General features: G+C 71.1%; 51 protein-coding genes and 1 tRNA gene (2 of these 52 running past the window's edge). 29 read left to right on the top strand and 23 right to left on the bottom strand.

What is annotated here, in order from left to right; genetic code table 11:
* The 3 genes from ACIGYR_RS33800 to ACIGYR_RS33810 all read left to right on the top strand — a co-directional run.
* Positions 1-164: the final stretch of an alpha/beta fold hydrolase gene (locus tag ACIGYR_RS33800; protein WP_399607471.1), read on the top strand. Its footprint begins 832 nt before the window's first position; only the last 164 of its 996 coding nucleotides appear in the window; its start codon lies off the left edge, out of view; its stop codon occupies positions 162-164.
* Entirely contained in the window at positions 161-1045 is an 885-nt protein-coding gene (locus tag ACIGYR_RS33805) for an SDR family oxidoreductase (RefSeq protein WP_399607469.1), read from the top strand. The genes ACIGYR_RS33800 and ACIGYR_RS33805 overlap by 4 nt, the downstream gene beginning before the upstream one ends.
* A 90-nt stretch (positions 1046-1135) precedes the next feature.
* Positions 1136-1339, top strand: coding sequence for a hypothetical protein (locus ACIGYR_RS33810; RefSeq protein ID WP_391846897.1), 204 nt, complete (start codon positions 1136-1138; stop codon positions 1337-1339).
* 333 nt (positions 1340-1672) lie between these two features.
* On the opposite strand, the gene ACIGYR_RS33815 is transcribed toward ACIGYR_RS33810, so the two are convergent.
* Positions 1673-5053: a S41 family peptidase gene (locus ACIGYR_RS33815; RefSeq protein WP_399607465.1), complete on the bottom strand. Its 3381-nt coding sequence runs from the start codon at positions 5051-5053 to the stop codon at positions 1673-1675.
* 188 nt (positions 5054-5241) lie between these two features.
* Between ACIGYR_RS33815 and ACIGYR_RS33820 the strand changes: the two genes are divergently transcribed.
* Complete coding sequence (locus tag ACIGYR_RS33820; RefSeq protein WP_399607462.1) at positions 5242-5889, top strand: TetR/AcrR family transcriptional regulator; 648 nt, start codon at positions 5242-5244, stop codon at positions 5887-5889.
* A gap of 99 nt (positions 5890-5988) precedes the next feature.
* Positions 5989-8193: an MMPL family transporter gene (locus tag ACIGYR_RS33825; protein ID WP_399607460.1), complete on the top strand. Its 2205-nt coding sequence runs from the start codon at positions 5989-5991 to the stop codon at positions 8191-8193.
* An 84-nt stretch (positions 8194-8277) separates the two neighbouring features.
* Here ACIGYR_RS33825 and ACIGYR_RS33830 read toward each other — a convergent pair whose 3' ends face one another.
* Genes ACIGYR_RS33830 through ACIGYR_RS33840 form a run of 3 tightly spaced genes read right to left on the bottom strand, consistent with a single transcriptional unit; the run spans position 8278 to position 10467 of the window.
* Positions 8278-8778, bottom strand: a complete 501-nt coding sequence (locus tag ACIGYR_RS33830) for a hypothetical protein (RefSeq protein ID WP_399607458.1) — start codon at positions 8776-8778, stop codon at positions 8278-8280.
* Between the two features lie 4 nt (positions 8779-8782).
* Entirely contained in the window at positions 8783-9922 is a 1140-nt protein-coding gene (locus ACIGYR_RS33835; protein ID WP_399607456.1) for a hypothetical protein, read from the bottom strand.
* Positions 9922-10467, bottom strand: coding sequence for a hypothetical protein (locus ACIGYR_RS33840; protein WP_399607454.1), 546 nt, complete (start codon positions 10465-10467; stop codon positions 9922-9924). The genes ACIGYR_RS33835 and ACIGYR_RS33840 overlap by 1 nt, the downstream gene beginning before the upstream one ends.
* Positions 10468-10666: 199 nt before the next feature.
* On the opposite strand from ACIGYR_RS33840, the gene ACIGYR_RS33845 reads away from it, so the two are divergent.
* From ACIGYR_RS33845 to ACIGYR_RS33855, 3 genes are all read left to right on the top strand, one after another.
* Positions 10667-10843, top strand: coding sequence for a hypothetical protein (locus ACIGYR_RS33845; RefSeq protein WP_399607452.1), 177 nt, complete (start codon positions 10667-10669; stop codon positions 10841-10843).
* Positions 10840-11685: an EamA family transporter gene (locus ACIGYR_RS33850; RefSeq protein ID WP_399607449.1), complete on the top strand. Its 846-nt coding sequence runs from the start codon at positions 10840-10842 to the stop codon at positions 11683-11685. Before ACIGYR_RS33845 ends, ACIGYR_RS33850 begins: the two co-directional genes overlap by 4 nt.
* Before the next feature lie 108 nt (positions 11686-11793).
* A complete protein-coding gene (locus ACIGYR_RS33855) occupies positions 11794-12069 on the top strand; it encodes a DUF1876 domain-containing protein (RefSeq protein WP_391846914.1) in 276 nt (91 codons plus the stop codon).
* Positions 12070-12100: 31 nt separating this feature from the next.
* Here the strand turns inward: ACIGYR_RS33855 and ACIGYR_RS33860 are convergent, their stop codons facing one another.
* The 4 genes from ACIGYR_RS33860 to ACIGYR_RS33875 form a co-directional block, all read right to left on the bottom strand.
* Positions 12101-13261 (bottom strand): serine hydrolase domain-containing protein, encoded by a 1161-nt coding sequence (locus tag ACIGYR_RS33860; RefSeq protein ID WP_399607446.1) that lies wholly within the window; start codon positions 13259-13261, stop codon positions 12101-12103.
* Between the two features lie 134 nt (positions 13262-13395).
* Positions 13396-14178, bottom strand: coding sequence for an energy-coupling factor ABC transporter ATP-binding protein (locus ACIGYR_RS33865; RefSeq protein ID WP_391846918.1), 783 nt, complete (start codon positions 14176-14178; stop codon positions 13396-13398).
* Positions 14166-14927 (bottom strand): cobalt ECF transporter T component CbiQ, encoded by a 762-nt coding sequence (gene cbiQ, locus ACIGYR_RS33870; protein ID WP_391846920.1) that lies wholly within the window; start codon positions 14925-14927, stop codon positions 14166-14168. The genes ACIGYR_RS33865 and cbiQ overlap by 13 nt, the downstream gene beginning before the upstream one ends.
* Before the next feature lies 1 nt (position 14928).
* Positions 14929-15975 carry an energy-coupling factor ABC transporter permease gene (locus ACIGYR_RS33875; RefSeq protein ID WP_391846922.1) on the bottom strand — a complete coding sequence of 349 codons (1047 nt, stop codon included), beginning with the start codon at positions 15973-15975 and terminating at the stop codon, positions 14929-14931.
* A gap of 192 nt (positions 15976-16167) precedes the next feature.
* Here ACIGYR_RS33875 and ACIGYR_RS33880 point away from each other — a divergent pair, with 192 nt between their 5' ends.
* The gene (locus ACIGYR_RS33880) at positions 16168-16506 is read left to right on the top strand and encodes an SsgA family sporulation/cell division regulator (RefSeq protein ID WP_399607441.1); all 339 of its coding nucleotides are present in this window, start codon (positions 16168-16170) and stop codon (positions 16504-16506) included.
* Here ACIGYR_RS33880 and ACIGYR_RS33885 read toward each other — a convergent pair whose 3' ends face one another.
* The 3 genes from ACIGYR_RS33885 to ACIGYR_RS33895 all read right to left on the bottom strand — a co-directional run bounded on the left by ACIGYR_RS33885 (position 16507) and on the right by ACIGYR_RS33895 (position 21759).
* Entirely contained in the window at positions 16507-18174 is a 1668-nt protein-coding gene (locus ACIGYR_RS33885; protein WP_399607438.1) for a penicillin-binding transpeptidase domain-containing protein, read from the bottom strand.
* 96 nt (positions 18175-18270) lie between these two features.
* Complete coding sequence (locus ACIGYR_RS33890) at positions 18271-19896, bottom strand: penicillin-binding transpeptidase domain-containing protein (RefSeq protein ID WP_399607436.1); 1626 nt, start codon at positions 19894-19896, stop codon at positions 18271-18273.
* A 105-nt stretch (positions 19897-20001) separates the two neighbouring features.
* Positions 20002-21759: a dolichyl-phosphate-mannose--protein mannosyltransferase gene (locus ACIGYR_RS33895; RefSeq protein WP_399607433.1), complete on the bottom strand. Its 1758-nt coding sequence runs from the start codon at positions 21757-21759 to the stop codon at positions 20002-20004.
* Positions 21760-21884: 125 nt separating this feature from the next.
* On the opposite strand from ACIGYR_RS33895, the gene rsmI reads away from it, so the two are divergent.
* The 10 genes from rsmI (at position 21885) to ACIGYR_RS33945 (ending at position 35039) form a co-directional block, all read left to right on the top strand.
* The gene (gene rsmI, locus ACIGYR_RS33900; RefSeq protein WP_391848035.1) at positions 21885-22751 is read left to right on the top strand and encodes a 16S rRNA (cytidine(1402)-2'-O)-methyltransferase; all 867 of its coding nucleotides are present in this window, start codon (positions 21885-21887) and stop codon (positions 22749-22751) included.
* 309 nt (positions 22752-23060) lie between these two features.
* Positions 23061-23492, top strand: coding sequence for a hypothetical protein (locus ACIGYR_RS33905; protein ID WP_399607430.1), 432 nt, complete (start codon positions 23061-23063; stop codon positions 23490-23492).
* A gap of 47 nt (positions 23493-23539) precedes the next feature.
* Entirely contained in the window at positions 23540-24439 is a 900-nt protein-coding gene (locus tag ACIGYR_RS33910; protein WP_399607428.1) for a TatD family hydrolase, read from the top strand.
* Between the two features lie 163 nt (positions 24440-24602).
* A complete protein-coding gene (locus tag ACIGYR_RS33915) occupies positions 24603-26105 on the top strand; it encodes a ubiquitin-like domain-containing protein (protein WP_399607425.1) in 1503 nt (500 codons plus the stop codon).
* 270 nt (positions 26106-26375) lie between these two features.
* Positions 26376-27257 carry a 16S rRNA (adenine(1518)-N(6)/adenine(1519)-N(6))-dimethyltransferase RsmA gene (gene rsmA / locus ACIGYR_RS33920; RefSeq protein WP_399607423.1) on the top strand — a complete coding sequence of 294 codons (882 nt, stop codon included), beginning with the start codon at positions 26376-26378 and terminating at the stop codon, positions 27255-27257.
* Positions 27254-28165 (top strand): 4-(cytidine 5'-diphospho)-2-C-methyl-D-erythritol kinase, encoded by a 912-nt coding sequence (locus tag ACIGYR_RS33925; protein ID WP_399607421.1) that lies wholly within the window; start codon positions 27254-27256, stop codon positions 28163-28165. Before rsmA ends, ACIGYR_RS33925 begins: the two co-directional genes overlap by 4 nt.
* A gap of 210 nt (positions 28166-28375) precedes the next feature.
* Complete coding sequence (locus ACIGYR_RS33930) at positions 28376-30184, top strand: ABC-F family ATP-binding cassette domain-containing protein (protein ID WP_399607418.1); 1809 nt, start codon at positions 28376-28378, stop codon at positions 30182-30184.
* Positions 30185-30452: 268 nt separating this feature from the next.
* Positions 30453-32291, top strand: a complete 1839-nt coding sequence (locus ACIGYR_RS33935; RefSeq protein WP_399607415.1) for a PQQ-binding-like beta-propeller repeat protein — start codon at positions 30453-30455, stop codon at positions 32289-32291.
* Positions 32292-32388: 97 nt separating this feature from the next.
* The gene (locus tag ACIGYR_RS33940) at positions 32389-34179 is read left to right on the top strand and encodes a PQQ-binding-like beta-propeller repeat protein (protein WP_399607412.1); all 1791 of its coding nucleotides are present in this window, start codon (positions 32389-32391) and stop codon (positions 34177-34179) included.
* A gap of 167 nt (positions 34180-34346) precedes the next feature.
* Complete coding sequence (locus ACIGYR_RS33945; protein ID WP_391848026.1) at positions 34347-35039, top strand: LuxR C-terminal-related transcriptional regulator; 693 nt, start codon at positions 34347-34349, stop codon at positions 35037-35039.
* A 132-nt stretch (positions 35040-35171) separates the two neighbouring features.
* On the opposite strand, the gene ACIGYR_RS33950 is transcribed toward ACIGYR_RS33945, so the two are convergent.
* Positions 35172-35513 carry a hypothetical protein gene (locus ACIGYR_RS33950; RefSeq protein ID WP_399607409.1) on the bottom strand — a complete coding sequence of 114 codons (342 nt, stop codon included), beginning with the start codon at positions 35511-35513 and terminating at the stop codon, positions 35172-35174.
* A gap of 21 nt (positions 35514-35534) precedes the next feature.
* Positions 35535-37226, bottom strand: coding sequence for a sodium:solute symporter family protein (locus ACIGYR_RS33955; protein WP_399607406.1), 1692 nt, complete (start codon positions 37224-37226; stop codon positions 35535-35537).
* A 180-nt stretch (positions 37227-37406) separates the two neighbouring features.
* On the opposite strand from ACIGYR_RS33955, the gene galT reads away from it, so the two are divergent.
* The 7 genes from galT to ACIGYR_RS33990 all read left to right on the top strand — a co-directional run bounded on the left by galT (position 37407) and on the right by ACIGYR_RS33990 (position 44213).
* The gene (gene galT, locus ACIGYR_RS33960; RefSeq protein WP_399607403.1) at positions 37407-38492 is read left to right on the top strand and encodes a galactose-1-phosphate uridylyltransferase; all 1086 of its coding nucleotides are present in this window, start codon (positions 37407-37409) and stop codon (positions 38490-38492) included.
* Entirely contained in the window at positions 38489-39451 is a 963-nt protein-coding gene (gene galE / locus ACIGYR_RS33965) for a UDP-glucose 4-epimerase GalE (protein ID WP_391848022.1), read from the top strand. Before galT ends, galE begins: the two co-directional genes overlap by 4 nt.
* On the top strand, positions 39451-40611 hold the full coding sequence (galK, locus tag ACIGYR_RS33970; protein ID WP_399607399.1) for a galactokinase: 1161 nt from the start codon (positions 39451-39453) through the stop codon (positions 40609-40611). The genes galE and galK overlap by 1 nt, the downstream gene beginning before the upstream one ends.
* Positions 40612-40800: 189 nt before the next feature.
* Positions 40801-40923 carry a hypothetical protein gene (locus ACIGYR_RS33975; RefSeq protein ID WP_399607397.1) on the top strand — a complete coding sequence of 41 codons (123 nt, stop codon included), beginning with the start codon at positions 40801-40803 and terminating at the stop codon, positions 40921-40923.
* Positions 40924-40928: 5 nt separating this feature from the next.
* Positions 40929-43100, top strand: coding sequence for a hypothetical protein (locus ACIGYR_RS33980; RefSeq protein WP_399607394.1), 2172 nt, complete (start codon positions 40929-40931; stop codon positions 43098-43100).
* 22 nt (positions 43101-43122) lie between these two features.
* Positions 43123-43752, top strand: a complete 630-nt coding sequence (locus tag ACIGYR_RS33985; protein WP_399607391.1) for a hypothetical protein — start codon at positions 43123-43125, stop codon at positions 43750-43752.
* Positions 43752-44213 (top strand): hypothetical protein, encoded by a 462-nt coding sequence (locus ACIGYR_RS33990; RefSeq protein ID WP_399607388.1) that lies wholly within the window; start codon positions 43752-43754, stop codon positions 44211-44213. Before ACIGYR_RS33985 ends, ACIGYR_RS33990 begins: the two co-directional genes overlap by 1 nt.
* Before the next feature lie 8 nt (positions 44214-44221).
* On the opposite strand, the gene ACIGYR_RS33995 is transcribed toward ACIGYR_RS33990, so the two are convergent.
* Positions 44222-44677 (bottom strand): GNAT family N-acetyltransferase, encoded by a 456-nt coding sequence (locus ACIGYR_RS33995; protein ID WP_391848019.1) that lies wholly within the window; start codon positions 44675-44677, stop codon positions 44222-44224.
* Between the two features lie 306 nt (positions 44678-44983).
* Here ACIGYR_RS33995 and ACIGYR_RS34000 point away from each other — a divergent pair, with 306 nt between their 5' ends.
* A complete protein-coding gene (locus ACIGYR_RS34000; RefSeq protein WP_399607384.1) occupies positions 44984-45757 on the top strand; it encodes a LuxR C-terminal-related transcriptional regulator in 774 nt (257 codons plus the stop codon).
* A gap of 48 nt (positions 45758-45805) precedes the next feature.
* On the opposite strand, the gene tamR is transcribed toward ACIGYR_RS34000, so the two are convergent.
* Positions 45806-46303: a MarR family transcriptional regulator TamR gene (gene tamR, locus ACIGYR_RS34005; protein ID WP_391848017.1), complete on the bottom strand. Its 498-nt coding sequence runs from the start codon at positions 46301-46303 to the stop codon at positions 45806-45808.
* Between the two features lie 89 nt (positions 46304-46392).
* Here tamR and ACIGYR_RS34010 point away from each other — a divergent pair, with 89 nt between their 5' ends.
* Positions 46393-47205 (top strand): trans-aconitate 2-methyltransferase, encoded by an 813-nt coding sequence (locus ACIGYR_RS34010; protein ID WP_391848016.1) that lies wholly within the window; start codon positions 46393-46395, stop codon positions 47203-47205.
* 65 nt (positions 47206-47270) lie between these two features.
* On the opposite strand, the gene ACIGYR_RS34015 is transcribed toward ACIGYR_RS34010, so the two are convergent.
* Together ACIGYR_RS34015 and ACIGYR_RS34020 are read right to left on the bottom strand one after the other, a co-directional pair.
* Positions 47271-47948 carry a TetR family transcriptional regulator gene (locus ACIGYR_RS34015; protein WP_391848015.1) on the bottom strand — a complete coding sequence of 226 codons (678 nt, stop codon included), beginning with the start codon at positions 47946-47948 and terminating at the stop codon, positions 47271-47273.
* Positions 47945-48949, bottom strand: a complete 1005-nt coding sequence (locus ACIGYR_RS34020; protein ID WP_391848014.1) for an acyl-CoA desaturase — start codon at positions 48947-48949, stop codon at positions 47945-47947. Before ACIGYR_RS34020 ends, ACIGYR_RS34015 begins: the two co-directional genes overlap by 4 nt.
* 302 nt (positions 48950-49251) lie before the next feature.
* Between ACIGYR_RS34020 and ppc the strand changes: the two genes are divergently transcribed.
* Entirely contained in the window at positions 49252-51996 is a 2745-nt protein-coding gene (gene ppc, locus ACIGYR_RS34025) for a phosphoenolpyruvate carboxylase (RefSeq protein WP_399607379.1), read from the top strand.
* Positions 51997-52070: 74 nt separating this feature from the next.
* Here ppc and ACIGYR_RS34030 read toward each other — a convergent pair whose 3' ends face one another.
* From ACIGYR_RS34030 to ACIGYR_RS34055, 6 genes are all read right to left on the bottom strand, one after another.
* Positions 52071-52577 (bottom strand): hypothetical protein, encoded by a 507-nt coding sequence (locus tag ACIGYR_RS34030; RefSeq protein WP_399607376.1) that lies wholly within the window; start codon positions 52575-52577, stop codon positions 52071-52073.
* Between the two features lie 185 nt (positions 52578-52762).
* The gene (pth, locus tag ACIGYR_RS34035; RefSeq protein WP_391848011.1) at positions 52763-53365 is read right to left on the bottom strand and encodes an aminoacyl-tRNA hydrolase; all 603 of its coding nucleotides are present in this window, start codon (positions 53363-53365) and stop codon (positions 52763-52765) included.
* 89 nt (positions 53366-53454) lie between these two features.
* Positions 53455-54048, bottom strand: coding sequence for a 50S ribosomal protein L25/general stress protein Ctc (locus ACIGYR_RS34040; protein WP_391848010.1), 594 nt, complete (start codon positions 54046-54048; stop codon positions 53455-53457).
* Positions 54049-54248: 200 nt separating this feature from the next.
* Positions 54249-55229: a ribose-phosphate diphosphokinase gene (locus tag ACIGYR_RS34045; RefSeq protein WP_391848009.1), complete on the bottom strand. Its 981-nt coding sequence runs from the start codon at positions 55227-55229 to the stop codon at positions 54249-54251.
* 152 nt (positions 55230-55381) lie between these two features.
* Entirely contained in the window at positions 55382-56830 is a 1449-nt protein-coding gene (gene glmU / locus ACIGYR_RS34050; protein WP_399607373.1) for a bifunctional UDP-N-acetylglucosamine diphosphorylase/glucosamine-1-phosphate N-acetyltransferase GlmU, read from the bottom strand.
* Positions 56831-56946: 116 nt separating this feature from the next.
* Positions 56947-56995: transfer RNA gene (locus ACIGYR_RS34055), tRNA-Gln, on the bottom strand (it continues 23 nt past the right edge of the window).

Consider the following 56995-nt stretch of genomic DNA (forward strand, 5'->3'; position numbering starts at 1 on the left):
GCGTCGGCCTCACCGAGCTGACCGGCGTCGGCCACATGACCCCGATCGAGGCCCCCGAGCAGGTGACCGGCCGGATCCGGGAACTCGTCACCACCTACGTCACGGGGGCCGGCCCCGCGGACGCGCACGGTTCCATCCCCGCGCAGCTCAAGGAGGACGCATGAGCAGGGTCAGCCTCGAAGGACAGGTCGCGGTCGTCACGGGAGCGGCGCGCGGCGTCGGTGAACTGCTGGCGCGCAAGCTGTCCGCGCGCGGGGCGAAGGTCGCGCTGGTCGGGCTGGAGGAGGAGGCGCTCAAGGAGGTCTGCGGGCGCCTGCACAGCGAGAGCGCCTACTGGTACGCCGACGTCACCGACCACGAGACCATGAGCCGGGTCGCGCGGGAGGTGAAGGAACGCTTCGGGAAGGTCGACATCGTGGTGGCCAACGCCGGTGTGGCGACCGGTGGTCCCTTCGCCGACTCCGATCCGCAGGCGTGGCGGCGCGTGATCGAGGTGAACCTGATCGGTTCGGCGGTGACCGCGCGGGCGTTCCTGCCGGTGCTGGTCGAGAGCCGGGGCTATCTGCTGCAGATCGCCTCGCTCGCCGCGATCACGCCCGCGCCGATGATGACGGCGTACTGCGCGTCCAAGTCGGGCGTGGAGGCGTACGCGCACAGTCTGCGCGCCGAGGTCGGCTACCAGGGTGTGCGCGTCGGCGTCGGCTACCTGTCCTGGACCGACACCGACATGGTGCGCGGCGCCGACCAGGACGACGTCATGCGGGAGCTGCGGCAGCGGCTGCCGTGGCCGTCGAACAAGACGTACCCGCTGGGACCGGCGGTGGACCGGCTCGTCGCCGGGATAGAGCGGCGCTCGGCGCACGTGTACGGGCAGTGGTGGCTGCGCGGCATGCAGGGCGTGCGCGGGTATCTGCCGGCGGTCATCGGGACGGTCGGGCAGCGCGAGATGAAGCGGTTCGCGCCCCGGCTGCAAGGAATGCGCTCCGGGCTCGTCGGCGCAGGTGGGGAGGCCGATGAGGCGGCGCGCGCTACCCAGCGTAACTGATCGACATGCAGCCCGTGTTCGCCCGTGTGAATCTGGTCGAGGCCCCACTGAGGGGCCGCATCCCCACCCTCACCACGGGAGTGAACCCACATGGGTATGAAGGACAAGTCGAGCCAGATCCAGAACCAGGCCAAGGAAAAGATGGACCAGGCCCGCGAGAAGGCCGGCCAGCGCGGTCAGCAGCAGAACCGTCAGGGCCGCCCGCAGCACGAGCGGGGCGGCGAGAACCACCGTGACATCCAGGACACGGAGCAGCAGGTGGAAGACCGCTTCGACCAGGACTACGACGCCTAGTCGCTGCGCTCGGCCTTGGCCGAATGACGTGGGGTGCCCTCCTTCGCGGAGGGCACCTTGCGTTGTGTCCCGTCGGTGTCCCCACGGTGTCCCCACGGTGTCTCGTCGGTGTCCCGTCGGGTCGGTCCGTCCGCGCCGTCGGGTGCGGGCCTGGGGCGCCGGTCCGTCCGTGCCGTCGGTGCGGGCCAGCGGGGTTCTCGCGCGGCTTCCCATGCGCGGTTCCCCACGTGGGGGTTCTCGCGCGGGTTTCCCCACGTGGGGGTTCTCGCGCGGTTCCCCGCGCGGGGGTTCCGGCGCGGTTCTCCCGCGCCCCTTCGCGGCGTGCCGCTCGTTTCACCGGGGCCTTGGCGGAAGCTTCGGCCTGGCTCGGTTCGGGACGTCGCTGCGGTCCGGGGGGACCGCCGCGGGGCAGGACTTCAGGAGATCCAGGGCCAGTCGGACCGCGTCGTCCAGTACGGGGTAGCGGCCCTCCGCCCAGTCCAGGGGGGTGCGCAGGACGTCCAGGTCGGGGGCGACACCGTGGTTCTCGACGGACCAGCCGTACGCGTCGAACCAGGCCGCGTTCATCGGGACGGTGATGACCGTGCCGTCGCCGAGGCGGTGCCGGCCGGTCATGCCGACGACTCCGCCCCAGGTGCGCTGGCCCACGACCGGGCCGAGTTCCAGCAGTTTGAAGGCGGCGGTGATCATGTCACCGTCCGACGAGGTCGCCTCGTCGGCGAGGGCCACCACCGGCCCGCGGGGCGCGTTCGAGGTGTACGACACCGGTTCGGCGTCCCGGGTCAGGTCCCAGCCCAGGATGGTGCGGGTCAGCTTCTCGATGACGAGTTCGCTGATGTGCCCGCCCGCGTTGCCGCGCACGTCCACGATGAGCGCGGGCCGGGACACCTCCATGCGCAGGTCGCGGTTGAACTGGGCCCAGCCGGAGCCGCCCATGTCGGGGATGTGCAGGTAGCCGCACTTGCCGCCGCTCAACTCCCGCACGACCTGCCGTCGTTTGGCCACCCAGTCCTGATAGCGCAGGGGCCGTTCGTCGATGAGCGGGACGACGGCGATCCGCCGGGCCCGCCCGGAGTCGCCCTCCGCCGAGGTGAACGTCAGCTCCACGGTCGTACCGCCCGAGCCGGCGAGCAGCGGATAGGGGCCGGTGACCGGGTCGACCGGGCGGCCGTCGACGTGGGTCAGGACGGCGCCCTCGCGGATACCGGTGCCGGCCAGCGGTGAGCGGGCCTTGGAGTCGGACGAGTCGCCGGGCAGAATACGCCTGACCGCCCAGTGCCCGTCGCGGCGGACGAGGTTGGCACCGAGCAGGCCCTGCCAGCGCTGGTAGGGGGCCGGGCCCTCGTTGCGGCGCGCGGCGCTCACATAGGCGTGGGAGGTGCCGAGTTCACCGAGGACCTCGCGGAGCAGATCGGCGAACTCGTCGGGGGAGGCGACCCGTTCGACCAGCGGACGGTACTGGTCGAGCACCGCGTCCCAGTCGATGCCGCACATGCCCGGATCCCAGAAGTAGGCGCGGATCAGACGCCCCGCCTCGTCGTACGCCTGGCGCCACTCGGCGGGCGGGTCCACCTCGTGCAGGATGCGGCGCAGGTCGATCCAGACGGTCGTGTCGCCGTCGCCGACCTCGGTCGACGGCACCGCCCGCAGGTCGCCCTCGTCCACCACGACCAGCCGGGTGCCGTCGCCGCTCACCGCGAACCAGTCCAGGTGGTCGACCAGTTCGGACTTCTTCGCCTTGGAGATGTTGAAGTACTCCAGGGTCGGACGGCCGCTGACGTCCGCCGGGTTGACGAACGTCTCGCCCAGCGCGCCGGAGATCGGCCAGCGCAGCCAGACCAGGCCGCCGCCCGCGACCGGACACAGCGCGGAGTACTTGGAGGCGATGACCGGGAAGGGCGTGACCCGGTTCGCCAGCCCCTCCACCTCGACCGTCACCGTGCCGGCCTCACCGGTCTCCTCGTCCTCCATCGGGTCGAGTCCGCCGGCGGCCGGGCGGCCCTCCGGGTTGACGGCGAAGGGGGAGGGGGTCGCCGAGGAGAGCGGGACCAGGTACGGGCGGCAGCCCAGCGGGAAGGAGAGGTCGCCGGTATGGACGTCGTAGACCGGGTCGAAACCGCGCCAGGAGAGGAAGGCCAGATAGCGGCCGTCGCGGGTGAAGACCGGGTTCTCGTCCTCGAAGCGGCCGTTGGTCACGTCCACGATGAGCCGGTCCTTGATGCGGGCCAGCTTGATCTGGCGCAGGGAGCGGCCGATACCGGGGTGCGACCAGGTGAGCCAGGAGCCGTCGGGGGAGAAGGCGAGGTCGCGGACCGGGCCGTTGACGGACCGGATCAGTTCCGACACCGTGCCGTGCGAACCGGCGGAACCGGGCTCCTCGGCGGTGGCTGGGCCGGCATCGGTACCGGCGCCGGTGTCACGGTCGCTTCCCGTCGCCTCCGTGCTGTCCTCGGCCGGCAGCTCCCCTTGACTGCCCTCCTCCGCCCCCTGCGCCCCCTCCTCCTCGGTCACGTCGATCAGCAACAGCCGCCCGTCGTGCGAGGCGACGGCCAGCCGTTCGCCCAGGGGGTCGCAGACCATCTCCTGCACGCGGCCCAGTGCGCCGGAGGCCAGCCGGCGGGGCGCGCGGTCGCCGGTGGCCCGGGGGAGGTGGGCGATCTCGACGGCGTCCGCGCCCTCGGCGTCGGTGACGTAGGCGACCTGGCCGGTGGAGCCCAGCATCTCCGGCAGCCGGACCCGGACGCCGGGCGGGTCGGTGATCGTACGGGCCGGGCCGTCGCGGTGGGTGAGCCAGTACAGGCTGCCGCGGACGACGACCGCGCTGGCCCGGCCGGTCTCGTCCACCGAGATGCCGTCGATGTTCTGCGCGGCCGGCACCTGGTAGGGGCGGCGGCCGGTGCGCGGTCCGGAGAGCCGGACGTCGAGCCGGCGCGGTTCGCCGTTCGGGGAGAAGTCGTCCACCAGCCACAGGTCGCCCGCGCACTGGTAGACCACCCGGGCGCCGTCGCTGGAGGCGTGCCGCGCGTAGAAGGCGTCGTGGTCGCTGTGCCGGCGCAGGTCGGTGCCGTCGTAGGCGCAGGAGTAGAGGTTGCCGACGCCCTCGTGGTCGGAGAGGAAGGCGATCCGGCCGTCGATGAACATGGGGCAGGCCAGATGGCCGCCGATGTCCGGCAGAAGGCGCTGTCCGTGCAGCCACAGACGGCCCATGGCGCCGCCGCGATAGCGCTTCCAGGAGGCCGGTTCGTGCGGTGGGGTGCCGGTGAGCAGCAGGGTCTTGTGCTGTCCGTCGAGGTCGGCGACCTGGATGTCGGTGACCGGGCCCCAGGGCAGCCGGCCGTCCGGGTCGCCGGCGACGGGGACCTTGTAGGCCCAGGTGAAGTACGAGAAGGGCTGGCCGTGGGAGGCCACGGCCAGGATGTCGCCCTCGGGGGTCCAGCCGCACACCTGGGTGTCGGGGCTGCCCCAGTACGTCAGTTGCCGCGAGGGGCCGCCGGCGTCGACGTCGACGAGGTGGATCTCGGGGACGAGGCTGCGCCAGGTCGTGCAGGCGATCCGGCGGCCGTCCGGCGAGAAGCGGGGGTGGCCGGTCTTGGTGCGGTCCGCGGTGAGCCGCCAGGCGCGCTCCGGGGCGTCGAGGCGGGCCAGCCAGAGGTCGTCCTCGGCCACGAAGCACAGCAGGTCGCCGCTGAGGTGGGGAAGGCGCAGATAGCTCACCTTCCCATGCTTTTCCGGGCAAACGCCCGCAGCAACTCGTGGCCGGCGTGAGCGGGGGCTCGCGGGGGCTTATGGGGCCTTCACCTTCGTGACCCAACACACGTACGAAACGGTTTCGTTTCGCAGGTGCTGGGGGTATCTTCTTGGATGTACGAAGAAGAAGGCTCCGGAGCGGGAAGGTGACGGGCATGACCGAGGCCGCAGCCAGGGACGCCGCGTCAGCCGCTCCGGGGGAACCGGTGCTCGCACCGGGACGCCGCAGCCGGATCACGCCCGAGCGCGAGGCCGAGCTGTACGAGGCCGTGCTCGACCTGCTCCGGGAGGTCGGCTACGACGCCCTCACCATGGACGCCGTGGCCGCCCGCACCCGGTCCAGCAAGGCCACGCTCTACCGCCAGTGGGGCGGCAAGGCCGAGCTGGTCGCGAAAGCGGTCCGGCACAACAAGCGGGGCGGCACCGCCGACGAGGTCGACACCGGGTCGCTCAAGGGCGACCTGCACGCCCTCACCCTCAAGTCGGACGACTGCGAGATGGCGCAGAACGCCTCGCTGATGCGGGCCCTCGCCATGGCCGTCCACGGCAACCCGGACCTCCTGCGGGCGTTCCGGGAACATCTCATCGAGCCGGAGATGGCGGAATTCCGTCGCGTGCTGCAACGCGCGATCGACCGCGGCGAGGTCCCTGCGGACAACCCCGCGATCGACTACGTGATGCACATGATGATCGGCGGGTTCGCCGCCCGCACGATGATCGACGACCAGCCGCCCACCCAGTCCTTCCTGCTGTCGTACATCGACGCCGTGGTCCTCCCCGCCCTCGGCGTTCGCACCGGCTGACACCTCTCCCCAGCAAGCCCACCACCTGACGTCACCGCTCACGTCGTCGGGCTGATCGCCCCTGCCCTGAACCCACGACCTGACCGGGAGTACGCCTCCGTGGCCACGTTCCTCTACAAACTCGGCCGGCTCGCCTTCCGGCGACGGCACTTCGTCGCCCTCATATGGGTCGCGCTGCTCACCCTCGCGGGGGTGGGCGCCGCCTCCGCGCCGGCAGCCGGCAACACGTCCTTCTCCATCCCCGGCACAGAGGCTCAGAAAGCCTTCGACCTGCTGGAACAGCGCTTCCCCGGGATGAGCGCCGACGGCGCCACCGCCCGCGTCGTCTTCAAGGCCCCCAGCGGCGGGAAGATGACGGGCGCCGACAACAGGGCGACCGTCGAGAAGACCGTCAAGGAGCTGGCAAGCGGCTCCGAGGTCGCCTCCGTCGCCGACCCCTACACCGGGCACGCCGTCAGCAAGAACGGCACCATCGCCTACGCCTCCGTGAAGTACAAGGTCTCCGGCATGGAGCTGGAGGACTCCACCCGGGACGCCCTGAAGGAGGCCGCGCAGGACGCGCGGGACGCCGGACTGACCGTCGAGGTCGGCGGTGACGCGCTGAGCGCGACGCCCGAGACCGGATCCAGCGAGATCATCGGCATCGCGATCGCCGCCGTCGTCCTCGTCATCACCTTCGGCTCCCTGCTCGCCGCCGGGCTGCCGCTGCTGACCGCGATCATCGGCGTCGGTATCGGCGTCTCCTCGATCACCGCGCTCGCCAGCGCCCTGGACCTGGGCTCCACCACCTCCACCCTGGCGACGATGATCGGCCTCGCCGTCGGCATCGACTACGCCCTGTTCATCGTCTCCCGCTACCGCGCCGAACTCGCCGAGGGCCGCGAGCGCGAGGAGGCCGTCGGCCGCGCCGTCGGTACGGCGGGCTCGGCGGTGGTCTTCGCCGGTCTGACCGTCGTCATCGCCCTGGTCGGCCTGTCCGTCGTCAACATCCCGATGCTGACCAAGATGGGCGTCGCCGCGGCCGGTACGGTCGCCATCGCCGTACTCATCGCGCTGACGATGATCCCGGCGCTGCTCGGCTACGCCGGCCGCAAGATCAAGCCGGCCGGCGAGAAGAGCAAACTGCTCGGTGGCGGCCGTACGCCGAAGAAGCCGGCCCGCCCCAACATGGGCACCCGCTGGGCCAGCTTCGTCGTCCGCCGCCCGGTCGCCGTCCTCCTGCTCGGCGTGCTCGGCCTCGGCGCGGCTGCGCTCCCGGCCACCTCGCTGGAACTGGGCCTGCCCGACGACGGCTCCCAGCCCGTCTCCACCACCCAGCGCCGCGCCTACGACCTCCTCTCCGAGGGCTTCGGTCCCGGCTTCAACGGCCCGCTGATGGTCGTCGTCGACGCCAAGGACAGCGCCGACCCCAAGGCCGCGTTCACCGAGGTCGGCGACGAGATCAAGGGCCTGAAGGACGTCGTCACGGTCACCCCGGCCGCGCCCAACAAGGCCGGCGACACCGCGACCATCACCGTGGTCCCCGACTCCAAGCCGTCCTCGGCCACCACCGAGGACCTGGTGCACGCCATCCGTGGCAAGGGCGCGGACATCGCCGCGAAGACCGACTCCCAGGTCCTGGTCACCGGCTCCACGGCGATGAACATCGACGTCTCGCAGAAGCTGAACGACGCCCTGCTGCCCTACCTCGCTCTGGTGGTCGGCCTGGCCTTCCTCCTGCTGATCGTGGTGTTCCGCTCGGTCCTGGTCCCGCTGAAGGCGGCCCTCGGCTTCCTGCTGTCGGTGCTCGCCGCGCTCGGCGCCGTCGTCGCGGTCTTCCAGTGGGGCTGGCTGTCCGGCCTGATGGGCGTCGAGGAGACCGGCCCGGTCATGTCGATGATGCCGATCTTCATGGTGGGCGTCGTCTTCGGTCTCGCGATGGACTACGAGGTGTTCCTCGTCACCCGCATGCGGGAGGCGTACGTCCACGGCGAGAAGCCCAGCCAGGCGGTGGTGACCGGCTTCAGGCACGGCGCACGGGTCGTCACCGCCGCCGCCGTCATCATGATCGCCGTCTTCTCCGGCTTCATCGGCTCCAGCGAGTCGATGGTCAAGATGATCGGTTTCGGCCTCGCGATCGCCGTCTTCTTCGACGCGTTCATCGTCCGCATGGCCGTCGTCCCGGCGGTCCTCGCCCTCCTCGGCAAGCGGGCCTGGTGGCTGCCGAAGTGGCTGGACCGCGCGCTGCCCAACGTGGACGTCGAGGGCGAGGGGCTGCGCACCCACGCCGGTGCCGGCGAGGAGAAGGAGCTGGTACGCGTCTGACGTACCGCGCCTGAGACAGAGCGGCCGGTGAGGGTGCCCGTGGGGACGGGCCGCACCCTCACCGGCTCTTTCTCACGCGTGCCGTCATGTGTGCCGCAGGCGGAACACCGGGCACACGTCCGGGTCGTCGTCCTCGTAGAGGAAGGTCCGCTCGGGGTCCGCGGCGACCGACAGAGTGTCGACGGTGTAGCCGCGCAGGAAGAGTTCCGGGGCGGTGAAGGAGAGATGGACCTGTCCGTGATCGTCGGCGCTGTAACCTCCCGCCACATCCCAGGTGCCGGAGCCGTCGAAGGTGTCGCCGAGTTCGCTCCTGTACCAGTCACCGGTCGGCCAGTTGCGCACGGTGACTGTCCCGCCGGTGTGGTTGTCCGACGCCGTGAGAGTGATCGTCGCGCCCTTGGCGTGCGCCTCTCCCCGGTAGGTTCCGGCCACTTCCCCGGAGGTGACGGACTTCGCCTGCCTGGCCATGCACGCCTCGACGGCGGTGGACGCGGAGGAGCAGGCGGCCAGCGGAGTCAGCAGGCCCAGTACGGCGGCGGCCGTCACCAGGCGCGGACGCCCGCCCGTCAGGAGAACTCGGGACACCGGTCTACTTCCCTTTCGCCGGAATGCGTTCCGTCCAGACGATCTCCTGGTCCACGGACGAGAAGACGCCTTTGTCACGGTTGAACTTCTCGAGCCAGTCGTAGTAGCCGACGTAGTGCAGGAACGACTCGTTGCTCGTGTTGTTGTGCAGCTGGTACTCGACGACCAGCGAGCCGTCGGGATCCTCGCCCTTGACCGTGTAGTGCAGGTTGTACGAACCCGTGAACGCCTCGCCGAGATGGTCCTCGTCGCCGGTGGCGATCGCGGGGATGTCCGTGGTGACGAGCTTCTTCAGCGCGCCCAGCTTGCCGCCCGACGAGATCGAGTACGAGACGTTGCCCTCGGGCTGGCCTTTGTCGCGGAACTGGTCGAGCGTGTCCAGCCGTAGTTGCTTCATGCTTTCGCTGGACCGGATCAGCTCGGTCATCTCGTCACCGTCGTGGTACTCACGGTGCCGGGTCCCGTCGCCGGTCACCCAGTCCCAGCCGAGCGAGTACGGGTCGTCCGAACTGTGCGCCGGATAGGGGTCCGCTCCCCGCATGGCGAGGCTGAGCGCGCTGTACTCGTCCTCCCCGATCTTCCTCGTGGAGTCGATGTCCGTGAACTTCGGGTCGTCGTTGAACCACTGTCCGAGGCCGATGTCCGACGCCAGGCTGTAGGCCAGGTTGCGATCGGCCGAGACGCCACGTTCGAGGATCCGCGCCATCTCCCGCTGCGCCGTCTCGATGGTCTCGCGTTCCTCGTCGGTGAGAGCGATCTTGCAGGCGCCGCCGACGACGTCGCGAGCCAGGGTGCCGTCCTTGTTGATGTGGAGGCCCTTCTCCCCGGCCCGCCGGACGGCGTCCTTGAGGTCTTTCTGGGCGGACTTCAGATCGCCCACCGCGTCCTCGATCACACGCCGCGCGGCGTCCGCCACCTTCGTGGCGTCCTCCAGCTGACGCTGGATGTCGTCGATCATCCTCCAGGCGTACGGGGCCGCGACGCCTTCCCAGTAGCCCTTGTTGCGCAGCGGGCTGAGGACCTCGTCGTGCATGCGCTTGCCGAGACCCTTGATGTCGCGGTGAACGCCCTCCCACCGGTCCGCCAGGTCGTCCAGGACCGACAGGTCCGCGGCCAGTAGATCCTCGAAGAAGGTGCTGCCCATCAGTAGTCCTCCAGCGCCGACCGGACGCGCAGCCGGTTCGCCGTCAGCCCGACGGCGACGTCGGTCCTGGTGTAGGTGCCGTCGCTCGACCGCAGGCTCTCGGCGATATGGGCCAGCCACGCTGTCACCGTGCCGGCCTGTCGCTCCCACTGCCGGTGGGCGAGCTGGATCGCCAGGGCGGACTCCAGCGTCCCCAAGGCCCGTGCGGCCTTCCGGGCCGGCTCCTCCAGCGAGGCGGCCGGCTTGTAGAAGGCGTCGCGGATGTCGTCCGCCTGACCGGCGGCGTTCTTGAGCACGCCCGGAGCGATCTTCAGATCGTCCCCCGAGCCGGCGGGAGGCTGCGGCGGCTTGATGAACCCGGGCGGCGGACGGAACTGCGGCAGGTCCAGCGGGTCGACGGTGCTGTCGGCGGGCGGCGCCGTGTGGAGCCCTTCGAAGCCCGGCAGGACGCCGTGCCGTTTGATCTCGTCCGGAGACAGCGGCAGTTTCGACCGGTCCGGCTCAGGGAGCTTGTCATCCCCTGGTACCGCTTTGCTTTCGCTCACGTGTGATCCCCCGACGGCCCGGCCGCCTGCGCGGCAGGGCATGACATGATCGATCTCCGGCAATGGCCGGGTCATCATCATGGCAGCGGGGTGATCAAGGACGGGCAGCCGGGTTCCGTCGAACGGTCCTGCGGGCCGTGCGAAGTGCGGCAGCGAAATCCCCTGAGCCCGGCACCGATCATGTCGTACCGTGCCCCTCATGACGACGACAGCCGCCACCGACGCCGAAGAGTGCGGGGCTCACCCCCGGTTCGCCGCAGCGCCGCGGGCGCTCGGGCCGGCCGATGTCCGCGCCCGCGCCCGGCGGTTCCCGGAGGCGTCCCGGACCGCGGCCGGGGCCGCCGCCACCGGCGGCGAACCGAGCCGGACCGCGTGACACCGCTCGTCGCGGCGGCCGTGCTGCTCGCCGCCGTCACCCATGCCGGCTGGAACGCCATCGCCCACCGCATCACCGACAAGCTTGTCGGCTTCGCCCTGATATCGGGCGGCGGGCTGCTGATCGGGCTCGCGGCGACACCGTTCGTGCCGTTCCCGGCGGGGCCCGCCTGGCCGTACCTGTTCGCCTCGGCGGTCGTGCACATCGTCTACTACGCGCTGCTGATGACCTCGTTCCGGCTGGGCGAGTTCGGGCAGGCGTACCCCCTCGCGCGCGGCAGCGCCCCGCTCGTGGTCACCGTGCTCGCCGCCGTCTTCGCGCACGAGGTGCCCGGTGTCTGGGCGAGCGCCGGCATCGCCGTGTCCTGCCTCGGTCTGACCGGCGTCAGCCTGTGGGGGCTGCGGGGGAACCGGCCCGACTGGGCGGCGATCGGCGCGGCCCTGGCGACCGGCCTCACGATCGCCGCGTACACGGTCATCGACGGTCTGGGCGTGCGGGCGGCGCATGCGCCCCTCGGATACATCGCCTGGCTCGTGGCCCTCCAGGGATCCGCGGTTCCCGCGTTCCTGTACGCACGCGCGCGGGGCGACACGGTACGACTGCTCCGGCCGTACGCCGCCCTCGGCCTCCTGGGCGCCGCCCTGTCCGTCGCCGCGTACGCCCTGGTCCTGTGGGCCCAGACCCGTGCCGCGCTCGCCCCGATCGCCGCGCTGCGCGAGTCGTCCATCATCGTCGGCGCGGCCATCGGCGCGCTGTTCTTCAAGGAGCGCTTCGGCGCGCCCCGGGTCGCGGCGGCGGCCCTGCTGGTCGTGGGGATCGGGCTGATGCTGCACGCCGGATAGCGCGCGGGGCGGTGCGCGGCGCGACGTCGCCGCCGTCCCCGGTGCCGACATGACGGGCCGGGGTGGCGTGGCGCACCCTGGAAGCAGCGATTCTCGGAGGTGGTCGTCATGATGCACACCACTGTCGGATGGCACGTCGAGCTGGAGTTCATGGAGGACGATCAGCACACGCGCGCGGTGGCCATGGTGCGCCTGCCCGACGGCACCGAGGTGCGCGGACACGGCCGTGCCAGCAGGCACAACGTCGACGCGAACCAGCCCCGGGTCGGCGAGGAGATCGCCGGCGCCCGAGCGCTGAACGAGCTGGCCATGCAACTGCTGACCAAGGCCCACGAGGAGATCGACGCGGACTCCGGGCGGATCTCGCACCCGATCCACGCGTGACGCCGGCCGGGCGTGCCGGGACGCCGGCGGCTCAGGCGAGCGCCGCGCGTACGGCTCGTACCAGCGCCTGCGCCCTCGGGTCCGCCGTCACGCTCTGCCGGAAGCCGTTGGTGACGTAGCCGAAGGAGATGCCGGTCTCCGGGTCGGCGAAGCCGAGGGCGCCGCCGCGGCCGGGGTGGCCGAAGGAGCCGGGGGAGAGCAGCGGGGAGGCGGCGCCGTGCAGCATGTAGCCGAGCCCGAAGCGGGTGTTGACCACCAGGACCCGGTCCGCTCCGGCGGACTGCTCGGCGCGGGCCAGCTCCCTGGTCCGCGGGGTGAACAGGCGGGTGCCGCCTTCCACCTCGCCGATCAGCGAGGCGTAGAAGCGGGCCAGCCCGTCGGCGGTGGCGATGCCGTTGGACGCGGGCAGGGCGGCGGCGCGGTAGGAGGCGGAGTTCTCGTCGGGGAGCGGGGTGATCGCGGCGAACGCGCGGCGGGTGAGTGAGTCCGGGTCGGCGTACGCCTCGGCCACAGCGCGCTTGGGGCGGGTCTTCAGGCCGCCGGCGCTCTGCGGCGCGGACGCGGGGCCGACACGGCCCACGCGCGCCTGCTCCGACTCCGGCAGGCCGAGCCACAGGCCCGCGCCGACGGGGCCGGCGATCTCGTCCGCCACCCACTCGCCGACAGGACGGCCGGTGATCCGGCGGAGCAGCTCGCCGATGAGCCAGCTGTAGGTCTGGGCGTGGTAGCCGTGGTCCGTGCCCGGCTCCCAGACCGGCGCCTGGGCGGCGACCGCCGCGGCACCGAGGTCGGGGTCGGCGGCCTCGGCGGGGGTCAGCGGACGGTCCAGTACCGGCACGCCCGCGCGGTGCGCGAGCAGGTCCCGCACGCGCGTGTGCTCCTTGCCGGCGGCCTTGTACTCCGGCCAGTACGTGCCGACCGGGGCGTCCAGGTCCAGCTCGCCGCGCTGGTGCAGGAGCAGCAGCGCGGCGGCGGCGACGCCCTTGGTGGCGGAACGCACGATCTGCGCGGTTCCGGGCTGCCAGGGGGTCTCGCCGTCCACGTCCTTCGTACCGGCCCACAGGTCCACGACCTTGTGCCCGTCGCGGTAGACGGCCACGGCCGCGCCGCGCTCGCCGAGCAGCGCGAAGTTCGCTGCGAACGCCTCCCTGACCGGCTCGAAGCCCTCGGCCACACTGCCGTTCACGTCCACGCCCGCCGTCCCTTCCGATCGCCTGCGACAGTGGGTGCAACATTGCCTGATCGCCTGCGATTCCTCGGCGGCAGGGGGGTGGACGTGAGGTCTCTCTCAGGGGTGGCGCAACGGCCTGACGCCCGACACGGCGGTCACGCGTGCCCCGGCACCCGGGCCACCGAGCGCGGATCGAAACCGAACGGCAGCTCCAGGCGGTGCGCCCGCATCAGCGCGTCGTCGGAGAGCAGCCCGGCGGTCGGACCGTCCGCCACGATCACGCCGTCGCTGAGGACGAGCGAGCGCGGGCACAGCTCCAGGGCGTACGGCAGGTCGTGCGTGACCATGAGGACCGTGACGTCCAGCGATCGCAGAATGTCGGCGAGTTCGCGGCGGGAGGCGGGGTCGAGGTTGGAGGACGGCTCGTCCAGGACCAGGATCTCCGGCTCCATGGCGAGCACGGTGGCCACCGCGACGCGCCGGCGCTGCCCGAAGGAGAGGTGGTGCGGCGGGCGGTCGGCGAAGTCCTGCATCCCGACCCGCTCCAGCGCGGTGCGCACCCGCTCCGCCAGCGCGGCGCCCTTGATCCCGGCGGCGGCCGGCCCGAACGCCACGTCCTCCCGCACGGTCGGCATGAACAACTGGTCGTCCGGGTCCTGGAAGACGATGCCGACCTTCTGCCGGATCGCGGCCATGTGCTCCTTGCCCACCGGCAGCCCGGCCACGGTCACCGTGCCGGTGCCGCCGCCCAGGATGCCGTTGAGGTGCAGCACCAGGGTCGTCTTGCCGGCGCCGTTGGGGCCGAGGAGGGCGACCCGTTCGCCGCGCGCGAGGGAGAAGTCCACGCCGAACAGGGCCTGGTGCCCGTCCGGGTAGGCGAAGGCGAGGCCGGAGACCTCCAGCGAAGGTGCAGGCGTAGCAGTACTCACAGGACCCATCCCAGCAGACAGACGACGAGGGCGGCGCAGGGGAGTGCCAGGGCGTGCCGCCACTGCGCGCCGGACGCGGTCACCTCGTCGATGACCGGCATCGCGCCCGCGTAGCCCCGGCTCACCATGGCCAGGTGCACACGCTCCCCGCGTTCGTAGGAGCGGATGAACAGCGCGCCGGCGGACTTGGCGAGGACGCCCCAGTGCCGCACGCCCTTCGCCTCGAAGCCGCGCGACTCACGGGCGATCCGCATCCGCCGCATCTCGTCGGTGATGACATCGCCGTAGCGGATCATGAAGGACGCGATCTGCACGAGCAGCGGCGGCAGCTTCAGCCGTTGCAGCCCGAGCAGGAGTTCGCGCAGCTCGGTGGTGGCGGCCAGCAGCACGGAGGCGGCGACGCCGAGCGTGCCCTTGGCGAGGACGTTCCAGGCGCCCCACAGCCCGTTCACGCTCAGCGAGAGCCCCAGTACGTGCACCCGCTCGCCCTCCGCCACGAACGGCATGAGCACCGCGAACGCGACGAACGGCACCTCGATCAGCAGCCGCTTGAGCAGAAAGCCGGCCGGTACGCGCGCGTGGCGGGCGACGGTCGCCAGCAGCACGGCGTACACCGCGAACGCCCACATCGCCTCGCGCGGGGTCGACACCACGACCACCACGAACAGGAACGCGGCGGCGAGCTTGGTGTGCGGCGGCAGGCCGTGCACGGGCGAGTGCCCGTGCCGGTAGAGCCTGTGCGCGTGTCCGGCTCCCACGTCAGACGCCGGTGCTCACGGGGGACACGTCGTCGTTGCGCCGCCTGCGCAGCGCCCAGAACACCGCGCTGCCCGCGACGACGGTGACGCCCACACCGATCACTCCGGCGAGACCGCCGGACAGCCGGGCGTCGGAGACGTCCTTGACGCCGTAGTCGGCGAGCGGTGAGTCGGCCGCGGCGTGCTTCTCCTCCTTCTTGTCGATCCCCTTGTCGTGCGCGACCTTCTCCAGGCCGTCGGGGTTCGCGGAGGCGTAGAAGCTGACGAAACCGGCGAGGACGAGGGAGGTGACGAGGCCGGTCACCCACAGCGTGCGCCGGGAGGTGCGCGCCGCCACGGGCGTGGTGGGCGATGCGGGCGCCTCCACCAGAGCGCCGTTCACCCGCAACTGGAGCCGCTGCCGCAGACCGCGCGCACCGTGCACCAGGTCCGGGCGTACGGCGACGACGGCGCCGACCGTGAGCGCGGTGATGACCGCCTCACCGATGCCGATCAGCACATGCACGCCGATCATCGCGGTCGCGACCTTGCCGATGGAGACGTCGGTGGTGCCGCCGATCGCGTAGATCAGCGTGAAGACGACCGCGGCGGCGGGTACGGACACCAGCGCGGCGACGAAGGAGGCCACCGTCACCGAGCGCCGCTTGCGGGGCAGCACGGCGAGCAGGCCGCGGAAGACGGCGTACGCCACCACGGTGGTGACGATCGCCATGTCGGTGATGTTCACACCGAGCGCCGTGAGGCCGCCGTCGGCGAACAGCACGCCCTGCATGAGCAGCACGACCGACACGCACAGCACGGCCGTGTACGGGCCTACGAGTATCGCGGCGAGCGCCCCGCCGAGCAGATGGCCGCTGGTCCCGGCGGCGACCGGGAAGTTCAGCATCTGTACGGCGAAGATGAACGCCGCGACCAGGCCGGCCAGCGGGGCGGTGCGCTCGTCGAGTTCGCGGCGGGCGCCGCGCAGGCTGACCGCGAGGGCGCCGGCGGCGACCACTGCGGTGACCGCGGAGGTCGGGGCGTCTATGAATCCGTCAGGTACGTGCACCCGTCGATTTTAGGGCCTTGTTGCGAATGCCTTGCAAGAGAGACGGAGTCTCCTCTTGTGCCGGAGGTTCTCCCGCCCCCTGCGCCGGAGGTTCTCCCTCTCGCCGGGGCGTCTGCCGGAAAGTATGCGACGCTTGATGGAAAGCGGATGCATGGCTTTCACATAGGTCACGGTGCGTGAGAGGGCGGTCCGATGTCTGTAGTCGAACAGTACGCGCGCGCTCATATCGTCACGGACGAGGAGGACCCGGGGGCCGTACCCGTCGTGCTGCGGTACGACCCCGACAGTGATCCCCGGTCGGTCCGGGTCGGCCTTCCCGGACCGCACGAGTGGACCTTCGCGCGCGCACTGCTCGAACGGGGACTGCGGACTCCGGCCGCGAGCGGTGACGTCCGGGTGTGGCCCTGCGGCCGGGTCCAGGCCGTTGTCGAGTTCCACACCGACCACGGTGTGGAAGTGGTGCAGTTCGAGTCGAAGGCCCTGCTCAGGTTCCTGCGGCGGACGTACATCGCCGAACCGGTGCGGACCTGATCAGCTCCCGAGCTTCAGCAGCGTCGCCACCACGGGGCCGGCCGTGTCGCCGCCGTGTCCGCCCGCCTGCACGACGCCCGCGGCGGCGAGGTCGCCCCGGTAGGCGGTGAACCAGCCGTTCGGCTTCTTCTGGCCGTCGACCTCGGCCGAGCCCGTCTTCGCGCCGTAATCCGGACCGAGCCCCGACATCGCCTCCGCGGCGGTGCCGTTCGTGGCCGTGTACCGCATCAGCTCCCGCAGCTGGGCCAGCGTCTTGGCCGGCATGGTGCGCGAGGCGGTGGCCAGCGTGCGGTGGTCGAAGGACGGCGCGACCAGGTAGGGCTGGTGGAAGGTGCCCGACCGCACCGTCGCCGCGACCGAGGCCATGTTCAGCGGGTTCATGCGCACCCCGCCCTGCCCGATCAGCGAGGCCGCCATCTGCGCCGCCGACTGCACCGGCACCGAGCCGTCGAAGGTGGGCACGCCGATCGCCCAGTTGTTCATCGACAGACCGAAGACCTGCTGGGCCTGCTTGGTCAGGTCGTCGTTCTTCAGCTTCTTCGCCTGGCTGATGAACGCGGTGTTGCAGGACCGGGCGAAGCTCGCCTTGAAGGTGCCGCCCTTGATCTCGAAGTCGTCGTCGTTGTGGAACTTCCAGCCGCCGTAGGTGAACGTCTTCGGGCAGGGATGCGGCTTGTCCGCCGACGTCACGCCCTTGTCGAGCAGCAGCGACGACGTGATGACCTTCATCGTGGAGCCGGGCGCGAGGGAACCCTGGAAGGCGGTGTTGAAGCCGTGCCCGCTGTTGGCGACCGCGAGGATCTCACCGGTCGAGGGCCGCAGGACGACCACGGAGGCGCGTGCGCGCTTGGCCACCTGCTGCTCGGCCGCCGCCTGGAGGGCCGGGCTGAGCGTCGTCCTCACCGTGCCCGGGGTGCCCTTGCTCAGCTCCGCCAGCGTCTTGTCCGACAGCTTGGCGGCCTTGGCCGCCTTGCCGCGCACCACCCGCAGCTCGACGCCCGCCGTGCCGCCCGCCCGCTTGCCGTACTTCTCCCGCAGCCCGTCCAGCACCGTGCCCAGGGACGGATACTTGGCGGCCGTGATGTCGCCGCCGTCACGGTCCAGCGCCTTGACGGGCGGGGTGCCGGACGCGCCGGTCACGAGCGTGTCACCGTCCCGCAGGTCCGGGTGGAGGACGGCCGAGTGCCAGTCGACCAGCGGCTCGCCGTCGCTCGCCCGGCGCACGACGGTCAGCGAACTGCGGTACGCCAGCGGCTTGCTGAGGCCCCGGTAGGCGACCGTCGCCTTCACGGAGAACGGCACCTCGGCGCCCTTCGCCGTCCCCGGGGTGAGCGTGACGTCCTTCAGGTGGGCGTCCTTGGCGTAGCCGGTGAGCAGCTTGCCGGCGGTGGCCGGCTCGTCGGTCACGGCCGCCGCCTCGGTGACCTTGCCGTGCTGCCAGGCGGTGAGGAAGCGGGTGGAGGCCGTGCGGACCTCGGTCGCGGTGAGCGGGCCGCTCTTCACGGCCCTGTGACCGGCCGTGGCGGCGGCCCGCTCGTCGGCCGCGGCCCCGCCGTCGTACAGCGCGTAGACGCTGAACCCGGCACCGCCGACCACCACGGCGATCATGCCGCCGAGCACGGCGGGTCTGATCTTCCGTCGCCCGGCGACGCGCCTTCTCTTGCCCACAGCCTCAGTTCCTCCGCGCCTTTTCCAGGGTCTTCGCAGCCCTCACACTCCCCAACGACGGCAATCACCTTAAAGTCCCCGCCTTGGCGGGTGACGTCAGCCGGCGTTCCGTAGCACGCTTGCGACAATCGGCCCGGCGGCGTCGATGCCGTGCCCGCCGTCCTGGACCATGGCCGCCGCCGCCACGTCATCGCGGTAACCGGCGAACCAGCTGTCCGACCTGGCCTCCCCGTCGACCTCGGCCGAGCCGGTCTTCGCGCCGACGTCCCCGCCCAGCCCGGCCATCACGCCGGCCGCCGTGCCGCTGCGCGCGGTGCGGTTCATCATCGCCCGCAACTGCCGGACGGTGCCCGACGGCAGCCCACGCGCGCGTGCCGGTTCGCGGCCGTCCAGCTTCAGCGGCACGATCACCGGCTGGTGGAAGGCGCCGGTCGTCGCGGTCGCCGTCACGGAGGCCATGTTCAGCGGGCTCATCTGCACCTGGCCCTGGCCGATCAGGGCGGCTGCCGTGTCGGGGCCGCCGGCGGCGGGCACCCGGCCGTCGAAGGACGGCACGCCGATCCGCCAGTTGTTCCGCCCGAGCCCGAAGCGGTCCTCGGCCTCCCGGGTGAGGGAGTCCACCTTCACCTCGTCCGCGAACTTGATGAAAGCCGTGTTGCAGGAGCGGGCGAAGCTGTCGGCGAGGGTGGCGTTCCCGTCCGGCTGGAGGTCCTTGAGGTTGTGGAACGTCTGGCCCTCCGACATGGCGTCCGGGGGACAGGGCGCCGGTCCGTTCGCGCGGGCCTTGCCGATGTCGATCAGGGTCGCCGCGCTGACGATCTTCATCGTGGAGCCGGGGGCCCGTTCACCGAGGAGGGCCGCGTCGAAGCCGTCCCGGCGGTTGTTGGCGACGGCAAGGATCTCACCGGTGCTCGGCTTGACGGCCACCACGGAGGACTCGGGGTACTTCAGGACGGCCGTCTCGGCCGCCGCCTGGGCGCTCGCGCTGAGCGTCGTCGGGAGCTTGCCGGGCCTGCCCTTGGCCAGGGTGAGGAGCGTGGTGTCCGCGGCCTGGCTGCCGTCCGCCGCCGCCTGATGGCGTATCACCATCTCCACACCCGGCCGGCCGCCGGTCCGGTCGCCGTACCGTCGGCGCAGTTCGTCCAGGATCGGGCCGAGTGACGGGTACTTCCTGCGCGTCAGGACCTTCCCGTCGCGGTCCACGGCCTCGATCTCCGGAGCCGCCGACTCGCCGGTGGCGAGCGTGTCCCCCTTGCCCAGGCGCGGGTGGACGACGGAGGGCCGCCAGTCGACCAGCGCGCGGTGCGAGGTCTCGCCGCGTACGACGGTCAGGGTGCTCCGGTAGGACAGCGGGTGGGACCTGCCGCCGTACGACACCGTCGCCTTCACCGTGAAGGGCACCGTGTCACCGGTGGCCCTGCCGGGCGTGATCCGCACCTCGCCGATGTGCGCGTCGTCGCCGTAGGCCGTCAGCAGCTGCTGGGCCGCCTCCGGGTAGTTCGTGTACGACGCCGCGGTCAGCGCGTCGCCTTTCTCCCAGGCGGCGAGGAACGCTCTCGCCGCCTCTTGCACCTCGGAGCCGCTGGGCGGGCCCGTCCTCGCCGCCGCCGCGCCGCCGTCACCGTTCAGCGCCGACGCGAGGTTGTAGACCCCGTAACCGGCCCCGCTCAGCAGCGTGACGCACACGCCGCCTACGACGACCGCCTTGACCCCGTTGCGCATGCGCGGATTCCCCTCCCCGTTCAGCCGGTTGAACGTGTTCAAGCCGGTGCCGGGAGCACTGTAAGCGGTTGCGGCGCCGCCGTGGCAGGCGTTGTTGAACCGTGATCAGACCCAGGTGTCCAGCCACATCCGCGACCGCCAGTCGTCGATCGGGATGGCGGTGCCGGTGTACAGGGGCCAGAAGTAGATGAAGTTCCAGGCGATCAGCAGCACCAGGACGCCCGCCGCCGAGGCGCCCACCAGTCGGCGGGTGTCGCCGGAACCCGGCGGGCCGATGATCGCGCCGATCATCATCGCCACCGCCAGACACAGGAACGGCAGGAAGACGACCGCGTAGAAGAGGAAGATCGTCCGCTCCTGGTACAGGAACCAGGGCAGGTAACCGGCCGCGATCCCGCACGCGATGGCACCGGCCCGCCAGTCGCGGCGGAACGCCCAGCGCCACAGCACGTAGACGATCGCGAAGCAGGCCGCCCACCACAGCAGCGGCGTGCCGATCGCCAGCACCTCCCGGGCGCACTTCTGGCCCGCGTCCGCCGGGCAGCCGTCGGCGCCGGGGGAGGGGGACTCGTAGAAGTACGACACCGGGCGGCCCAGCACGAGCCAGCTCCACGGGTTGGACTGGTACGTGTGCGGCTGGTCCAGGTGGACGTGGAAGTTGTAGACCTCGTGCTCGTAGTGCCACAGGCTGCGCAGCCAGTCCGGCAGGAACGCCCAGGTGCCGCCCTTGCCGTCGGTGGCCGCCCAGTTGCGGTAGTAGCCGCCCGTGCCGTCGGCCGGGGAGAGGATCCAGCCGGTCCAGGAGACCACGTACACCACCAGCGCCACCGGGACCGTCGCCACGAAGGCGATGCCGGTGTCGTACTTGAGAGCGGCGGCGTACGGGTGAGAGGCGCCGGCCACCTTGCGGGTGCCGACGTCCCACAGGACCGTCAGCACACAGAACGCGGCCAGGACGTACAGGCCGTTCCACTTCGTGCCGGCGGCCAGGCCCAGCATCAGCCCGGCCCCCCAGCGCCAGGGGCGCCACCCGAAGCGGAAGGTGTCGGCGATGTGCGCGTCCGGCCGGACCCGGCCGTCCGGCTCCACGGGCAGCGCGGCGGCCAGTCTCTCCCGGGCCCGGTCCCGGTCGACGACCAGACAGCCGAACGCGGCCACCACGAAGAACATCAGCACGCCGTCGAGCAGCGAGGTCCGGCTCATCACGAAGTGCAGGCCGTCCACCGCCATCAGCGCGCCCGCGAGGCAGCCCAGGAACGTCGAGCGGAAGATGCGGCGGCCGATCCGGCACAGCAGCAGCACGCTCAGCGTCCCCAGCAGCGCCGTCATGAACCGCCAGCCGAACGGGTCGAACCCGAAGATCAGCTCGCCGAGCCCGATCACGTACTTGCCGACCGGCGGGTGCACCACGTACGCCGGGTCCGTCGGGACCGCGAGGTGGCCGTGCTGCTGGAGCACCAGGTCGTTGGCGTTCTTGCCGTACCGGTCCCAGCTGACCTCGAAACCGCGGTGGACGAGCGCCCAGGCGTCCTTGGCGTAGTACGTCTCGTCGAATATCACCGCCCGCGGGCTGCCCAGGTTCCAGAACCGCAGCACGCCCGCGAACAGCGTCACCAGCAGCGGCCCGCCCCAGCCCGACCAGCGCGTGATCCGCTCCGCGAGGACCGGCGACGTGCCGAGCGCCCGCCACAGCCGCGGGCCCGGCTCCGCGTACGGGGGCACCAGCCGGTCGCGTACGTCGCCCGCGGGCGCGTCCTTGGCCGGTACGTAGCCGAAGCGGCGCAGCCGCTGCTGCCACGACGGCCGCGGGTCGTGCGGTGCCTGGCCCTGCCGGAGGTCCATGGAGGACGCGGTACTGGTCACCGCGCCATCGTAGGGAACCGTTCTGTGGGAGTCCCGCGCATGCGCGGTACCGGTCGGGACACGGTCGGATTCCCCCGTTCGCGGGCGCCCGGAACCGGCCCCGGAACTCCTGGAAGGATAGGGGGGTGACTGGAACCCTTGTCCTGGCAGGTACCCCCATCGGTGAGATCGCGGACGCGCCGCCCCGGCTGGCCGAGGAGCTGGCCGGCGCCGACGTGGTCGCCGCCGAGGACACCCGGCGGCTGCGCCGGCTCACCCAGGCGCTGGGCGTCACGCCCAGGGGCCGCGTCCTGTCGTACTTCGAGGGCAACGAGTCCGCCCGCACCCCCGAGCTGGTCACCGAGCTGCTCGGCGGCGCGCGCGTGCTGCTGGTGACCGACGCCGGCATGCCCTCCGTCTCCGACCCCGGGTACCGGCTGGTGGCCGCCGCGGTGGAACAGGACATCCGGGTCACCGCCGTGCCCGGGCCGTCCGCCGTGCTCACCGCGCTCGCCCTGTCCGGGCTGCCCGTCGACCGGTTCTGCTTCGAGGGCTTCCTGCCGCGCAAGGCCGGCGAGCGGCTGTCCCGGCTGCGCGAGGTCGCGGCCGAGCGGCGCACCCTCGTCTACTTCGAGGCCCCGCACCGGCTCGACGACACCCTCGCCGCCATGGCCGAGGTCTTCGGCGCGGACCGGCGGGCCGCCGTCTGCCGCGAGCTGACCAAGACCTACGAGGAGGTACGGCGCGGTCCGCTGGCCGAGCTGGCGCGCTGGGCCGCGGAGGGCGTGCGCGGGGAGATCACCGTCGTGGTCGAGGGCGCGCCCGAGACCGGGCCCGAGGAGCTGGACGCCGCGGAGCTGGTCCGCCGGGTGCGGGTGCGGGAGGAGGCCGGCGAGCGCCGCAAGGAGGCCATCGCGGCGGTGGCGGTCGAGGCAGGGCTGCCCAAGCGAGTCGTCTTCGACGCCGTGGTGGCGGCCAAACGTGCGGTGGGTGACGGGGGTCTTCCCGGGTAGCGCCGTGGGGGGTGGGGCCCGGCGCGGAGTGCGGGGCGTCGTGGCTTTCGCGCCGTCCCCCGCGCCCCATGGGGCGCCTCCCCGCCCCATGGGGGAGCAAAGCGTCGGCGTCGATGGCAAAGCTCAGCCGTCTCATTCGAGCCGCTTGGGCAAGCGACGACCAAATCGCCTCCAACACTCGACAGCCCTGCTGCATTCGCGCCCCGAGAGGCGTCCACTGGTCGAAGGGACGCACCCGTCCCTCACCCCAGCGCTTGTGGGGGGATTCCCCGCGCCGGGGTGCTTGTCCAGCGGACCACAGGAGCTGGCATGAGTGACATAGCAGGGCAGACCGGCCTCCGCGGTACGGCCACAGCCGTCGTTCACGAGTCGTATTCATTCGCCTGCATGCGCTGCGGGCACGGCTGGGAGCAGTCGTACGAGATAGAGCACCACACGGATGCCCAGGGGGCGCAGTTCGTGCTCTACGTGGCCGACGGCCGGGTCGTGCCGTCGCCGTTGAGCCGGCCGAACTGCCAGAACTGCGACGGCCATGTGGTGCGCATCATGCGCGCGGGCCAGGTCTCCTCGGTGCGCAGTGTGGCCGAGCGGCAGCACCACCCGGGGCCGCAGGCCGGCCCGGTCGAGGCGCCGCAGGTACCCGCACCGGCCGCGGACCCGCAAAAGGCCGTACCGGCCAGGGAACCGCACCACTGGCACCTGTCCGATCTCCTGCACCCGTTCCAGCGCAAGGCCGGCTGACCGGCTCACCGGCCCGCGACGGCATGCCCCTTTCGTAGGATCGGGGCATGCCTTCGAACGCCGGCCCGAGCCCCAAGGGCGACGACAAGAAAGCGGCACCGCCGCTCCCGGCCCCCCTGCGGGTGCCCGTCGCCGACTCCCACACCCACCTCGACATGCAGTCCGGCACGGTCGAGGAGGGCCTGGCGAAGGCCGCTTCGGTGGGCGTCACGACGGTCGTCCAGGTCGGCTGCGACATCAAGGGATCGCGGTGGGCCGCCGAGACCGCCGCCGCCCACGAGAACGTCCACGCCAACGTCGCCCTCCACCCCAACGAGGCGCCGCGCATCGTCCACGGCGACCCCGACGGCTGGTCCCGGCAGGGCGCCCGCGCACCGGGCGGCGACGCGGCACTGGACGAGGCCCTCGCCGAGATCGACCGGCTGGCCGGGCTGCCCCAGGTGAAGGGCGTCGGCGAGACGGGCCTCGATCACTTCCGCACCGGCCCCGAGGGCAAGGCGGCACAGGAGCGCTCCTTCCGCGCGCACATCGAGATCGCCAAGCGGCACGGCAAGGCGCTCGTGATCCACGACCGCGACGCGCACGCCGACGTGCTGCGGGTCCTCAAGGAGGAGGGCGCCCCCGAGCGCACCGTCTTCCACTGCTACTCCGGCGACGCCGAGATGGCCGAGATCTGCGCCCGCGAGGGTTACTTCATGTCCTTCGCCGGCAACGTCACCTTCAAGAACGCCCAGAACCTGCGGGACGCCCTCGCCGTCGCCCCGCTGGAACTGGTCCTCGTGGAGACGGACGCGCCCTTCCTCACCCCGGCGCCGTACCGCGGACGGCCCAACGCCCCGTATCTCATTCCGGTCACGGTCCGCGCGATGGCCGCCGTGCGCGGCATCGACGAGGACGCGCTGGCGACGGCGCTGGGCGCGAACACGGCCCGCGCCTTCGGTTACTGAGAGTGCATTGATCATAACCGGCCGATAACGCCCGGCCGGGTGCGGCTCGGGTCCCACCGCGACCGTACGTAGTCGCGCCGCTTTGGAGAGTGACGGACGCTCCGCTAGGTTCTGGGCCCGATCCGGACCCCTCTGGCCTTCGGGCCCTCTGGAGCGTGTCGGCGTGAGCAACTCCCAGTACGAGACCTTTGCGGCGTACGGCCCCTACGCCGCGCCCCCGGGCGCACCGGGCGGCGCGTGGCCCGGCCTGCACGACGCGGAGACGGTGTACGGGGTACCGGCGTACGACGAGGTACCGCGAGGGGTGACCGCGCCGGACGCCACGGTTCACCAGGCGCGGTACGAGGACACGTACCGGCCCGCGTACGAGACGAGGGCGCACGCGCAGGCACCGGCACACGCGCGCGTCGACGAGCCGGTGCTGCCCCGGCAGACCGGGGGGGCGCCGGTACGGGAAGAGGCACGCGGGGGCGGCGCCCACGACGTGGACGCGGAGGCGGACGAGCGGGACGCGCGTACCGAACCGAACGGGCGGGGCGCGCGCCGACGCCGGGCCCGGTACTCCGAACGCCCGGAATCCGCCGTGCGCCGCCTGCTGCCGCAGGCGCTGGTCGTGGCCTTCCTCGCCGGCGGCACCACGGCCTTCGTCGCCGAGGACAAGGCGATCGAGCTGAACGTCGAAGGCAGACAACGCACCCTGCACACCTTCGCCGACAGCGTGGGCGAGCTGCTCACCGAGCAGGGCGTACGCACAGGGACGCACGACATGATCGCGCCCGCCCCGGGCGCCGCGCTCGCCAGCGGCGATGCGATCACGGTGCGGTACGGGCGCCCCGTACGGCTCACGCTGGACGGCCGGCGGCACCAGGTGTGGACGACGGCGCCCACAGTGGAGGGCGCGCTGGACGAACTGGGGGTGCGCGCCGAGGGCGCCTATCTGTCCGCGTCGCGCTCACAGCGCATCGGACGCGCCGGTCTCGCGCTCGACGTGCGCACCGAGCGCGCGGTCACGGTCATGGCGGACGGCCGGGCCCGCACCGTCCGCACCAACGCGGCCACCGTCCGCGAGGCGATCGAGGAGGCCGGGATCACCCTGCACGGCCAGGACACCACCTCCGTCGCGCCGGACAGCTTCCCGCGCGACGGGCAGACGGTGACCGTGCTGCGGGTGAGCGGCAGGCGGGAGATCCAGGAGGAGCAGATCCCGTTCGAGGTCGAGCGGACCGAGGATCCGTCGCTCTTCAAGGGCACCGAGGTCGTCGCCCGGCCCGGTCAGCCCGGCCTGCGCCGCACCACCTACTTCGTCCGCACCGTCAATGGGGTCGGACAGAAGCCGCGCCGCGAGAAGTCCGAGGTGGTGCGCACGCCGCGCACGCAGCTCGTGAAGGTGGGCACCAAGCCGCGGCCCGTCTCCGTGCACGGCGCCGACGAGCTGGACTGGCACGGGCTCGCCGTCTGCGAGTCCGGCGGCCGGCCGAACGCGGTCGACCCCTCGGGGACGTACGGCGGGCTGTACCAGTTCGACACGCGTACCTGGCACAGTCTCGGCGGCAGGGGGCGCCCCCAGAACGCCCCCGCGGAGGAGCAGACGTACCGCGCGAAGAAGCTCTACACGAGCCGCGGCGCGACCCCCTGGCCCCACTGCGGGGCACGCCTGCACAAGTAGGCGCCGGGTGTGCGCGACAGGGCGTGCGCCGGAAAGGCCCGGGGCGCGCGGGGCGCCTGGGGCAGCGGGGCGCTCGGGGCATGCGGGACGACCGGGGCGAGCGGGCGTCCGGTGGTCTGCCGGAGGTGCGTGGGTGTCCGGGAGCGGGTGGTGCTGGGCGCGCGTGGGTGTCCCAGCCGGGAGTGCGAGGCGGGTGGGTGTCCGGGCGGGGCGTCGAGGGCGGGCCGGGCGTGGGCGGAATGCGTGGTGGCGGCCCCGTACCCTTGTCCCGTGAGCAGCCCCTCCCCCGACGCCCTCCTCGGCCCCGCCGACATCCGTGAGCTCGCGGCAGCGCTCGGTGTCCGCCCCACCAAGCAGCGCGGCCAGAACTTCGTGATCGACGCCAACACGGTCCGCCGTATCGTCCGCACCGCCGGCGTCCGCCCCGACGACGTGGTCGTCGAGGTCGGCCCAGGGCTCGGTTCGCTCACCCTCGCGCTGCTGGAGGTCGCCGACCGGGTCACCGCCGTCGAGATCGACGACGTCCTGGCCGGCGCGCTGCCCGCCACCATCGCCGCGCGCATGCCGGAGCGCGCCGACCGGTTCGCGCTGGTCCACTCCGACGCGATGCACGTCGGCGAGCTGCCCGGCCCCCCGCCGACGGCCCTGGTGGCGAACCTGCCGTACAACGTCGCCGTCCCCGTGCTGCTGCACATGCTCGACACCTTCCCGAGCATCGAGCGGACGCTGGTGATGGTGCAGTCCGAGGTCGCCGACCGGCTCGCCGCCGCGCCCGGTTCGAGGGTGTACGGCGTGCCGTCCGTGAAGGCCAACTGGTACGCGGAGGTGAAGCGGGCCGGGGCCATCGGCCGCAACGTCTTCTGGCCCGCGCCGAACGTCGACAGCGGGCTGGTCTCCCTCGTCCGGCGGACCGAGCCGATCAAGACCACCGCTTCGAAGCGCGAGGTCTTCACGGCGGTGGACGCGGCCTTCGCCCAGCGCCGCAAGACGCTGCGGGCGGCGCTCGCCGGCTGGGCCGGGTCCGCGGCGGCGGCCGAGGCGGCGCTGGTCGCGGCCGGGATCTCGCCGCAGGCGCGCGGGGAGTCGCTGACGGTCGAGGAGTTCGCTCGCATCGCCGAGCACAAGGACGCGTTCCAGGGGACGGACAAGTGAGCGTCACGGTCAGGGTTCCGGCCAAGGTCAACGTCCAGCTCTCCGTGGGTGCCGCGCGGCCGGACGGATTCCACGACCTGGCCAACGTCTTCCTCGCCGTCGGGCTGTACGACGAGGTCACCGTGACCCCGGCCGACCAGCTGCGGGTCACCTGCGAAGGACCGGACGCCGACCAGGTCCCCCTGGACCGCACCAACCTCGCCGCGCGCGCGGCCCTCGCCCTCGCCGAGCGCCGGGGCATCGAACCGGCCGTGCACATCCACATCGCCAAGGACATCCCGGTCGCCGGCGGCATGGCGGGCGGCAGCGCGGACGGCGCGGGCGCCCTCCTCGCCTGCGACGCCCTCTGGGGCACGGGCGCCTCCCGCGCGGAACTCCTCGCGATCTGCGCCGAGCTGGGCAGCGACGTGCCGTTCAGCCTGGTCGGCGGCGCCGCCCTGGGCGTCGGGCGCGGCGAGCGGCTGACCTCCCTGGAGGTCGGCGGCACCTTCCCCTGGGTGTTCGCGATGGCCGGGCGCGGGCTGTCCACGCCGGCGGTCTTCCGCGAGTTCGACCGGCTCGCGGAGGGACACGACATCCCCGAGCCCGTCGCCTCCCCGGAACTCCTCGACGCCCTCGCCGAGGGCGACCCCGACGCGCTCGCGGCCGCCGTCTCCAACGACCTGCAGCCCGCCGCCCTCTCCCTCTTCCCGGAGCTGTCCGGCACCCTCGCCGCGGGACGCGCGGCCGGCGCCCTCACCGCGCTGGTCTCGGGCTCGGGCCCCACGACGGCCTTCCTCGCCCGCGACCCGGAGTCCGCCTCGAAGATCGCCGACGCGCTCCGCGCCTCCGGCACCTGCCGCACCGTCCGCACGGCGACGGCTCCCGCGCCGGGCGCGACCGTCCTGCCGGCCCCGGCAACGGCGTAGCACGGACGACAGGGCCGGGCAGGCGTGGTCCCCTGGGCCCGCGCCGAACGGGAGGCCGGCCGCCGCATCATGGCCGACCCGGAGCGCCGGGGGACGACTGGATGCTGGACGCGGCGCATCGCTGCGAGGAGCGCAGGGTGAGGGCGGCCGAGGCTCGGCCCGGCGCGCATTACGCTGGGAGGCTGACCCTTCCCCGCGCACAGGAGTGAAATGGCCGTCAACCTGGTCAATGTCGAGAACGTCAGCAAGGTGTACGGCACCCGTGCCCTGCTGGACGGCGTCTCGCTCGGTGTGTCGGAAGGGGACCGGATCGGGGTCGTCGGGCGCAACGGCGACGGCAAGACCACCCTCATCCGGATGCTCGCCAAGCTGGAGGAGGCCGACACCGGGCGGGTCACCCACTCCGGCGGGCTGCGCCTCGGCGTGCTCACGCAGCACGACTCCCTCGACCCGGCGGCGACCGTCCGCCATGAGGTCATCGGCGACATGGCGGACCACGAGTGGGCCGGCAACGCCAAGGTCAGGGACGTACTGACCGGGCTGTTCGGGGGGCTGGACCTGCCCGGTTTCCCGAAGGGCCTCGACACCGTCATCGGGCCGCTGTCCGGTGGTGAGCGGCGCCGTATCGCGCTCGCCAAGCTGCTGATCGAGGAACAGGACCTGGTCGTCCTGGACGAGCCCACCAACCACCTCGACGTCGAGGGCATCGCCTGGCTCGCCGAGCACCTGCGCAACCGGCGCTCGGCGCTGGTGTGCGTGACGCACGACCGGTGGTTCCTGGACCAGGTGTGCACCCGCATGTGGGACGTGCAGCGCGGTGACGTGTACGAGTACGAGGGCGGCTACTCGGACTACGTCTTCGCGCGCGCGGAGCGGGAGCGGATCGCCGCCACCGAGGAGACCAAGCGGCAGAACCTGGTCCGCAAGGAGCTGGCCTGGCTGCGGCGCGGCGCCCCCGCGCGCACGTCCAAGCCGCGCTTCCGGGTGGAGGCCGCCAACGAGCTGATCGCCGACGTGCCGCCGCCCCGGGACAGCAGCGAGCTGATGAAGTTCGCCTCCTCACGGCTCGGCAAGACCGTCTTCGACCTGGAAGACATCACCGTGCAGGCCGGGCCCAAGGTGCTGCTCAAGCACGTCACCTGGCAGCTCGGCCCGGGCGACCGGATCGGTCTGGTCGGCGTGAACGGCGCCGGCAAGACCTCGCTGCTGCGGGCCATGGAGGCGGCGGCCCGTACGCAGGGCGAGGAGCAGCCGGCGGGCGGCCGCGTCTTGGTCGGCAGGACCGTCAAGCTCGCCTACCTCTCCCAGGAGGTCGCCGAACTCGACCCCGCCTGGCGGGTGTTGGAGGCCGTGCAGCAGGTCCGGGAACGCGTCGACCTCGGCAAGGGCCGGGAGATGACGGCCGGGCAGCTGTGCGAGACGTTCGGCTTCAACAAGGAGAAGCAGTGGACCCCGGTGGGGGACCTCTCCGGTGGTGAGCGGCGGCGCCTGCAGCTGCTGCGGCTCCTCATGGACGAGCCCAACGTCCTCTTCCTGGACGAGCCCACCAACGACCTCGACATCGAGACCCTCACGCAGCTGGAGGACGTCCTCGACGGCTGGCCCGGCTCGATGATCGTCATCTCCCACGACCGGTTCTTCGTGGAGCGCACGACGGACCGGGTGTTCGCCCTCCTCGGCGACGGCGCCCTGCGGATGCTGCCCCGTGGGATCGACGAGTACCTGGAGCGGCGCAAGCGCATGGAGGAGGCCGTCGCGGCGGAGGCTGCCGCCGCGGCGCCCAAGCCGGCCACCACGGAGAAGAGCGCGGCCGACCAGCGCGCCGCGAAGAAGGAACTCCAGAAGGTCGAGCGCCAGTTGGACAAGATCTCCGAGAAGGAGTCCAAGCTGCACGCCCAGATCGCCGACAACGCCACCGACTTCGCGAAGGTGGCCGAACTGGATGCCCAGTTGCGTGACCTCGCGGGGGAGCGCGAGGAACTGGAGCTGCGCTGGCTGGAGCTGGCGGAGGACGCCTGACCCGGCAGGCCCGCGTGCGGGGGAGCGCGAGCGGCGTGATTCGGCCGCGTGCGCGGCCGTTGCGTGCGCGGCGTGAAGGGGGCGTGAAGGCGCGTAACGGCGGCATCACGGGCCGGTTCTCCCTTGGGAACGGCGGTGGACGCGGGCCCGTGCGCTGTCGGTGCCGGGTGATAGAAAGAGCCGTCTGAAACTGCCTGAGAACGACCTTGGGTCTGTCACGAACCTCAGGGCGTGGCTAAAAATCAGTGAACGAGGGGGAAGAGCGCTGATGACTCAGCCGCCCAACCAGCCGCCGCAGGGCGGGTTCGGAGCACCGCAGGACCAGCCGCCGCAGCCCGGCGGCTTCGGCGCCCCGCAGCCGCCACCACCGCCGCCACCGGCCCAGGGCGGTTTCGGCGCCCCCCAGAACCCGCCGGCACCACCGGCCCAGGGCGGTTTCGGCGCCCCGCAGAACCCGCCGGCGCAAGGCGCCTTCGGCGCGCCCCAGCCGCCCGCCGGCCCTTCGCAGCAGCCCCAGCCGGGCTATGGCTACCCCCAGCAGCCGGGCCCGTACGCCGGTACCCCGGGCCACTACGGCTACCCGCAGCAGCCGGGCCCGTACGGCGGCGCACCGCAGCCCGGTTACGGCCACCCGCAGCAGCCGCCGTACCCGGCCATGCCCGGTGCCGCGCCCGGCGGCCCCGGCGGCAAGCCGGCCTCCCGGAAGAAGACGGCGCTGATCATCGGCGGCGCGGTGGCCGCGCTGCTCGTCATCGGCGGCACGGTGTTCGCGGTGACCGGCGGGGACGACGGCGGCAAGAAGAAGCCCGTCGCCGGACAGAGCGACGACCCCAAGCACTCCGCCAGTGCCTCGCCCACGGCCTCCGGCGGCGGCGAGGACCCCGAGCACCTCAACGACGGGCGCCAGGCCGGTGAGGGCAAGGTGCTCTGGTACAAGCCGGCACCGGACGCCCCGGCGTCCGGCGCCGACGCGCCCGGCATGTGGGTCAGCGGCGACACGGCGGTGAAGGCGGCGTACAAGCAGGTCTTCGCCTTCGGCGCCGGTGACGGCAGCACCGCCTGGGGACCGCTCACCTTCCCGCAGAAGATCTGCGCGGTCACCGCCCAGAAGTCGGCCGACGACAAGATCGTCGTGGCGTACATGAACAGCGCCGGCGACCGCGCCAAGTGCAACCAGCTCCAGCAGATCGACCTGCGCACCGGCGAGAAGGGCTGGAGCGGTGAGGTCGCCGACGGCGGCCTGTTCGACAGCGCGCTCAACGTCGAACTGACGGTGAGCGGCAAGACGCTGATGGTGGGCCGTTCGCAGTCCGGCACGGCGTACGACATCGACAGCGGCAAGAAGCTGTACGACAAGAAGCGGTACGGCGAGGCGTGCTTCCCGGCCGCCTTCGCGGGCGGCACCGACCGGCTGATCCAGGTGGCCTCCTGCGGTGTCGGCACCTCCGGCGAGCACGAGGAGATCCAGGAACTCGACCCGGCCACCGGCAAGGTGCGCTGGACCCAGAAGGTCAAGAAGGGCTGGGAGGTGAGCCGGACGTACTCGGTCGACCCGCTCGTCGTCTACCTGACCAACCGGGACAAGAAGGTCTGGAACATCTCCACCTTCACCGAGAACGGCAAGTTCCGTTCGGAGGTCAAGGTGGACGGGAAGTTCGCCCCCCGCTGCGGCTGGGCGGTCCTCGAGCGCGAGCTTCAGGGCTGCCAGGGTGTCGCGGTCGACGCCGACACGCTCTACCTGCCCACCGACTCCACCATCAGCGCCAACGAGATCGTCGCGATCAGCCTCTCCGACGGCAAGGAGAAGTGGCGGGTCAAGTCCCCGGGGGACCGGCCGATGTCACCGGTGAAGGTCGAGGGCGGCAAGCTCATCGCGTATGTGCAGCCGTCGTACGACACGGGCGGCCAGGTGGTGTCGGTTCCGGTCACCGGTTCCTCCCACACGACGACCAGCCTGCTGCACAACCCGCAGGGTGCCGCCGAAGCCGAGAACACCTTCTACGACGGTGTCGTCGACTGGACCGGCGGACGGTTCTTCATCTCCTCGGGCCGGCTGTCCGGCGACGACGACTCGAAGGAGAAGCTGATCATGGCCTTCGGCAACTGAGCCCGGCGCACCGTCCCGGCCTCACCCCGCCCTCAGCCCCGTCCCCGAGTCCCCTCCGCCGTCCCGGCCTTCCGAGCGTCACCGAGGTACCCGCGCCATGACCCAGCCGCCCCCGCCGCCCCCGAACCAGCCCCCGCAGCCGCCGAACCAGCCCCAGCAGCCGGGTTACGGCTACCCGCCGGCCCCGCCCGCGCAGCCGCCGGCCCAGCCTCCGCAGCCCGGTTACGGCTATCCCGCGCAGCAGAACCCGTACGCCCAGCAGCCGCCGGCCCAGCCCCAGGCTTATCCGGCCCCGCAGCCGCCGGCGTACAACGCCCAGCAACCCCCCGCCTACGGCACCCAGCCGCACAACCCCTACGCCCAGCCCACGCAGCCCATGCAGGGCGCGCAGCCGGGGTACGGCTATCCGGGCCAGGGGCAGCCGCCGACCGTGGTGACGCAGCCCGGGTCGGGCACCGGCGGCGGGCGGAACAACACCGTGCTGTTCATCGTGGTCGCGGCGGTCGTCGCCATCGCGCTGATCATCGGCGGCGGCATCTGGTACGCCAAGTCCTCCGGGGACGACGACAAGCACCCCGCCACGGCCTCCTCCAGCGGCGGCTCGAACGGCACGGGCGGCACGGGCGGCTCCGGTGGCACGTCCGGCGGTGGCGGCAAGGAGAAGGTGCCGGACGACCCGGCCTCCAAGGTGCTCTTCCAGGTGCCGCTGCCCCAGTCCGAGGACACGGTCGTCACCTCGGGCTCGTGGCTGACGGACACGGTGTACGCCAAGAGCGGCATCGCGGAGATCGTCGGCTACGACCCGGCCAAGGGCACCAAGTCGTGGACGCTCAAGCTGCCCGGCCCCGTCTGCGCGGCCAGCAGCCAGGTCGACGACGACGGCCGGACGGCGATCGCCTTCCAGCCGAAGATGCCCGCGAAGGGCTCCTCCGCGGGCTGCAGCCAGGTCGCGGCGGTCGACCTCACCACGGGGAAGAAGCTGTGGTCGAAGTCGGTCAACTCAGGTGACTACCCGCTCACCTTCCAGAATGTGACGGTCGCTCAGCACACCGTCGCGGTCGGCAGCCTGGAAGGCGGTGCCGCGTTCGACATCGAGTCCGGCAAGGTGCTGTGGCAGCCGAAGCCGGACGACACCTGCTTCGACGAGGGGTACGGCGGCGGCACCCACATGGTCGCGGTGCGGCGGTGCGGCACGTACGACAACCGGCAGCTGCACATCCAGACCATCGACCCGGCGAACGGGAAGGTGATCTCCGAGTACAAGATGCCGGACGGGGTCGACTACGCCGCCGTCGTCTCCACCGACCCGCTGGTGGTCGCGGGCAGCAGCACCAACGTCTCCGACTACTTCTCCATCGACAACAAGACCGGCAAGCTGCTCGCCCGTATCTCCGCGCCCAAGGACACCTACGGGGGCCGCTGCAACGGGCTCTCCCAGATCGACGGCTGCAAGCAGGTCGTCGCCGGCAACGGCCGGCTGTACCTGACGACCGAGGAGCACGACGGCACGGGCCAGTACTCCAAGACCAACGAGATCGTCTCCTTCGACCTGAAGACGGGCAAGCCGACCGGCCAGCGGGCCGAGGCCGGTGACGGCTACACGCTCTCCCCGCTGCGCATGGACGGCGGCAACCTGCTCGCCTACAAGTCGCCGCCGTACGACAAGGGCGGCCAGATCGTCAGCATCGACGGCGGTTCGTTCAAGGTGACGAAGCTGCTGGAGAACCCCGGCACGCGGAGTGTGCACGAGGGGGAGACCGGCCTGCTGCCGGAGTACGCGGAGATCCTCTTCGGCAACGGCCGCCTGTACATGTCGGCCGTGTACGCCCACAAGTCGAGCGTCTACTCCAAGGAGTACCTGGTGATGGCGTTCGGCACGGACGGCTGACCGGCCGCCGACGCCGGTGTCGCCCGAATGAGTGACTTGCCGAGAAGTGCCCCGGATTTCATCGATCCGGGGCACTTCTCATCGGGAGGGGCAGCGCGACGTCGAACAAGCGTGTAGCTTCCGGGGGCATGAAGGGCGGGGGGACCGGGGGACTGGGGGGTTGCTCCATGGGAGTGCGGCTCATCGTCGTCGACGACCATCGCCTGCTCGCGGAGGCGCTGGCGTCGGCGCTCAAGCTGCGCGGGCACCGGGTGGTCGCCGCGGCGGCGCCGGCCGCGGGCGCGGCGGATCTGGTGATCGCGCGGGCGCCCGAGGTGTGCCTGCTGGGTACGGCGGCGCCGGCCGATCCGGGGGCCTTCGACCCGGTGGTGAAGATCAAGCGGGAGCGCCCGCAGGTGGCGGTGCTGGTGCTGGGCCCGGTGCCGTCGCCGCGCGGGATCGCGGCGGCCTTCGCCGCCGGCGCCTCGGGGTACGTACGGCACGACGAGCGGATCGAGGGGGTGGAGCGGGCCATCATGAAGGCCCGGGCCGGGGAGGCGGCGGTGGCTCCGCAGCTGCTCCAGGACGCCTTCGGTGAGCTTCTGAACCCTGCCGCGCAGCCCGATGACGAGGCACAGCGGCTGCTGGAGATGCTGACGCCGCGGGAGGTGGAGGTGCTGGTCAGGGTGGCCGACGGGGAGGACACGCGGCTGATCGCGGCGGGAATGGGCATCGCGCCGAGCACGGCCCGTACCCATGTGCAGCGGGTGCTGATGAAGCTGGGCGTGGGTTCGCGGCTGGAGGCGGCGGCACTGGCCGCGCGCACGGGACTGCTGGACCGCGCGGGATCCCTGCGGGGCGCGCCGGGACCGGAGTCGTGACGGCCCCCGGCCCCGGGTAGCGCCCGAAGGGTCCGGTGTGCCCCGGCGCCGGGTAGCGCCCGAAGGGGCGCGTGGACCTGCGCGAGCAAGCCCCACGCGCCCCAGCTCGGCGTACGACCCGCGGGCCCGGCGCTACTCCGCCCCCTTCTCCCCCGGCACACCCTCCGGAGGAAGCGGCGGCGGGGTCGGCCGCAGCTTCAGCCAGGCCAGGAAGAAGATGCCCAGGAGCAGCATGCCGATCCCGGTCCACAGGTTGATGTTGACGCCCTCGGCCTTGTCGATCGCGGCCTGGGAGTCGGTGATGCCGGTGATCGTGACGATGACGCCGTAGACCACGAACAGGCCGCCGATGATGCGGCGCAGGTCGAAGATGCGGGCCGCGGTCGCCGACTTGCTCTCCAGCTCGGTGACCTCCCGCTGGAGGTCCTGCTCGGTGTAGTGCGGCCGGCGAGGCTGCTCAGGGTTCTCGGTCATGGTTTCCTCGATCCTCCCGCGTCAGAACGAGAACGGGATGTAGCAGACGGCGGCCAGGACGACCGCGCCCCAGCCCAGCAGGGCCGGCCTGCGGTACCACGCGTCGTCGCCCTCGGCGGGCGGTTCGGACATGCCGGGGGAGCGGGTGCCGTAGACCAGGCCCCGCAGTTCCTCCACCGGCTTGGGCTTGGTGAACAGGGACACCGCGACCATCACGACGGCACCGGCGACGAAGCCCGCGATCGCCGAGACGAAGTTGGCCCCCTGGTCGGAGGGGATGGAGATGATGCCCTTCTTGTACAGGACGAAGTAGTTGACCATCGCTGCCGTGGTGCCGGCGAGCAGACCCCAGAAGCCGGACTTGGCGGACGCGCGCTTCCAGAACATGCCGACGATGAAGACGACGAACATCGGCACGTTGAAGAAGGAGAACAGCGTCTGGAGGTAGCTCATGATGTTCGAGAACGACGACGCCAGGAACGCCGTGCCGACCGAGGCGGCCACGCCGATCGCGGTGATCAGGCGGCCGAAGCGGACGTAGTACGCGTCCTCCCGGCCGCGGATCACGTACTTGGCCCAGATGTCGTTGGTGAACACGGTGTTGAAGGACGACACGTTCGCCGCCATGCCCGCCATGAAGGCCGCCAGCAGACCGGTGACGGCGATGCCGAGCACGCCGTTGGGCAGCAGCTCCTGCATCAGGTAGGGGATGGCGTCGTTGTACTGGAGGCCGGAGCCGGAGGTGCCGATCTTGGGTACGAGCGCGGCGGCGACCAGGCCCGGGATCATCACCAGGAAGACGATGAAGACCTTCGGGTAGGCGGCGATCAGCGGGGTGCGCTGGCCGGCGGAGAGGTTCTTCGCGGACAGGGCGCGCTGCACCTCGGCGAAGTTGGTGGTCCAGTAGCCGAAGGAGAGCACGAAGCCCAGGCCGAGGACGATGGTGAGCCAGTTGGCGCCCAGCGGGTTGGCATGGCCGATGCCGGTACCGCCCCAGGCGGTGGTGAAGTCGCCGCCGTGGGTCGCGGTGAGCTTGTCGGTCAGACCGCCCCAGCCGCCGACCTTCTTCAGGCCGAGGATGGTGAGGGGGATGAGGGCGGCCAGGATCACGAAGAACTGGAGCACCTCGTTGTAGATCGCCGAGGACAGGCCGCCCAGGGTGATGTACGCGAGCACGAAGGCGCCGGCGACGACGATGGCGACCCACTGGGGCCAGCCGAGCAGGGCCTCGACGACGATCGCGAGGGCGTAGAGGTTGACGCCCGCGATCAGGATCGCGGCGAACGCGAACAGGATCGAACTGAGCAGGTGAGCGGCCCGGTCGAAGCGCAGCAGCAGGAACTCGGGGACCGAGCGGACCTTGCTGCCGTAGTAGAAGGGCATCATCACCAGGCCCAGGAAGACCATGGCGGGGATGGCGCCGATCCAGTACCAGTGCACGGTGTAGGCGCCGTACTGGGCGCTGTTCGCGGCCATGCCCAGGATCTCGGTGGCCGCCAGGTTCGCCGAGATGAAGGCGAGGCCGGTGATCCAGGCGGGCAGCGAGCGTCCGGAGAGGAAGAAGTCGAGGCTGGTCTTCACCGAGCGGCGGGCCGCCAAGCCGATGCCGAGGACGACGACGAAGTAGATCGCGAGGATCGTGTAGTCCAGCCAGTTGGTGGGGAGCCGGAGCTCCGCCGCCAGGAGGGTGGTGGCGTATGGGGGGGTGTGCATGAAGAACTCGCTTCGTTGCGCGAACTGATCAGAGCGGAACCTACGCCGCCGTGTTCAGTAATTGAACACTTCTGGTGGTGTTCTTTGTTTGATTGTGATGATCCCCGGGTGTTGTCGAGTTGTGGTCTGTTATGTTTGATTGTGTTTAGTGATTGGGTGCGGGACGTAGAGGAGTCCGGCGTGAAGAAGACCTCGACCCGGCTGGCCGACGGTCGTGAGCTGATCTACTACGACCTGCGGGACGACACCGTGCGGGACGCGGTCGACCGGCGTCCCCTGGAGCGCACGGTCACCACGTCCGAGATCCGCCGCGACCCGCTGCTCGGCGACCGCGTCGCCGTCGCCTCGCACCGCCAGGGCCGCACCTACCATCCACCGGCGGACGAGTGCCCGCTGTGCCCGACGCGCGGCGACCGGCTCAGCGAGATCCCGGACTCCTCGTACGACGTCGTCGTCTTCGAGAACCGGTTCCCCTCGCTCGCCGGCGACTTCGGCCGCTGCGAGGTGGTCTGCTTCACCTCCGACCACGATGCCTCCTTCGCGGACCTGAGCGCAGAGCAGGCGCGTCTGGTGCTGGACGCGTGGACGGACCGCACCGCGGAGCTGTCGCACCTGCCCTCCGTGGAGCAGGTGTTCTGTTTCGAGAACCGCGGCGCCGAGATCGGCGTGACCCTGGGCCACCCGCACGGGCAGATCTACGCCTACCCCTTCACCACCCCGCGCACCGCGCAGATGCTCCGCTCGCTCGCCGCACACCGGCAGGCGACCGGCGGGGAGAACCTGTTCGACGCCGTCCTGGAGCGGGAACTCGCCGGTGAACGGGTAGTCCTTGAGGGTGAACACTGGGCGGCCTTCGTGCCGTACGCGGCGCACTGGCCGTACGAGGTCCACCTGTACCCGAAGCGCCGCGTGCCCGACCTGCTCGCGCTCGACGAGGCGGCACGCACAGAATTCCCCCAGGTCTATCTGGAACTCTTGAGGCGTTTCGACCGGATCTTCGGTGGGTGGGACGGAGGGGACAGCTCCGTGGGTGAGTCTCCGACGCCCTACATCGCGGCCTGGCACCAGGCCCCGTTCGGCGCGCCGGCGGAGCTCGACGGCGTGACGCGAGACGATTTCGCGCTCCACCTCGAGCTTTTCACCATCCGCCGCACTTCCGGCAAGCTGAAGTTTCTCGCGGGTTCCGAGTCCGGCATGAACGTGTTCATCAACGACGTGCCGCCGGAACGCGCGGCTGAGCGACTGCGAGAGGTAGCGAGTTCATGAAGTACCTGGTGACGGGTGGCGCGGGATACGTCGGCAGTGTCGTGGCCCAGCATCTGCTGGAAGCCGGACACGAGGTCACGGTCCTCGACAACCTCTCCACCGGCTTCCGCGAGGGCGTGCCCGCCGGTGCCGCCTTCATCGAGGGCGACATCCGCGACGCCGCCAAGTGGCTCGACCCCTCCTTCGACGGCGTCCTGCACTTCGCCGCGTTCTCGCAGGTCGGCGAGTCGGTGGTGAAGCCGGAGAAGTACTGGGACAACAACGTCGGCGGCAGCATGGCCCTGCTCGCCGCGATGCGCGAGGCGGGCGTCCGCAAGCTGGTCTTCTCCTCCACCGCGGCCACCTACGGCGAGCCGGAGCAGGTCCCGATCCTGGAGAGCGCCCCGACGAAGCCCACCAGCCCCTACGGCGCCTCCAAGCTCGCCGTCGACCACATGATCACCGGCGAGGCCGTCGCCCACGGCCTGGCCGCGGTGTCGCTGCGCTACTTCAACGTGGCCGGCGCCTACGGCGCGTGCGGCGAGCGGCACGACCCCGAGTCGCACCTGATCCCGCTGGTCCTCCAGGTGGCCCAGGGCCGCCGCGACGCGATCTCGGTCTACGGCGACGACTACCCGACCCCCGACGGCACCTGCGTACGCGACTACATCCACGTCGCCGACCTGGCGGACGCCCACCTGCTGGCCCTGGACGCCGCCGCACCCGGTGAGCACCTGATCTGCAACCTCGGCAACGGCAACGGCTTCTCCGTCCGCCAGGTCATCGAGACCGTCCGCGAGGTCACCGGCCACCCGATCCCCGAGGTGGTGGCCCCGCGCCGGGGCGGCGACCCCGCGGTCCTGGTCGCCTCCGCGGACACCGCCCGCGAGAAGCTGGGCTGGAACCCGACCCGCGCGGATCTCGCGGGCATCGTCGCGGACGCGTGGGAGTTCACGCGGAGCAACACGAAGGAGCACTAGTGGGGGCACAGCAGGTCGCGGAGCGCTTCGCCGAGCTGTACGGGGCGCGGCCCGAGGGCGTCTGGGCGGCACCGGGCCGCGTCAACCTCATCGGTGAGCACACCGACTACAACGACGGCTTCGTCATGCCGTTCGCGCTGCCGCACCAGGCGCTCGCGGCGGTCTCCCGACGCACGGACGGCGTCCTGCGCCTGCACTCCGCGGACATCGACGGCGGGACCGCGGCCGTCACGGAACTACGGCTGGACGCCCTCGCCCCGCAGAGCGACGAGAACTGGACGGCGTACCCGGCGGGGGTGGTCTGGGCGTTGCGCGAGGCGGGCCACGAGATCACCGGCGCCGACGTGCACCTCTCCTCCACGGTCCCGACGGGCGCGGGCCTGTCCTCGTCGGCCGCGCTGGAGGTCGTGATCGCCCTGGCGCTGAACGACCTGTACGCACTCGGGCTGCACCGCTGGAAACTGGCCCGGCTGTGCCAGCGCGCCGAGAACGTCTACGTCGGCGCGCCGACCGGCATCATGGACCAGACGGCATCGGCCTGCTGCGAGCAGGGCCACGCGCTCTTCCTGGACACCCGTGACCTGTCCCAGCGGCAGATCCCCTTCGATCTCGCGGCCGAGGGCCTGCGCCTGCTGGTCGTGGACACCCAGGTCAAGCACGCCCACAGCGGTGGCGAGTACGGCAAGCGCCGGGCCGGCTGCGAGAAGGGCGCGGCCCTGCTCGGCGTCGACGCCCTGCGGGACGTCCCGTACGCCGACCTGGACTCGTCCCTCGCCCGCCTCGGCGACGAGGAGGTCGTGCGCCTGGTCCGCCATGTGGTGACGGAGAACCACCGGGTGGAACGTGTCGTCTCCCTCCTGCGCTCCGGCGAGACCCGGGCGATCGGCCCCGTCCTCACCGAGGGCCACGCCTCGCTGCGCGACGACTTCCGGGTCTCCTGCCCGGAGCTGGACCTGGTCGTCGACGCGGCCCTGACCGCCGGCGCCCTGGGCGCCCGGATGACGGGCGGCGGCTTCGGCGGCGCGGCGATCGTGCTGACGGAGGCGACGGACGTGGACACGGTGACGAAGGCGACCGAGGAGGCGTTCGCCGCGTCCGGCTTCCCGAACCCACGCGTCTTCGAGGCGGTGCCTTCGCCGGGCGCGCGACGCCTGAGCTGACCCACCTGATCCTCACCGCCCCCGCCGGCCCCGTACACGATCGACGCGTACGGGGCCGGCCGCCGTCGCCGGACATACACCCGAGTCGACGAAGTCCGCCGTCCAGCAGCTCATTTGGCCCGGCCGGTAATGTGCGTGCCTGTCACTGCCGGGCCCGGCGGTGCGCCAGGAGACACGGGGAGGCAACGTATGGCGTGGGAGGAGTGGGACCAGCTGAAGGCTCGGCATGCGGCCGATGACTCGTACATCGGCGGCGCGGTCAGCAGCGTCTCCACGCTCGACAAGGGCTTCGACGACCGGAAGGGCCACTGACGCCGATGCACCTCAACGCACTGCTCCACGGCAACTTCTCCAAGCTCGGTGAAGCGGTCACCGACTGGGAGCAGATGACGAAGAAGCTCGCCGACCTGAAGAAGGATGCTGAGGACAACCTCAAGGCGAAGGCCGACAAGGCCAAGTGGAGCGGTGTCAACGCCACCGTCAGCCGGGAGTTCATCACCAGGACCGCCGCCGAGTTCGCCGACGCGCACGCGCAGGCCGACTCCATCACCAAGATCCTTAGTGACACGCGCGGCGAACTCATCAGCTTCCGCAACCAGCTCAACGACGCGATCAAGCGGGCCAACGACGAGAACCTGACTGTGATCGACAACCATGACGGCACGTTCTCCGTCATGGGTAATACCCGTCCCGACTGGACCGCCGACCCCAGCGGGAACACCGGCGCGACGGACCAAAAGGTGGTCGATGCCTTCCGTGACGAGATCCAGGGCATCCTGAGCAAGGCGACGGAGAGCGACAGCAGCGCCGCGAAGGTCCTCAAGCTCCTCGTCGACCAGGCCAAGTACGGCTTCACCGATGCCTCCTACGGGAACCGGGACGAGGCGGTCGAGGCCGTCGCGGCGGCGGAGAAACTCGCCAAGATGGCCGAGCATCCGGACGACATGTCCCTCGACGACATCTCCGCTTTCAACCGTGAGATGGCGAAATACCACGATGACCCCCTGTTCGCCGAGCAGTTCGCCACCCGCCTCGGGGCCAAGGGGACGCTCCAGTTCTGGGCGGACCTGGCGTACACCCATGCCGGCGCCAAGGGATCGGAACTGCAGGCGATGAAGGCCATGCAGTCCCACCTGAGCCTGACCCTGGCCACCGCGACCTTCTCGGACTCGGACGCGATGCGGGGGTGGAAGAAGGACCTCCTCGCCGAGACCACCACCAATTTCCGCGACCCCAAGTCACCCAGCCCGTTCGGCGCACTCGGCTATCAGGTCATCAGCAGCCTCATGCGAGACGGTCGGTACGACACCGAGTTCCTCGACGACTACCGCAAGGACCTCTTCAATGCGGACAAGGGGGCGGGGGACTTGAATACCGACGAACGGTGGGTCAAGGGGTACGACGGCCTGGACCTGGTCTTCGGTGACGGCAACGGCCGCGACCCGTTGGAGGGACTGTTCGAGGGCCTCTCCCACAACCCCGAGGCGGCCGAGCACGCCTTCGCGTCCAAGTCGGACCTGGACCACATGCTCGGCACGGCCAAGTACACGGATCGCGGCGAGTCCCTCGGGCATGCCCTGGAGAGCGCGGTGACCGGAGTCGCCAACGGCGACACCTCCTCCGGGGCCCCGCCGCACAGCGCGGTCCAGGTCAAGATCATGGCGAACATCATGCAGGCGGTGGCCGATCCCGACGAGGGCGCGGACTTGGTGTCGAAGGGGCTCGGCGAGAGCTTCGGGAACATGGCGGCCGCGTACATGCCGGAAATCAGCTGTGCCTTCAAGGGGCCGGAAAGCGAGACCGTCTTCCTCACGGACAGTGAGTCCCCAGGGGGCCTCAACCTCACGGATGTCACGCGTTTCCTGTCGGCCACGTCCGCAGATCCCGCCGGGCGTGCAGGGATCGTCTACGGCGAGAGCATCTATACCGGGAGCCTCCTGCAGGAGCACCTGTCGAACCCCGGTCAGTTCGACGGCGATCAGAAGCAGGTCCTCAATGACATCGGCAGGAACGCCGGGATCATCGAGGGGATCGTCGGGCATTCCGCGGCGAATTCGGAAGTCGGCAAGGCCATCAACGGCGAGAGGGAGTACAACGACGCCTTGAAGGCCAAGGGGGACTTCGCCAAGACCTGGGTCTCGATCGCCTTGACCGGCCTCAAGGTGCCGGCGGAATACGGTGGCGACGTCATGGGATCCGTGATCGGAGGCGGAGCCGGAGCCGTTGCCGGTGCTGCCGTCGACCGCCTGCTCGAGGGCCAGCAGATGAAGGGTGCCGAGGACCAGGGGCTGTACTACTCCAGCAAGGACCTGTTCGCGATGCGGGACTCGGTCAGCCAGCAGACGATCTGGTCGGTGGACGACGCCCTGGCGCGCAACCACGTGCACATGCCGAAGGACGAGATAGACGACTCGGTGGGGCAGGCTGTCAACGACGGCTGGAAGGACGCCGACTACTACCTGAACCGCTCGAAGGTGAAGTATGGCTGAGAGAGGTCGCGGCCGAAATCGGATGACCCACTCCGCAAAAGGGTTCTTCATCGCCACGGCGATCCTCGTGCTGGTGTGCAGCGGCCTCTTCCTGTTCTTCGTGAAGGGGCTCTACCTGCTCCCGGACAAGGTGTGTGAAGCTTCCGTCGAGCGAGATCTCGTCATCCGGGCTCTGCCTCGGGCGCGCGCGGCGGACCAATGGGCCGATCACGGAGGCAGCGGGCGTGACTTCTTCTTCGGTTGCCGTGTCTCCACCAGCGGTGACTCGATCCTGTCGGGAGGGGTGAATCTGCGGGAATCGGCGATGGCTGACTGGGTGGACGACTACAGCAGTTCCTCGGGCACCGCTGTCGTGCGGACCTCGGCGGGGCGGGTGGCAGGGCTGGCGCAGGTCGACGCCGATCACGGCGTCGCTTCCGTGTATGTGCCCTGCGAGCCGAAGGACGAGAGGGAAGGGGAAGGCGCTGCGTCCGGCCCCCGTGCCCTGGTGGCGGAGGCCAGTGTGACGGGGAAGAGCCGGGTCTCAGGAGCGGCCCTGCGTCAGGCTCTGACCGACTTCGCCTATCAGCTCACCCGCCACGCCTACACGCTGGCCGAGTGTAAGGATCCCCGCCCCTTCCCGGCGCAGCTGCCGCGTTACGGGGACCGCTGATGAAGGACGACGAAATCCGGTCCCGCTTCGACGGGCGAGGGCACGTCGAGATCCAGGGCCCGGTGTTCGTGCAGTCGCGGGCCGAGGGGATCGCCCACGCGCTGGGATACCAGCTGATCTCCGTCGAGCGCCTCCGTGGCCCGGGTCTCGCGCTCGGGTTGCCCGCCCCCGTGAGCGTGCGGCTGCTGTTCCGGCGCGACGACGACCCCCGGGCCCGTCGCCGGGCCGAGCGGACCCTTGAGCGGCTGCGCGCCGGCGGTCCCGTGCTCACGGACGATGAACCGCCACCACCGCCACCGTCCCCGCCGCCCCCCTTCACCCCCCGGCCGCCGGCGCCCCGCCCCCGGCGGTCGATGGAGCCGCAGCCGCCCCCGCCGATGGCGCCGCCCCGGCCGCGCATCCCGCCCCGGCCGCCCTACCCACCGCCGCCTCCCGCGGTGCCGCCCGCGCCGGCGGGGTGAGGGGGGCGTCAGGCCAGTCGCTTGGTCAGGATGTACTCCGTGACGCCCGGCGGGTAGTCGGGGATCACGCCCGCCACCTCGTACCCGCGCTTCTTGTAGAACTCCGGTGCCTGGAAGTCCCAGGTCTCCAGGCGGGCGGCGGCACAGCCGCGGTCGGTGGTGGCGATGCGTTCGGCCTCGGTGAGGAGTCGTGCGCCCAGCCCCGTGCCGCGGTGGGCGGCGTCCACCCACAGGTAGGTGACGTGCAGCCAGGTCGACCAGGTGTGGCCGACCAGTCCGCCCGCCAGGCCGTCGGCGGCGTCCAGCGCCCAGACGTGGAGCGGGACCTCACGTTCGCCGGGCGTGCCGCGCAGGGCCGCCAGTACCGGGGACGCTGCCCTGTTGGTGTCCTGCAGCCGCGAGCGGAGCAGATCCCGTCGGCCTTTGTCTACTTCCGCCTCAATACGAAACATGCGGCACACCATAAACGTGCCGGACGGCCAGTTCTGTAAATCTGCTTCCGCTGCGTGCTCCCATCCGTACTCTGTGGAACAGCATCGGTGGGGGCCGGTGCCGCTCAGGGGGCGAGACAGGCGGGTACGGCACAAGCGGTGGGGGTAGCAGTCTCCGCAACGGCGGCGGCCGTGCGGTGCGCGTCCTTCCGCGGCTGTCGTACCCGCGTCGGTCGTCGTTCTCCGGACCTATTCCGGGTATTTCCGGGCCGGCCTATTCCGGAGCTTTCCGGACCTTGGTAACCCCTGCTCCACGCGGAGCCTGGGGAAGGGGGTTTCGTGGTTCGCATCCGAGTCCTGGTCGTCGACGACCACCGCATCTTCGCCGAGTCGCTCGCCGCCGCCCTGGCCGCCGAGCCCGACGTCGACGTCTTCGCCGCCGGCAGCGGCCCGGCCGCGCTGCGCTGCCTGGACCGCGCGGCCGGTGAGGGCCGTCGCTACGACGTCCTGCTCGTCGACGCCGACCTGGGCGGCAATCTGCCCGGCGCCCGTCCGGCCGTACCGGTGCGGGAGGGCAACGAGGAGGGCCTGGTCGACGGGATCTCCCTCGTCGCCGGGGTCCGCGCCGCCCAGCCCGCCGTACGGATCGTCGTTCTCGCGGAGAGGGACGATCCGCGCCGCGCGGCCCTCGCCCTCCAGGCCGGCGCCTCCGGTTGGGTCGCCAAGGACTGCTCGCTGTCCCGGCTGCTGACGGTGATTCGAGGGGTGCTGCGCGACGAGACGCATCTGCCACCCGCGCTGCTCACCGGGGTGCTGAAGGAAATGACGGCCGCCCGTCGGCACCGTACCGAGAGCGAGCGTCTGGTGGAGTCCCTCACCCCGCGGGAACGGGAGGTGCTGCGCTGCATGGTCGCCGGACTCGGCCGCAAGGCCGTCGCGGAGCGGCTGTTCCTCTCCCCGCACACCGTCCGCACCCATATGCAGAACGTCCTGGGCAAGCTGGGCGTCCACTCCACGCTGGCCGCCGTCGCGCTGGCCCGGCGGGCGGGGGTGGGCCCGGCCGACCTGGGCTCGGCCGGGCGGATCATGCCGGAGGAGACGAACAGCGCCTGATCGGCCTGCGCGCCGCGCGTCCGCGGCCGAAGACGCTCGGGCCGGCCCCTAGCCGGGGATGTTGTCGAACGGCGCGGTCAGCTGGCGCAGCAGCCCGGCCAGTTCCGCGCGCTGGGCGCGCGACAGCTCGGCGAGGATCGCCCGCTCCTGCTCCAGCAGACCCGCCAGCGCCTGGTCCGCGCGGTCCTGGCCCTCCTCGGTCAGCCGGACCAGCACGCCCCGCCGGTCGCTGGGGTCGGGCAGCCGCTCCACCAGGCCCTTCTTCGCCAGCCGGTCGATCCGGTTGGTCATCGTGCCCGAGGTGACCAGGGTCTGCGTCAGCAGCTGACCCGGGGAGAGCTGGTACGGCGTGCCCGCGCGCCGCAGCGCGGTCAGCACGTCGAACTCCCAGGGCTCCAACTGGTGCTCGGCAAAGGCGAGCCGGCGGGCGCGATCCAGATGCCGGGCGAGGCGGCTCACCCGGCTCAGCACTTCCAGCGGCTCCACGTCGAGGTCCGGACGCTCCCGGCGCCACGCTGCGACCAGCCGATCGACCTCGTCCTCCATGGAGATCAGTGTAGTGGTTGTGTCGACATGAAGTCTCTTGATATCGAGTCTCTTGACATCGAGAGAAGTGGGCGGGGAGAGTGGAGGACATGACGCAGCCCACGTGGGACCCCGCCCAGTACCTCCGCCACGCCGGCCACCGGGCCCGCCCCTACGCCGACCTCCTCGCACGGATCCCGGACCCGGCCCGGGACCGGCCCCGCATCGCCGACCTCGGCTGCGGCCCCGGTAACGTCACCGCCCTGCTCGCCGACCGCTGGCCCACCGCCCGCATCACCGGGTACGACAACTCCACCGAGATGCTCGACAAGGCCCACGTCGACCACGAGGGGCCCACGGCCGGCGGGGGCCGGCTGGACTTCGCCCACGCCGACCTGCGGACCTGGACACCCGAAGAGCCGTACGACCTGATCGTCTCCAACGCCACCCTCCAGTGGGTGCCGGGCCACACCGACCGGTTCGGTCACTGGATCACCGCCCTGGAACCCGGCGGCACCCTCGCCTTCCAGATCCCCGACAACATCGACGCCCCGCTGCACGCCCTGATGCGCGACCTCGCCGCCGGCCCCCGCTGGCGGAGCCGCCTCGCCGACGTCCTGCGCCACACGGACTCCGTGCACACCCCCGGCGCCTACCTGGACCGCCTCACCCGGCTCGGCTGCGCGGCCGACGTGTGGCAGACCACGTACTACCACCTCCTGCAGGGCGAGGACCCGGTCCTCGACTGGGTGAAGGGCACCGGCCTGCGGCCCGTCCTGACCACGCTCGCCGACGACCCCGAGGCGCGCGACGCGTTCCTCACCGAGTACCGGGACCTGCTGCGCACGGCCTACCCCAGCGCGCCGTACGGCACCGTCCTGCCGTTCCGCCGGCTGTTCGCCGTGGCCGTGAAGGACACGTGAGTGCGGGGCCGGAGTCGCTCCGGCCCCGCACACCCGCCTGAGCCCTGCGCCGCCCTGCCGGGCCGCTAAGCCTTGCGATGCCCTATCAGCCGCGGCTTCGGCTCCAGCCCGTCCAGGCCGTGCCACGCCAGGTTCACCAGATGGGCCGCCACCTCCGCCTTCTTCGGGCGGCGCACGTCCAGCCACCACTGACCGGTCAGCGCGACCATGCCGACCAGGGCCTGGGCGTAGAGCGGGGCGAGCTTGGGGTCGAAGCCCCGGCTCTTGAACTCGCGGCCCAGAATGTCCTCGACCTGGGTGGCGATGTCCGAGATCAGCGAGGCGAAGGAACCCGTGGACTGCGGGATGGGCGAGTCCCGCACCAGGATGCGGAAGCCGTCCGTGTACTCCTCGATGTAGTCGAGCAGGGCGAACGCGGCCTGCTCGCACAGCTCCCGGGGATGACCGGCGGTCAGCGAGCCGGTCACCATGTCCAGCAGACGCCCCATCTCACGGTCCACCACCACCGCGTACAGCCCCTCCTTGCCGCCGAAGTGCTCGTACACCACCGGCTTGGACACCCCGGCCTTCGCCGCGATCTCCTCCACCGACGTGCCCTCGAAGCCCTTGGCCGCGAAAAGGGTGCGACCGATCTCCAGCAGCTGCTGGCGGCGCTCGGCACCGGTCATACGGGTCCGGCGGGTCCGCCGGACCCTGTCATTGTCGGAGGTGCTGCTGGAGTCGGTCGCCACGGCGTCAATCATGCCGTCCCGGCGGTCTCCGCCCGGCGCCGGGAGTCGCCTTCCCCGTTGTCGCGCCGCGAATCGATACGCGAGCGTGACGGCCAGCGCACGTCGTACGCCCAGCCGAGCAGCTCGAACCAGCGGATGAAACGGGCCGACGAGTCGATCTGGCCGCGCATCACCCCGTGCCGCGCCGAGGTCGGGTCGGCGTGATGCAGGTTGTGCCAGGACTCACCGCAGGACAGGACCGCCAGCCACCACACGTTGCCCGAACGGTCCCGCGACTTGAACGGCCGCTTGCCCACCGCGTGACAGATCGAGTTGATCGACCACGTCACATGGTGCAGCAGCGCAACCCGTACGAGCGAACCCCAGAAGAACCCGGTGAACGCACCCCACCAGGACATCGTCACCAGACCACCGATCAGCGCCGGCAGCCCCAGCGAGACGATCGTCCAGAAGATGAACTGACGGGAGATCGTCCGGATCGCCTTGTCCTTGATCAGATCCGGCGCGTACTTGTCCTGCGGGGTCTGCTCCTCGTCGAACATCCAGCCGATGTGCGCCCACCACAGGCCCTTCATCAGAGCCGGAAGCGTCTCCCCGAACCGCCAGGGCGAGTGCGGATCCCCCTCGGCGTCGGAGAACCTGTGGTGCCTGCGGTGATCGGCCACCCAGCGCACCAAAGGACCCTCGACCGCCATCGACCCCATGATCGCCAGCGCGATCCGCAAGGGTCGTTTGGCCTTGAACGAACCATGGGTGAAGTACCGGTGAAAACCGATCGTGATGCCGTGGCACCCCAGGAAGTAGAAGAAGACCAGCAGGCCCATGTCGAGCCAGCTCACCCCCCAGCCCCAGGCCAGCGGCACGCCCGCCACCAGTGCCAGGAACGGCACGATGATGAACAGGAGCAGCGTGATCTGCTCGATCGAACGCTTCTGCTCGCCGCCCAGCGTGGCGGAAGGGGATGTGTCGGTGGCCTTACGGGCTTCTTCGATCACGTCGGAACTTGAGGTCATGCGCGTCCCCTGTGGGGTCGAGGGTCAAGACGAGTGCGAGCCGCCGGGACCGATCGGGACTCGACGGGCACTTCCCTACGGTTCCGTAACCTACGGCGTCGTAAGTATGGCAGCGTGCCATGCGGCGGCAAGAGCCCCGGACCCAGCGCGTCCACATGGCCACCTATCCTTGTTGTCGGTCGGACAGCGCGGTCCGCTGAAGTTTCCTTCCCGGACGCTCCGGCCCGTATGCGGCGCCCGCCGCCCGGCAGCCGACCGGGTTCCCCTCCAGACGAGCTTCAACACTGCAAGGAGCCGCACCTGTGAGCAGTGCCGACGACCAGACCACCACGACCAGCACCGAGCTGCGCGCCGACATCCGCCGGCTGGGTGACCTCCTGGGAGAGACCCTCGTCCGGCAGGAGGGCCCTGAGCTCCTCGAACTGGTCGAGAAGGTCCGCCGCCTCACCCGCGAGGACGGCGACGCCGCCGCCGAGCTGCTGCGCGGCACCGAACTGGAGACCGCGGCCAAGCTGGTCCGCGCCTTCTCCACCTACTTCCACCTCGCCAACATCACCGAACAGGTGCACCGCGGAAGAGAGCTGCGCGCCCGCCGCGCCGCCGAGGGCGGCCTCCTCGCCCGCACCGCCGACCGGCTCAAGGACGCCGACCCCGAGCACCTGAAGCAGACCGTCCGGCACCTCAACGTCCGCCCGGTCTTCACCGCCCACCCCACCGAGGCCGCACGCCGCTCGGTCCTCAACAAGCTCCGGCGTATCGCCGCACTCCTGGACACCCCCGTCCTCGACTCCGACCGCCGCCGCCACGACGTCCGCCTCGCCGAGAACATCGACCTCGTCTGGCAGACCGACGAACTGCGCGTCGTCCGCCCCGAGCCCGCCGACGAGGCCCGCAACGCCATCTACTACCTCGACGAGCTGCACGCCGACGCCGTCGGCGACGTCCTCGAGGACCTCACCGCCGAACTGGAACGCGTCGGCGTCAAGCTCCCCGACGACACCCGCCCGCTCACCTTCGGCACCTGGATCGGCGGCGACCGCGACGGCAACCCCAACGTCACCCCCCAGGTCACCTGGGACGTCCTCATCCTCCAGCACGAACACGGCATCAACGACGCCCTGGACACCATCGACGAACTGCGGGGCCTGCTCTCCAACTCCATCCGCTACGCCGGAGCCACCGAAGAGCTGCTGGAGTCCCTCAAGGCCGACCTGGAGCTGCTCCCCGAGATCAGCCCCCGCTACAAGCGCCTCAACGCCGAGGAGCCCTACCGGCTCAAGGCCACCTGCATCCGGCAGAAGCTGGAGAACACCAAGAAGCGCCTCGCCACGGGCACCCAGCACGAGAGCGGCCGCGACTACCTCGGCACCGGCGAACTGCTGAAGGACCTGCGGATCATCCAGGCGTCCCTGCGCGAACACCGCGGCGGCCTGTTCGCCGACGGCCGCCTCGCCCGCACCATCCGCACCCTCGGCGCCTTCGGCCTCCAGCTCGCCACCATGGACGTCCGCGAACACGCCGACGCCCACCACCACGCTCTCGGCCAGCTCTTCGACCGGCTGGGCGAGGAGTCCTGGCGCTACGCCGACATGCCCCGCGAGTACCGGGCCAAGCTCCTCGCCAAGGAACTCAGGTCCCGGCGGCCCCTCGCCCCCACCCCGGCACCCGTCGACGCCGCCGGCGCCAAGACCCTCGGCGTCTTCGAGACCGTCAAGAAGGCCCTGGAGATCTTCGGCCCCGAGGTCATCGAGTCCTACATCATCTCCATGTGCCAGGGCGCCGACGACGTCTTCGCCGCCGCCGTCCTCGCCCGCGAGGCCGGCCTCGTCGACCTGCACGCCGGCTGGGCGAAGATCGGCATCGTGCCCCTGCTGGAGACCACCGACGAGCTGCGCGCCGCCGACACCATCCTGGAGGACATGCTCTCCGACCCGTCCTACCGGCGCCTGGTCGCGCTGCGCGGCGACGTCCAGGAGGTCATGCTCGGCTACTCCGACTCCTCCAAGTTCGGCGGCATCACCACCAGCCAGTGGGAGATCCACCGCGCCCAGCGCCGGCTGCGCGACGTCGCCCACCGCTACGGCGTCCGGCTGCGCCTCTTCCACGGCCGCGGCGGCACCGTCGGCCGCGGCGGCGGCCCCTCCCACGACGCCATCCTCGCCCAGCCCTGGGGCACCCTGGAAGGCGAGGTCAAGGTCACCGAACAGGGCGAGGTCATCTCCGACAAGTACCTCATCCCGTCGCTGGCCCGGGAGAACCTGGAACTGACCGTCGCGGCCACCCTCCAGGCATCCGCCCTGCACACCGCCCCCCGCCAGTCCGACGAGGCACTCGCCCGCTGGGACGCCGCCATGGACGTCGTCTCCGACGCCGCCCACGCCGCCTACCGCCGCCTGGTGGAGGACCCGGACCTGCCGTCCTACTTCTTCGCCTCCACCCCGGTCGACCAGCTCGCCGACCTGCACCTCGGCTCCCGGCCCTCGCGCCGCCCCGACTCCGGTGCCGGCCTCGACGGCCTGCGCGCCATCCCCTGGGTGTTCGGCTGGACCCAGTCCCGGCAGATCGTCCCCGGCTGGTTCGGCGTCGGCTCCGGCCTGAAGGCCCTGCGCGAGGCCGGCCTGCCGCAGGACGGCGACACCGTCCTCGACGAGATGCACCAGCGGTGGCACTTCTTCCGCAACTTCGTCTCCAACGTCGAGATGACCCTCGCCAAGACGGACCTGCGGATCGCCCAGCACTACGTCGACACTCTCGTCCCGGACGAACTCAAGCACGTGTTCGACACCATCAAGGCCGAACACGAGCTGACGGTCAGCGAGGTACTGCGCATCACCGGCGAGGACGAACTCCTCGACGCCCAGCCCGTCCTCAAGCAGACCTTCGCCATCCGGGACGCCTACCTGGACCCGATCTCCTACCTCCAGGTCACCCTGCTCAAGCGGCAGCGCGACGCCGCCGCGGCCGGCGTGAACCCCGACCCGCTGCTCTCCCGCGCCCTGCTCCTCACCGTCAACGGTGTGGCCGCCGGCCTGCGCAACACCGGCTGACCCAGCCGAACACGGGTGCCCCCGAGGTCGTACGACCCCGGGGGCACCCGTGTTTCCGGCTGCTCCGAGCCCCGCTACTGCAACGCCACGAACGCCGCCGTCAGCAGCCCCGCACCGGCAAGCCCCAGCACCCAAGCCGGCCGCACCAGCCGCATCCCGCCCGCGACCACCACCGAGGCCAGCAGCAACGCCCCGCCCAGCGGCACCCAGGCGAACAGGATCCCGGCCGGACCCGACCGCACCGCCTCCCCGGTACCGGGCTTCAGCACCACGTCGTACGTCGTCCCCGCACGCACCGCGACGGATTCCTCGATCTCCACGCGCGCGCGTGGAAGCGCCCCCGCCGAGGCGGGCCTGAACGGGCCGGCGCACACGTCCCCCACGCACTGCGCCACCCGGACCGTGCCCCGCTCACGCCCCTTGGTCAGCATCACGTGCTGTGCGGTCCCCCAGGAACCCCACACCCCGGCGAACAGGATCAACGCGGCGACCGCACCCATCGCCGCGCCCCGCCCGAACCGCAGCGCGGACACGGACGCCTGACGAGCGGTACTGGCTGTGGCAGGCATGGCCGGGATCATTGGCCATACTCCTACGGCCGGTCAACTCCCGTGGGCGACCCGGACGGACAAGTCACCAGTTGTACGACACACCCGCCCACCCACGAACGCGACCACGCGCCCCACCCGCGAGCGATATCAGGCACCCGCCCGCCCACGAGACCGGGCCGTCGCCCACCCGCGAACGCGACCACCCACTGCGGCGCTCACGAGTTGTACGTGCTCTGCGTCCGCTCCAGACCCTCCGCCACCAGACACTCCACCGCGTCCGCCGCACGGTCCACGAAGTACCCCAGCTCCTTGCGCTCCGCCGACGAGAAGTCCTTCAGCACGAAATCGGCCACCTGCATCCGCCCCGGCGGCCGGCCGATCCCGAACCGCACCCGGTGATAGTCCGGCCCCATCGCCTTCGTCATCGACTTCAGACCGTTGTGCCCGTTGTCCCCGCCACCCAGCTTCAGCCGCAACGTGCCGAAATCGATGTCCAGCTCGTCATGGACCGCCACGACATTCGCCACCGGCACCTTGTAGAAGTCCTTCAACGCGTTCACCGGACCACCGGACAGGTTCATGTACGACATCGGCTTCACCAGGATCACCCGGCGGTTGGCCGGCCCGGCGGGTCCGATCCGCCCCTCCAGCACCTGCGCCTGCGCCTTGCCCGCCCGCTTGAACTTCCCCCCGATCCGCTCCGCGAGCAGGTCGGCCACCATGAAGCCGACATTGTGCCGGTTCATGGCGTACTCCGGCCCGGGATTACCGAGCCCGACGACGAGCCAGGGGTCGTTGGCGGGAGTGGTCACGTCCATGTCTCCTTGATACGCGCCAGCCGCTGCCCCCACGGGGAACAGCGGCTGACGAAACGACGACTTCGAGGATCACACCCCGACGACGAGGATCAGGCCTCCGCGGCCTCTTCGCCCTCGGTCTCCTCGCCCGCGGACTCCTCGGCCTGCGCGGCCAGGACCTGAAGGACCACGGTGTCCTCCTCGACGGCCAGGGTCACGCCGCTCGGCAGGGTGATGTCCTTGGCGTGGATGGAGGCACCGGCCTCCAGGCCCTCGACGGAAACCGTGACGGCCTCGGGGATGTGCGTGGCCTCGGCCTCGACCGGCAGCGCGTTCAGGACGTGCTCGAGCAGGTTGCCACCCGCGGCCAGCTCGCCCTCGGTGTGCACCGGGATCTCCACCGTGACCGTCTCGCCACGCTTGACCAGCAGCAGGTCGACGTGCTCCAGGAAGCCCTTCAGCGGGTCACGCTGCACAGCCTTCGGAATCGCCAGCTCGGCGGCCTTGCCGTCGATCTCCAGGGCGATCAGGACGTTCGGCGTACGCAGCGCCAGCAGCAGGTCGTGACCCGGCAGGGCCAGGTGCACCGGGTCGATGCCGTGGCCGTACAGAACAACCGGAACCTTGTTGTCACGGCGGATGCGACGGGCCGCACCCTTGCCGAACTCGGTACGGGTCTCGGCGGCGAGCTTCACCTCGGACATGGTCACTCCTCGTAGAAAATCGGAACGGACGTGGTCACCCGGCCACGAACGGCCTGCTACGAAGAGCGCGTCGATAACGGACCGCCGCGTCCGGAACGGACACGGCCTCCCTCGCCGAGCAACTGCGTCAGTCTACTCGGAGGGGGAGGCCGCACCCAAAAGGATCAACCGCTAACGCCGGCAACGGCGCCGCAGAAACCTCACTGCTCGTCGAAGAGGCTGGTCACCGAACCATCCTCGAACACCTCACGCACCGCGCTCGCGATCGTCGGAGCGATCGACAGCACCGTGATCTTGTCCAGGTCCCGGCCCAGCTCCGCCGGCGTCGGCAACGTGTTCGTGAACACGAACTCACTCACCCGCGAGTTCTTCAGCCGGTCCGCGGCCGGCCCGGAGAGCACACCGTGCGTCGCCGTGACGATGACATCCTCCGCACCATGGGCGAACAGCGCGTCCGCGGCCGCACAGATCGTCCCACCCGTGTCGATCATGTCGTCCACCAGGACACACACCCGGCCCTTGACCTCACCCACGACCTCGTGGACGGTCACCTGGTTCGCCACGTCCTTGTCACGCCGCTTGTGCACGATCGCCAGCGGCGCACCGAGCCGGTCGCACCACCGGTCCGCCACCCGCACCCGGCCCGCGTCCGGTGAGACGACCGTCAGCTTCGCCCGGTCCACCTTGCGGCCCACGTAGTCCGCCAGCAGCGGCAGCGCGAACAGATGGTCCACCGGCCCGTCGAAGAAACCCTGGATCTGATCGGTGTGCAGATCCACGGTCAGGATCCGGTCCGCACCCGTCGTCTTCATCAGATCCGCGACCATGCGCGCCGAGATCGGTTCACGACCCCGGTGCTTCTTGTCCTGCCGCGCGTAACCGTAGAACGGCACGATCACCGTGATGGAGCGAGCCGACGCACGCTTCAGCGCGTCGATCATGATCAGCTGCTCCATGATCCACTTGTTGATCGGAGCCGTGTGGCTCTGGATCAGGAAGCAGTCCGCACCACGAGCCGACTCCTGGTAACGGACGTAGATCTCACCGTTCGCGAAGTCGAAGGCCTTCGTCGGGACGACCCCGACACCCAGCTGCTGGGCGACCTCCTCGGCAAGCTCGGGGTGGGCGCGGCCGGAGAAGAACATCAACTTCTTCTCGCCGGTCGTCTTGATCCCGGTCACAGCACTGTCTCCTCAGAGGTTGTCTCAGCCAGCCGGCTGTCAGCGACCTCTCGGCTGGGCATGAGAGGCCATATCAGCTGGTAAGGGTGCGGGTGCACGTGTGCGGATGTGCACCTATCACGGTACGCCGTGTTTGGCGCACCCGTTTCCGGTCAGTCCTCGCCGTCGCCCTGCCGGGACGCCGCCTCGGCCGCCTTCGCCGCCGCGCTGCCCGGACGCTTCCGCGCCACCCAACCCTCGATATTCCGCTGCTGACCACGGGCCACGGCCAGCGAACCGGGCGGCACATCCTTCGTGATCACGGACCCGGCGGCGGTGTAGGCACCGTCCCCCACCGTGACAGGAGCCACAAACATGTTGTCCGAGCCCGTCTTGCAGTGCGACCCGACGGTGGTGTGGTGCTTGTTCTCACCGTCGTAGTTCACGAACACACTCGCCGCCCCGATGTTCGTGAAGTCACCGATCGTCGCGTCACCCACGTACGACAGATGCGGAACCTTCGTCCCCTCACCGATCGAGGAGTTCTTCGTCTCCACATACGTACCGATCTTCGCCTGCACACCGAGCCGCGTACCGGGCCGCAGATACGCGTACGGCCCCACGGACGCCTCCGGCCCCACCGTGGCCCCGTCCGACACGGTGTTGTCCACCCGCGCCCCCGCACCCACCCGGGTGTCCTTCAGCCGGCTGTTCGGGCCCACCTCCGCGCCCTCACCGACGTGCGTCGACCCCGTGAGCAGCGTGTTCGGGTGCACCAAGGCGTCCCGTTCGAAGGTGACGGTCACGTCCACCCAGGTCGACGCCGGGTCCACGACGGTCACCCCGTCCAGCATCGCCCGCGTCAGCAGCCGCTCGTTCAGAATGCGCCGGGCCTCGGCGAGCTGCACCCGGTTGTTGATCCCGGCGATCTCCCGATGGTCACCGGCCACCGAGGCCCCCACCCGGTGCCCGGCCTCCCGCAGGATCCCGAGCACGTCCGTGAGGTACTCCTCACCCTGACTGTTGTCCGTCCGCACCTGCTTCAGCGCGTCCGCCAGCAGCTGCCCGTCGAAGGCGAACACACCGCTGTTGATCTCGCGGATCGACCGCTGGGCGTCGGTCGCGTCCTTGTGCTCCACGATCGCGGTGACGGCACCCGTCGCGTCGTCCCGCACGATCCGGCCGTAACCGGTCGCGTCCGGCACCTCGGCGGTGAGGACGGTCACGGCGTTGCCGTCCGCCCGATGGGTCTCGGCGAGCCGCGTGAGGGTGTCGGCGGTCAGCAGCGGCGTGTCCCCGCAGACGACGACCACGGTCCCGTCCACGGCTCCGCCCAGCTCCTCCAGGCCCATGCGCACGGCGTGCCCGGTCCCGTTCTGCTGGGCCTGTACGGCCGTCCGTACGCCGGGGTCGGCCTCGGCCAGGTGCGCGGTGACCTGCTCACGGGCGTGGCCCACGACGACGACCAGGTTCGCGGGGTCCAACTCACGGGCTGCGGCCAGCACATGGCCGACCAGGGAACGACCACAGATGTCGTGCAGGACCTTCGGTGTGGCCGACTTCATACGGGTGCCCTCACCCGCTGCGAGAACGACGACGGCGGCCGGGCGGATGGCGCTCACGGGGTTGCCCTTCGGCTTCGATGGGTGGGGGTGACAGCCGCAGGATACCGGGGGGAGTTCCGGGGGATATGAGCGCGGGCCCTGACGGTGGTGTCAGGGCCCGGTTGTGTGTGGAGCTCCCCTGCCAGGACTCGAACCTGGAACAAATCATCCAAAGTGACCCGT

The sequence above is a fragment of the Streptomyces sp. NPDC053076 genome, from assembly GCF_044546845.1.
In the GTDB taxonomy this organism is placed as follows: Bacteria; Actinomycetota; Actinomycetes; order Streptomycetales; family Streptomycetaceae; genus Streptomyces.

Bases quoted from the DNA above. Each gene is read 5' to 3' on its own strand.
- ACIGYR_RS33805 (WP_399607469.1), top strand. From the start codon at position 161: ATGAGCAGGGTCAGCCTCGAAGGACAGGTCGCGGTCGTCACGGGAGCG.
- ACIGYR_RS33810 (WP_391846897.1), top strand. From the start codon at position 1,136: ATGGGTATGAAGGACAAGTCGAGCCAGATCCAGAACCAGGCCAAGGAA.
- ACIGYR_RS33820 (WP_399607462.1), top strand. From the start codon at position 5,242: ATGACCGAGGCCGCAGCCAGGGACGCCGCGTCAGCCGCTCCGGGGGAA.
- ACIGYR_RS33835 (WP_399607456.1), bottom strand. From the start codon at position 9,922: ATGGGCAGCACCTTCTTCGAGGATCTACTGGCCGCGGACCTGTCGGTC.
- ACIGYR_RS33845 (WP_399607452.1), top strand. From the start codon at position 10,667: ATGACGACGACAGCCGCCACCGACGCCGAAGAGTGCGGGGCTCACCCC.
- ACIGYR_RS33855 (WP_391846914.1), top strand. From the start codon at position 11,794: ATGATGCACACCACTGTCGGATGGCACGTCGAGCTGGAGTTCATGGAG.
- ACIGYR_RS33865 (WP_391846918.1), bottom strand. From the start codon at position 14,178: ATGGGTCCTGTGAGTACTGCTACGCCTGCACCTTCGCTGGAGGTCTCC.
- ACIGYR_RS33880 (WP_399607441.1), top strand. From the start codon at position 16,168: ATGTCTGTAGTCGAACAGTACGCGCGCGCTCATATCGTCACGGACGAG.
- ACIGYR_RS33890 (WP_399607436.1), bottom strand. From the start codon at position 19,896: ATGCGCAACGGGGTCAAGGCGGTCGTCGTAGGCGGCGTGTGCGTCACG.
- ACIGYR_RS33905 (WP_399607430.1), top strand. From the start codon at position 23,061: ATGAGTGACATAGCAGGGCAGACCGGCCTCCGCGGTACGGCCACAGCC.
- ACIGYR_RS33910 (WP_399607428.1), top strand. From the start codon at position 23,540: ATGCCTTCGAACGCCGGCCCGAGCCCCAAGGGCGACGACAAGAAAGCG.
- ACIGYR_RS33930 (WP_399607418.1), top strand. From the start codon at position 28,376: ATGGCCGTCAACCTGGTCAATGTCGAGAACGTCAGCAAGGTGTACGGC.
- ACIGYR_RS33935 (WP_399607415.1), top strand. From the start codon at position 30,453: ATGACTCAGCCGCCCAACCAGCCGCCGCAGGGCGGGTTCGGAGCACCG.
- ACIGYR_RS33940 (WP_399607412.1), top strand. From the start codon at position 32,389: ATGACCCAGCCGCCCCCGCCGCCCCCGAACCAGCCCCCGCAGCCGCCG.
- ACIGYR_RS33945 (WP_391848026.1), top strand. From the start codon at position 34,347: ATGGGAGTGCGGCTCATCGTCGTCGACGACCATCGCCTGCTCGCGGAG.
- ACIGYR_RS33950 (WP_399607409.1), bottom strand. From the start codon at position 35,513: ATGACCGAGAACCCTGAGCAGCCTCGCCGGCCGCACTACACCGAGCAG.
- ACIGYR_RS33955 (WP_399607406.1), bottom strand. From the start codon at position 37,226: ATGCACACCCCCCCATACGCCACCACCCTCCTGGCGGCGGAGCTCCGG.
- galE (WP_391848022.1), top strand. From the start codon at position 38,489: ATGAAGTACCTGGTGACGGGTGGCGCGGGATACGTCGGCAGTGTCGTG.
- ACIGYR_RS33975 (WP_399607397.1), top strand. From the start codon at position 40,801: ATGGCGTGGGAGGAGTGGGACCAGCTGAAGGCTCGGCATGCGGCCGAT.
- ACIGYR_RS33980 (WP_399607394.1), top strand. From the start codon at position 40,929: ATGCACCTCAACGCACTGCTCCACGGCAACTTCTCCAAGCTCGGTGAA.
- ACIGYR_RS33985 (WP_399607391.1), top strand. From the start codon at position 43,123: ATGACCCACTCCGCAAAAGGGTTCTTCATCGCCACGGCGATCCTCGTG.
- ACIGYR_RS33990 (WP_399607388.1), top strand. From the start codon at position 43,752: ATGAAGGACGACGAAATCCGGTCCCGCTTCGACGGGCGAGGGCACGTC.
- ACIGYR_RS33995 (WP_391848019.1), bottom strand. From the start codon at position 44,677: ATGGTGTGCCGCATGTTTCGTATTGAGGCGGAAGTAGACAAAGGCCGA.
- tamR (WP_391848017.1), bottom strand. From the start codon at position 46,303: ATGGAGGACGAGGTCGATCGGCTGGTCGCAGCGTGGCGCCGGGAGCGT.
- ACIGYR_RS34010 (WP_391848016.1), top strand. From the start codon at position 46,393: ATGACGCAGCCCACGTGGGACCCCGCCCAGTACCTCCGCCACGCCGGC.
- ACIGYR_RS34015 (WP_391848015.1), bottom strand. From the start codon at position 47,948: ATGATTGACGCCGTGGCGACCGACTCCAGCAGCACCTCCGACAATGAC.
- ACIGYR_RS34020 (WP_391848014.1), bottom strand. From the start codon at position 48,949: ATGACCTCAAGTTCCGACGTGATCGAAGAAGCCCGTAAGGCCACCGAC.
- ACIGYR_RS34030 (WP_399607376.1), bottom strand. From the start codon at position 52,577: ATGATCCCGGCCATGCCTGCCACAGCCAGTACCGCTCGTCAGGCGTCC.
- pth (WP_391848011.1), bottom strand. From the start codon at position 53,365: ATGGACGTGACCACTCCCGCCAACGACCCCTGGCTCGTCGTCGGGCTC.
- ACIGYR_RS34040 (WP_391848010.1), bottom strand. From the start codon at position 54,048: ATGTCCGAGGTGAAGCTCGCCGCCGAGACCCGTACCGAGTTCGGCAAG.